General features: G+C 72.1%; 50 protein-coding genes (1 of these 50 only partly in view). 22 read left to right on the top strand and 28 right to left on the bottom strand.

Annotation, left to right across the window (positions count from 1 at the left end; translation table 11 throughout):
• A protein-coding gene (locus ACFYYT_RS18150) for a heme-copper oxidase subunit III (protein ID WP_053676065.1) crosses the window boundary here: on the bottom strand, positions 1–559 show its 5' portion. It extends 62 nt beyond the left edge of the window; the window shows 559 of its 621 coding nt (coding positions 1–559); it begins with the start codon at positions 557–559; the stop codon falls past the left edge of the window.
• A 199-nt stretch (positions 560–758) separates the two neighbouring features.
• Between ACFYYT_RS18150 and ACFYYT_RS18145 the strand changes: the two genes are divergently transcribed.
• Complete coding sequence (locus ACFYYT_RS18145) at positions 759–1,163, top strand: hypothetical protein (RefSeq protein ID WP_351820927.1); 405 nt, start codon at positions 759–761, stop codon at positions 1,161–1,163.
• Between the two features lie 144 nt (positions 1,164–1,307).
• On the opposite strand, the gene ACFYYT_RS18140 is transcribed toward ACFYYT_RS18145, so the two are convergent.
• The 4 genes from ACFYYT_RS18140 to coxB all read right to left on the bottom strand — a co-directional run bounded on the left by ACFYYT_RS18140 (position 1,308) and on the right by coxB (position 5,768).
• Positions 1,308–2,555, bottom strand: coding sequence for an Ig-like domain-containing protein (locus tag ACFYYT_RS18140; protein ID WP_351820930.1), 1,248 nt, complete (start codon positions 2,553–2,555; stop codon positions 1,308–1,310).
• Positions 2,556–2,671: 116 nt separating this feature from the next.
• Complete coding sequence (locus tag ACFYYT_RS18135) at positions 2,672–3,070, bottom strand: cytochrome c oxidase subunit 4 (protein ID WP_351820933.1); 399 nt, start codon at positions 3,068–3,070, stop codon at positions 2,672–2,674.
• Positions 3,067–4,797 carry a cytochrome c oxidase subunit I gene (gene ctaD, locus ACFYYT_RS18130; protein ID WP_351820936.1) on the bottom strand — a complete coding sequence of 577 codons (1,731 nt, stop codon included), beginning with the start codon at positions 4,795–4,797 and terminating at the stop codon, positions 3,067–3,069. The genes ACFYYT_RS18135 and ctaD overlap by 4 nt, the downstream gene beginning before the upstream one ends.
• A complete protein-coding gene (coxB, locus tag ACFYYT_RS18125; protein WP_351820939.1) occupies positions 4,794–5,768 on the bottom strand; it encodes a cytochrome c oxidase subunit II in 975 nt (324 codons plus the stop codon). Before coxB ends, ctaD begins: the two co-directional genes overlap by 4 nt.
• 283 nt (positions 5,769–6,051) lie before the next feature.
• On the opposite strand from coxB, the gene ACFYYT_RS18120 reads away from it, so the two are divergent.
• The gene (locus ACFYYT_RS18120) at positions 6,052–7,431 is read left to right on the top strand and encodes an aminotransferase class V-fold PLP-dependent enzyme (RefSeq protein ID WP_351820942.1); all 1,380 of its coding nucleotides are present in this window, start codon (positions 6,052–6,054) and stop codon (positions 7,429–7,431) included.
• Positions 7,432–7,456: 25 nt separating this feature from the next.
• Here the strand turns inward: ACFYYT_RS18120 and ACFYYT_RS18115 are convergent, their stop codons facing one another.
• Positions 7,457–8,443: a carbohydrate kinase family protein gene (locus ACFYYT_RS18115; protein WP_351820945.1), complete on the bottom strand. Its 987-nt coding sequence runs from the start codon at positions 8,441–8,443 to the stop codon at positions 7,457–7,459.
• Positions 8,444–8,574: 131 nt separating this feature from the next.
• Here ACFYYT_RS18115 and ACFYYT_RS18110 point away from each other — a divergent pair, with 131 nt between their 5' ends.
• Both ACFYYT_RS18110 and ACFYYT_RS18105 read left to right on the top strand, forming a co-directional pair.
• Positions 8,575–8,790 carry a hypothetical protein gene (locus ACFYYT_RS18110; RefSeq protein ID WP_351820948.1) on the top strand — a complete coding sequence of 72 codons (216 nt, stop codon included), beginning with the start codon at positions 8,575–8,577 and terminating at the stop codon, positions 8,788–8,790.
• Positions 8,791–8,872: 82 nt separating this feature from the next.
• Positions 8,873–10,360, top strand: coding sequence for a hypothetical protein (locus ACFYYT_RS18105; RefSeq protein ID WP_351820951.1), 1,488 nt, complete (start codon positions 8,873–8,875; stop codon positions 10,358–10,360).
• Positions 10,361–10,486: 126 nt separating this feature from the next.
• Here ACFYYT_RS18105 and erpA read toward each other — a convergent pair whose 3' ends face one another.
• Entirely contained in the window at positions 10,487–10,843 is a 357-nt protein-coding gene (erpA, locus tag ACFYYT_RS18100) for an iron-sulfur cluster insertion protein ErpA (protein ID WP_008738845.1), read from the bottom strand.
• A gap of 323 nt (positions 10,844–11,166) precedes the next feature.
• Between erpA and nadA the strand changes: the two genes are divergently transcribed.
• The gene (gene nadA, locus ACFYYT_RS18095) at positions 11,167–12,354 is read left to right on the top strand and encodes a quinolinate synthase NadA (protein WP_351820954.1); all 1,188 of its coding nucleotides are present in this window, start codon (positions 11,167–11,169) and stop codon (positions 12,352–12,354) included.
• Positions 12,355–12,548: 194 nt separating this feature from the next.
• Here nadA and ACFYYT_RS18090 read toward each other — a convergent pair whose 3' ends face one another.
• The 3 genes from ACFYYT_RS18090 to ACFYYT_RS18080 all read right to left on the bottom strand — a co-directional run bounded on the left by ACFYYT_RS18090 (position 12,549) and on the right by ACFYYT_RS18080 (position 17,389).
• Positions 12,549–15,662 (bottom strand): efflux RND transporter permease subunit, encoded by a 3,114-nt coding sequence (locus ACFYYT_RS18090; protein ID WP_351820957.1) that lies wholly within the window; start codon positions 15,660–15,662, stop codon positions 12,549–12,551.
• Positions 15,663–15,812: 150 nt separating this feature from the next.
• Positions 15,813–16,532: a response regulator transcription factor gene (locus tag ACFYYT_RS18085; protein WP_351820960.1), complete on the bottom strand. Its 720-nt coding sequence runs from the start codon at positions 16,530–16,532 to the stop codon at positions 15,813–15,815.
• 32 nt (positions 16,533–16,564) lie between these two features.
• Positions 16,565–17,389, bottom strand: a complete 825-nt coding sequence (locus ACFYYT_RS18080; protein WP_388608452.1) for an adenosylcobinamide-GDP ribazoletransferase — start codon at positions 17,387–17,389, stop codon at positions 16,565–16,567.
• A gap of 70 nt (positions 17,390–17,459) precedes the next feature.
• Between ACFYYT_RS18080 and ACFYYT_RS18075 the strand changes: the two genes are divergently transcribed.
• A complete protein-coding gene (locus tag ACFYYT_RS18075) occupies positions 17,460–18,257 on the top strand; it encodes a hypothetical protein (RefSeq protein ID WP_351830551.1) in 798 nt (265 codons plus the stop codon).
• A gap of 142 nt (positions 18,258–18,399) precedes the next feature.
• Here the strand turns inward: ACFYYT_RS18075 and ACFYYT_RS18070 are convergent, their stop codons facing one another.
• Both ACFYYT_RS18070 and ACFYYT_RS18065 read right to left on the bottom strand, forming a co-directional pair.
• Positions 18,400–18,678 (bottom strand): hypothetical protein, encoded by a 279-nt coding sequence (locus ACFYYT_RS18070; protein ID WP_351830548.1) that lies wholly within the window; start codon positions 18,676–18,678, stop codon positions 18,400–18,402.
• Between the two features lie 14 nt (positions 18,679–18,692).
• On the bottom strand, positions 18,693–19,487 hold the full coding sequence (locus ACFYYT_RS18065) for a PspA/IM30 family protein (RefSeq protein ID WP_351830546.1): 795 nt from the start codon (positions 19,485–19,487) through the stop codon (positions 18,693–18,695).
• A 253-nt stretch (positions 19,488–19,740) separates the two neighbouring features.
• Between ACFYYT_RS18065 and ACFYYT_RS18060 the strand changes: the two genes are divergently transcribed.
• Positions 19,741–20,349, top strand: coding sequence for a DUF3043 domain-containing protein (locus ACFYYT_RS18060; protein ID WP_351830543.1), 609 nt, complete (start codon positions 19,741–19,743; stop codon positions 20,347–20,349).
• Between the two features lie 77 nt (positions 20,350–20,426).
• Complete coding sequence (locus tag ACFYYT_RS18055; RefSeq protein ID WP_351830541.1) at positions 20,427–21,134, top strand: class I SAM-dependent methyltransferase; 708 nt, start codon at positions 20,427–20,429, stop codon at positions 21,132–21,134.
• A gap of 210 nt (positions 21,135–21,344) precedes the next feature.
• On the opposite strand, the gene ACFYYT_RS18050 is transcribed toward ACFYYT_RS18055, so the two are convergent.
• Positions 21,345–21,554, bottom strand: coding sequence for a hypothetical protein (locus ACFYYT_RS18050; protein WP_351830555.1), 210 nt, complete (start codon positions 21,552–21,554; stop codon positions 21,345–21,347).
• A 103-nt stretch (positions 21,555–21,657) separates the two neighbouring features.
• On the opposite strand from ACFYYT_RS18050, the gene ACFYYT_RS18045 reads away from it, so the two are divergent.
• The 5 genes from ACFYYT_RS18045 to ACFYYT_RS18025 all read left to right on the top strand — a co-directional run bounded on the left by ACFYYT_RS18045 (position 21,658) and on the right by ACFYYT_RS18025 (position 27,953).
• On the top strand, positions 21,658–22,872 hold the full coding sequence (locus ACFYYT_RS18045; RefSeq protein ID WP_351830539.1) for a bifunctional adenosylcobinamide kinase/adenosylcobinamide-phosphate guanylyltransferase: 1,215 nt from the start codon (positions 21,658–21,660) through the stop codon (positions 22,870–22,872).
• A 66-nt stretch (positions 22,873–22,938) separates the two neighbouring features.
• Positions 22,939–24,006 carry a nicotinate-nucleotide--dimethylbenzimidazole phosphoribosyltransferase gene (cobT, locus tag ACFYYT_RS18040; protein ID WP_351830537.1) on the top strand — a complete coding sequence of 356 codons (1,068 nt, stop codon included), beginning with the start codon at positions 22,939–22,941 and terminating at the stop codon, positions 24,004–24,006.
• Positions 24,007–24,086: 80 nt separating this feature from the next.
• Positions 24,087–25,979, top strand: coding sequence for a phosphatidylglycerol lysyltransferase domain-containing protein (locus ACFYYT_RS18035; RefSeq protein ID WP_351830534.1), 1,893 nt, complete (start codon positions 24,087–24,089; stop codon positions 25,977–25,979).
• A gap of 53 nt (positions 25,980–26,032) precedes the next feature.
• Complete coding sequence (locus ACFYYT_RS18030) at positions 26,033–26,695, top strand: hypothetical protein (protein WP_351830532.1); 663 nt, start codon at positions 26,033–26,035, stop codon at positions 26,693–26,695.
• Positions 26,696–26,732: 37 nt separating this feature from the next.
• A complete protein-coding gene (locus ACFYYT_RS18025; RefSeq protein WP_351830530.1) occupies positions 26,733–27,953 on the top strand; it encodes a histidine kinase in 1,221 nt (406 codons plus the stop codon).
• A 29-nt stretch (positions 27,954–27,982) separates the two neighbouring features.
• Here the strand turns inward: ACFYYT_RS18025 and ACFYYT_RS18020 are convergent, their stop codons facing one another.
• The 5 genes from ACFYYT_RS18020 to ACFYYT_RS18000 all read right to left on the bottom strand — a co-directional run bounded on the left by ACFYYT_RS18020 (position 27,983) and on the right by ACFYYT_RS18000 (position 34,899).
• Positions 27,983–28,828: an endo alpha-1,4 polygalactosaminidase gene (locus ACFYYT_RS18020; RefSeq protein ID WP_351830527.1), complete on the bottom strand. Its 846-nt coding sequence runs from the start codon at positions 28,826–28,828 to the stop codon at positions 27,983–27,985.
• On the bottom strand, positions 28,825–29,478 hold the full coding sequence (locus ACFYYT_RS18015) for a spherulation-specific family 4 protein (protein ID WP_351830526.1): 654 nt from the start codon (positions 29,476–29,478) through the stop codon (positions 28,825–28,827). The genes ACFYYT_RS18020 and ACFYYT_RS18015 overlap by 4 nt, the downstream gene beginning before the upstream one ends.
• 38 nt (positions 29,479–29,516) lie before the next feature.
• Entirely contained in the window at positions 29,517–31,172 is a 1,656-nt protein-coding gene (locus ACFYYT_RS18010) for a hypothetical protein (RefSeq protein ID WP_388608443.1), read from the bottom strand.
• Positions 31,169–32,683, bottom strand: coding sequence for a GT4 family glycosyltransferase PelF (gene pelF, locus ACFYYT_RS18005; protein ID WP_351831285.1), 1,515 nt, complete (start codon positions 32,681–32,683; stop codon positions 31,169–31,171). Before pelF ends, ACFYYT_RS18010 begins: the two co-directional genes overlap by 4 nt.
• A 176-nt stretch (positions 32,684–32,859) precedes the next feature.
• On the bottom strand, positions 32,860–34,899 hold the full coding sequence (locus ACFYYT_RS18000) for a hypothetical protein (RefSeq protein ID WP_351831282.1): 2,040 nt from the start codon (positions 34,897–34,899) through the stop codon (positions 32,860–32,862).
• Positions 34,900–35,255: 356 nt separating this feature from the next.
• Here ACFYYT_RS18000 and ACFYYT_RS17995 point away from each other — a divergent pair, with 356 nt between their 5' ends.
• The 6 genes from ACFYYT_RS17995 to ACFYYT_RS17970 all read left to right on the top strand — a co-directional run bounded on the left by ACFYYT_RS17995 (position 35,256) and on the right by ACFYYT_RS17970 (position 44,763).
• On the top strand, positions 35,256–36,785 hold the full coding sequence (locus tag ACFYYT_RS17995; protein WP_351831279.1) for a leucyl aminopeptidase: 1,530 nt from the start codon (positions 35,256–35,258) through the stop codon (positions 36,783–36,785).
• Between the two features lie 323 nt (positions 36,786–37,108).
• Positions 37,109–38,497, top strand: coding sequence for a dihydrolipoyl dehydrogenase (gene lpdA, locus ACFYYT_RS17990; RefSeq protein ID WP_351831276.1), 1,389 nt, complete (start codon positions 37,109–37,111; stop codon positions 38,495–38,497).
• A gap of 57 nt (positions 38,498–38,554) precedes the next feature.
• Positions 38,555–40,330: a 2-oxoglutarate dehydrogenase, E2 component, dihydrolipoamide succinyltransferase gene (sucB, locus tag ACFYYT_RS17985; protein WP_388608438.1), complete on the top strand. Its 1,776-nt coding sequence runs from the start codon at positions 38,555–38,557 to the stop codon at positions 40,328–40,330.
• A gap of 187 nt (positions 40,331–40,517) precedes the next feature.
• Positions 40,518–41,141: a GntR family transcriptional regulator gene (locus ACFYYT_RS17980; protein ID WP_351831605.1), complete on the top strand. Its 624-nt coding sequence runs from the start codon at positions 40,518–40,520 to the stop codon at positions 41,139–41,141.
• Between the two features lie 214 nt (positions 41,142–41,355).
• The gene (gene aceE, locus ACFYYT_RS17975) at positions 41,356–44,040 is read left to right on the top strand and encodes a pyruvate dehydrogenase (acetyl-transferring), homodimeric type (protein WP_351831600.1); all 2,685 of its coding nucleotides are present in this window, start codon (positions 41,356–41,358) and stop codon (positions 44,038–44,040) included.
• Positions 44,041–44,244: 204 nt separating this feature from the next.
• The gene (locus tag ACFYYT_RS17970) at positions 44,245–44,763 is read left to right on the top strand and encodes a DUF4240 domain-containing protein (RefSeq protein ID WP_351828009.1); all 519 of its coding nucleotides are present in this window, start codon (positions 44,245–44,247) and stop codon (positions 44,761–44,763) included.
• 12 nt (positions 44,764–44,775) lie between these two features.
• Here the strand turns inward: ACFYYT_RS17970 and ACFYYT_RS17965 are convergent, their stop codons facing one another.
• Positions 44,776–45,546: an SDR family NAD(P)-dependent oxidoreductase gene (locus tag ACFYYT_RS17965; RefSeq protein ID WP_351828007.1), complete on the bottom strand. Its 771-nt coding sequence runs from the start codon at positions 45,544–45,546 to the stop codon at positions 44,776–44,778.
• 86 nt (positions 45,547–45,632) lie between these two features.
• On the opposite strand from ACFYYT_RS17965, the gene ACFYYT_RS17960 reads away from it, so the two are divergent.
• Positions 45,633–46,286 carry a TetR family transcriptional regulator gene (locus tag ACFYYT_RS17960; protein ID WP_351828004.1) on the top strand — a complete coding sequence of 218 codons (654 nt, stop codon included), beginning with the start codon at positions 45,633–45,635 and terminating at the stop codon, positions 46,284–46,286.
• Between the two features lie 39 nt (positions 46,287–46,325).
• On the opposite strand, the gene ACFYYT_RS17955 is transcribed toward ACFYYT_RS17960, so the two are convergent.
• Together ACFYYT_RS17955 and glnA are read right to left on the bottom strand one after the other, a co-directional pair.
• Entirely contained in the window at positions 46,326–46,616 is a 291-nt protein-coding gene (locus tag ACFYYT_RS17955; protein WP_351828002.1) for a hypothetical protein, read from the bottom strand.
• 161 nt (positions 46,617–46,777) lie between these two features.
• Positions 46,778–48,187: a type I glutamate--ammonia ligase gene (glnA, locus tag ACFYYT_RS17950; RefSeq protein WP_351827999.1), complete on the bottom strand. Its 1,410-nt coding sequence runs from the start codon at positions 48,185–48,187 to the stop codon at positions 46,778–46,780.
• Positions 48,188–48,372: 185 nt separating this feature from the next.
• On the opposite strand from glnA, the gene ACFYYT_RS17945 reads away from it, so the two are divergent.
• On the top strand, positions 48,373–48,840 hold the full coding sequence (locus tag ACFYYT_RS17945) for an RDD family protein (protein ID WP_351827996.1): 468 nt from the start codon (positions 48,373–48,375) through the stop codon (positions 48,838–48,840).
• A gap of 138 nt (positions 48,841–48,978) precedes the next feature.
• On the opposite strand, the gene ACFYYT_RS17940 is transcribed toward ACFYYT_RS17945, so the two are convergent.
• The 5 genes from ACFYYT_RS17940 to ACFYYT_RS17920 all read right to left on the bottom strand — a co-directional run bounded on the left by ACFYYT_RS17940 (position 48,979) and on the right by ACFYYT_RS17920 (position 52,335).
• Positions 48,979–49,674: a DUF4191 domain-containing protein gene (locus ACFYYT_RS17940; protein WP_351827993.1), complete on the bottom strand. Its 696-nt coding sequence runs from the start codon at positions 49,672–49,674 to the stop codon at positions 48,979–48,981.
• Positions 49,675–49,684: 10 nt separating this feature from the next.
• Positions 49,685–49,882, bottom strand: coding sequence for a hypothetical protein (locus ACFYYT_RS17935; protein WP_214937012.1), 198 nt, complete (start codon positions 49,880–49,882; stop codon positions 49,685–49,687).
• Between the two features lie 224 nt (positions 49,883–50,106).
• Positions 50,107–51,054: a lipoyl synthase gene (gene lipA, locus ACFYYT_RS17930; RefSeq protein ID WP_351827991.1), complete on the bottom strand. Its 948-nt coding sequence runs from the start codon at positions 51,052–51,054 to the stop codon at positions 50,107–50,109.
• Between the two features lie 111 nt (positions 51,055–51,165).
• Positions 51,166–51,963 (bottom strand): lipoyl(octanoyl) transferase LipB, encoded by a 798-nt coding sequence (lipB, locus tag ACFYYT_RS17925; RefSeq protein WP_351827989.1) that lies wholly within the window; start codon positions 51,961–51,963, stop codon positions 51,166–51,168.
• A gap of 84 nt (positions 51,964–52,047) precedes the next feature.
• Positions 52,048–52,335, bottom strand: a complete 288-nt coding sequence (locus ACFYYT_RS17920) for a hypothetical protein (protein WP_351827986.1) — start codon at positions 52,333–52,335, stop codon at positions 52,048–52,050.
• Positions 52,336–52,507: 172 nt separating this feature from the next.
• On the opposite strand from ACFYYT_RS17920, the gene ACFYYT_RS17915 reads away from it, so the two are divergent.
• Entirely contained in the window at positions 52,508–53,944 is a 1,437-nt protein-coding gene (locus tag ACFYYT_RS17915; protein WP_351827984.1) for a regulator, read from the top strand.
• 103 nt (positions 53,945–54,047) lie between these two features.
• Here the strand turns inward: ACFYYT_RS17915 and ACFYYT_RS17910 are convergent, their stop codons facing one another.
• Both ACFYYT_RS17910 and ACFYYT_RS17905 read right to left on the bottom strand, forming a co-directional pair.
• Entirely contained in the window at positions 54,048–55,334 is a 1,287-nt protein-coding gene (locus tag ACFYYT_RS17910; RefSeq protein ID WP_351827982.1) for an FAD-dependent oxidoreductase, read from the bottom strand.
• 155 nt (positions 55,335–55,489) lie between these two features.
• The gene (locus ACFYYT_RS17905; RefSeq protein ID WP_351827980.1) at positions 55,490–56,380 is read right to left on the bottom strand and encodes a TIGR01777 family oxidoreductase; all 891 of its coding nucleotides are present in this window, start codon (positions 56,378–56,380) and stop codon (positions 55,490–55,492) included.
• Between the last annotated feature and the right edge of the window lie 227 nt (positions 56,381–56,607).

Genomic DNA, 56,607 nt, shown 5'->3' with positions numbered 1-56,607 from the left:
AGTAGGACACGACGATGGCCGACGTGGCCTGTTCGTGGGTGAACCTCTTGGCCGCGTACGTCCGGCCGAGGACCAGCAGGAAGGCGATGAGACCGCCCGTCACGTGCATACCGTGGAAGCCGGTGGTCAGGTAGAACACCGATCCGTACGGGCCGGACGAGAGAGACATGCCCTCGTGCTTGACCAGCTCGGTGTACTCGAACACCTGGCCGCCAATGAAGATCGCACCCATGACGAACGTGATGATGAACCACGTCCGGAGCTTCTTCACGTCACCGCGCTCGGCGGCGAATACGCCGAGCTGGCAGGTGAGCGAGGAGAGCACCAGGATCGTCGTGTTCGTCGCCGAGAAGGGCAGATTCAAGGCCGAAGCCTGTTCTGTCCAGTACTCGGCGCCTGTCACGGATCGCAGGGTGAAGTACATCGCGAAGAGGGCCGCGAAGAACATCAGCTCGGAACTCAACCAGATGATGGTTCCGACGCTGACGAGGTTCGGCCGGTTGACCGTCGGGTGCGCGTGCCCGGTATCTACTGTCGTTGCTGTCGCCACGACCGACATTATGTCGGTCGCTTATCCCGCCCTCACCCCGGGGGGTGCCGTTCGGAGTGTCAGGGGGGTGTGCAAGGCCCGAACGGCCCATCAGATCGCCCTCCCGGCGGCTTGCGCGAGGCTGTCGGAACCGATGTTGACGACCGGTCGGACGGAGTAGCATCCCGCGCAACATCAACGTGATTCACGTGACACGTGGAGGAACGAAATGCGGGCGACTGCGCGGGTTCTGGTCTACAGCGATGACGCGGGCACCCGGGAGCAGGTGCGGCTGGCGGCCGGGCGCAGGCCGGCGGCGGACCTGCCGCCGGTGGAGTTCCTGGAGTGCGCGACGCTTCCGGCGGTCCTCGCGGAACTGGACGCGGGCGGCATCGACGCCTGCGTGCTGGACGGCGAGGCGGTCCCGGCCGGGGGCATGGGCGTGTGCCGGCAGATCAAGGACGAGATCTTCCGGTGCCCCCCGGTGCTGCTGCTGATGGGGCGCCCCCAGGACGCCTGGCTGGCCACCTGGAGCCGCGCGGACGCCGCCGTCACCCTTCCGGTGGACCCGGTGGAGTTCCCCGAGGCCCTGGCGGGCGTCCTGCGGGCCCGGCTGGCCTCCAGCGCGGCCTGACCGGCTCTCCAGGGTCGACCGAGCCGAAGGGGCCGCGTCGGCGAAGGAGGGCGAGCGCCCGGAGGGATTCGTGAGGAACGGGCGAATCCTGCGGACGCACGCCCTCCCGGAGCCGGCGAGAGCGGCCCCGGAGGCGAAGCCGACCTAGACTTGAGGCCGCAGGCGGGCCTGGTCCATGGGGGTGCGGCCTTCCTGGGTACCCTTCAGGAGGGCGCTGCCTTCGCGCCAGTCCTTCCAGTCCATGTTCCAGTCGCCGTAGCCGTTGCCGAAGGTGTCCATGTCGTCGCCGATGCTGTTGATCACACGGACGATGTCGCCCTCGGTGATGTTCTCGTAGAACCAGGCGGCGTTGCCGGTGCTCATGCCGGTGCACCCGTGGCTGACGTTCTCGTAGCCCTGGGAACCGACCGACCACGGCGCGGCGTGCACGTACTCCCCGCTCCACGTCACCCGGGTGGCGTAGTAGACGGGCAGGTTGTAGTACTCGCTGCCGCCGATGCCCACGGTGTCACCGCGCATCTGGACGAAGTACTGCTTGCCCAGCACCACCTTGACCCCGTTGCGGGTGGAGAAGCCGGGCTTTCCGGTGGTCACCGGAATGGTGTTGATCACTTCTCCGTTCCGCTTGAACGTGAGGTAGTGCGAGGAGGCGTCGGTGGTGACCTCCACCCGGTCCCCGATCTCCAGGGTGAGCGGCTTGGAGGCCGAGCCGTGGAGCTCGTCGGAGATCCGCACGCCCTCCAGGTTGCTCCGTACGGAGACGGTGGAGTGCGCCGGCCAGTAGTCCTTGGGCCGGAAGTGGATGGTCTTGTCGTCCACCCAGTACCAGGCGCCCTCGACGTTGTCCGGCGTGTCGACGACCAGGGCCCGCTCCACGATGGCGCGGGCGGCCTTGTCCTTGACCGGCTCGCTGAGTTCCGCCGTGAGCGGCTGTCCGACGCCGTACTTGCCCTCGTCCGGGCCGAATTCGACCTTGAGGACCTTCTTGGCCGGTGTGGTGTCGAACGCCAGCGTGCGCTGCCCTGGAGCGCCGCGTTCGTCCTCCGTGCTCACGGTGACCGTGTAGCGCACGCCTGCGGCCATCGGGGCGGTGCTGTGCCAGCGGTCGCCCTTGGCGGAGAGTTCGCCCGCCAGGCGCCGGCCGTGGGTGTCCACGGCCATGACGTCGGTGATGCGCGCCGCCGACTCCTTGAGGGTGACTTCGAGCGGCTTGTCGGGGTCGGCGGGGCGTCCGCCGCCGGCCTCGTTGAAGGAGACGTGCTCACCCGCGTCGTACGGGCGGGCTGACAGCGGGTTCTTCTCGCCGGACCCGCATGCGGTGGCGCCGGCCCCGAGGGACGCGACCAGCAGGGAGCAGCTGAGTACCGTCCAAAGACGCGGAGAGTGGTTCATGGAGCCAACGCTATGAAGATATGACAAATACGGCGCGCGGGGTGACTGCAAACGAGGGGCCCGGACTCCTCCGAAAAGGTGTCCGGGCCCCTCAGGTCACGCTGTACGGCGAACGGCTACTGGTTCGCGTTCTCGCCGCGGTAGTACTCGTACACCCAGCCCCACAGGCCGATCAGGATCAGCGGCGCCGAGAAGTACATCAGCCACCAGCCGAAGATGACGCCCATGAAGGCGAAGGCTCCACCGATCGCCAGCGAGAGCGGCTGCCAGCTGTGCGGGGAGAAGAACCCCAGCTCGCCCGCCTCGTCGGCGACGTCGGCCTCCAGGTTGTCCTGGGCCATCTCGTCCACGCGCTTGGCCGTGAAGGCCAGGTAGTAGCCGATCATGGCGCTCAGGCCGAAGGCCAGCGCGAGCGCGGTGGTGCCGACCGGCTCCTTCGACCACACGCCGTACACGACGGTCATGATCAGGATGAAGGCGGCGAGCCAGAGGAACATCTTGCCCTGGATCTTCACTTGCCGGCCTCCTTGCCACCGGTGACGGCCTTGGTGCCGGCGCCGTGGTCCGCGAGGTGGTCGAGGGCCGCGATCTCCGGGTGGTGCAGGTCGAACGCCGGGGATTCACTGCGGATCCGCGGCAGGGTGAGGAAGTTGTGCCGCGGCGGCGGGCAGGACGTCGCCCATTCGAGCGAGCGGCCGTAGCCCCACGGGTCGTCGACCTCGACCTTCTTGCCGTACTTCGCCGTCTTCCAGACGTTGTACAAGAAGGGCAGGATCGACAGGCCCAGCAGGAACGAGCTGATCGTCGAGACCGTGTTCAGCGTGGTGAAGCCGTCGGCCGCGAGGTAGTCCGCGTAACGGCGCGGCATGCCCTCGACACCCAGCCAGTGCTGCACCAGGAAGGTGCCGTGGAAGCCGATGAACAGCGTCCAGAAGGTGATCTTGCCGAGGCGCTCGTCCAGCATCTTGCCCGTGAACTTCGGCCACCAGAAGTGGAAGCCGGCGAACATCGCGAAGACCACGGTGCCGAAGACGACGTAGTGGAAGTGCGCGACGACGAAGTACGAGTCGGAGACGTGGAAGTCCATCGGGGGCGAGGCCAGGATGACGCCGGTCAGACCACCGAAGGTGAAGGTGACCAGGAAGCCGATCGTCCAGAGCATCGGGGTCTCGAAGGACAGCGAGCCCTTCCACATGGTGCCGATCCAGTTGAAGAACTTCACACCGGTCGGTACCGCGATCAGGAAGGTCATAAAGGAGAAGAACGGCAGCAGCACACCGCCGGTGACGTACATGTGGTGGGCCCACACGGTCACCGAGAGGCCCGCGATCGAGATCGTCGCGGCGATCAGACCGATGTAACCGAACATCGGCTTGCGCGAGAAGACCGGGATCACTTCGGAAACGATTCCGAAGAATGGCAGCGCGATGATGTACACCTCTGGGTGCCCGAAGAACCAGAAGAGGTGTTGCCACAGCAGGGCGCCGCCGTTGGCCGCGTCGAACACATGCGCACCGAACTTCCGGTCGGCCTCCAGCGCGAAGAGCGCGGCGGCCAGCACCGGGAAGGCGAGCAGGACCAGAACACCGGTCAGCAGCACGTTCCAGGTGAAGATCGGCATGCGGAACATCGTCATGCCGGGGGCGCGCATGCAGATGATCGTGGTGATGAAGTTGACCGAACCGAGGATCGTGCCGAAGCCGGAGAAGGCCAGACCCATGATCCACATGTCGCCGCCGATGCCCGGCGAACGGACCGCGTCGGTCAGCGGGGAGTAGGCGAACCAACCGAAGTCGGCGGCACCCGAGGGGGTGACGAAGCCGGCCACCGCGATGGACGAGCCGAAGAGGTACAGCCAGTACGCGAACATGTTCAGCCGCGGGAACGCCACGTCGGGCGCGCCGATCTGCAGCGGCATGATCCAGTTCGCGAAGCCGGCGAACAGCGGGGTGGCGAACATCAGCAGCATGATCGTGCCATGCATGGTGAACGCCTGGTTGAACTGCTCGTTCGACATGATCTGCGTGCCCGGACGGGCCAGCTCGGCGCGCATGAAGAGCGCCATGATCCCGCCGATGATGAAGAACGCGAACGACGTGACCAGGTACATCGTGCCGATGGTCTTGTGGTCGGTCGTGGTCATCCACTTCACGACCACATTGCCCGGCTGCTTGCGCCGCACCGGCAGCTCGTTCTCATACGAGTCGGCGGCGGCACCCTGGGATTCGTTGAGGATGCTCACAGTTTGTTCAGCTCCGCATTCCGGGCCGGGTCAGTCTGCTTGATGCCGGCGGGGAGGAAGCCGGTCTGCCCCTTCTCCGCCAGTTCCTTCAGGTGCGCCCGGTACTTCTCCGGCGAGACGACCTTCACGTTGAAGAGCATCCGGGAGTGGTCGACACCACAGAGCTCGGCGCACTTGCCCATGAAGGTGCCTTCCTGGGTCGGGGTGACCTCGAAGACATTGGTGTGACCGGGGATGACGTCCTGCTTGAACAGGAAGGGCACCACCCAGAAGGAGTGGATGACGTCGTTCGACGACAGGATGAAGCGGACCTTCTCGCCCTTGGGCAGGTAGAGGGTCGGCCCCGGGTTGTTGGTGTCCGGGTTCCGGTCGCCGGGGACGCCCTTCTCGTAGACGCCTTCGGCGCCCGCGGGGAATTCCTTGGTGAAGCGGTCCGGAATGGTCGCGATCTCCTTCGGGACCTCGCCGGCCTTCGGAGTCGCGGCATCGCCGTCGACGTTCTCGACGTAGTTGAAGCCCCAGCTCCACTGGAAGCCGACCACGTTGATCGTGTGGGCGGGCTTGGCGGAGAGGGAGAGCAGCTTCGACTCGTCGCGCGCGGTGAAGTAGAAGAGCACCGAGACGATGATGAGCGGGACCACGGTGTACAGCGCCTCGATGGGCATGTTGTACCGGGTCTGCGCGGGGACCTCGATCTTCGTCCGGCTACGCCGGTGGAAGATGACGCTCCACATGATCAGGCCCCACACCAGGATGCCCGTAAGGAGAGCGGCCGCCCAGGATCCCTGCCACAGGGAAAGGATGCGAGGCGCCTCCTCCGTGACCGGGGTGGGCATTCCGAGGCGGGGGAAGTCTTTCCAGGTGTACGAGCAACCAGTGGCGGTCGCCAGGACCACGCCCGCAGTCAGCGCCTGCAGCAGCTTCCGCCGCATCGGGCGCCGCGGCGAGCGGTCGGAGCCGTAGGGACTCACGTAGCGCCTTCCCGAGAGTCTCGGCCCGCGCGGCCGGCCGCGGCCGTGTTCGGGTCGGTCGCCGGCCCTGACGCAGGCAGGGGTTTGGATGTTTATGCGGACCAAACCCTACTGGACGCTATTTGGGGTCGCGCGGGGAGGGTGCCCAACGCGCCGCTACTGCCCCCGAAGGGATGGATCCGCCGTCCGGGGGACGGTCCATCCGGCCCTGAACGGCAGGCTCCGGACGACATCTGACGGCCCCTGACCGCGGCCTTCCGGCGCCGCCGGTTAGCGTGGCCGGATGCCCTACTTCGACACCGCGTCAGCCGCCCCGCTGCACCCCGTGGCCCGTCAGGCGCTCCAGGCCGCCCTCGACGAGGGCTGGGCGGACCCGGCCCGGCTGTACCGGGAGGGGCGGCGGGCCCGGCTGTTGCTGGACGCGGCGCGCGAGGCGGCGGCCGAGGCGGTGGGATGCCGGGCCGACGAGCTGTCTTTCACTCCTTCGGGAACGCACGCGGTTCACACGGGCGTCGCGGGGGCCCTGGCGGGCCGCCGGCGCGTCGGCGGCCATCTGGTCGTGTCGGCGGTCGAACACAGTTCTGTACTGCACGCGGCGCAGGCCCACGCGGCGGCGGGCGGCACGGTGACGCAGGTGCCGGTCAACCGGCTCGGCGCGGTCTCGCCCGACGGCTACGCGGCCGCCCTCGGCCCCGGCACCGCCCTGGCCTGCCTCCAGTCGGCCAACCACGAGGTGGGCACGCTCCAGCCGGTGGCGGAGGTGGCCGGGGTCTGCGCGGAGGCCGGGGTGCCGCTCCTGGTGGACGCGGCGCAGTCGCTGGGCTGGGGCGCGACGCCGCCGGGCTGGTCGGTGCTGACCGCGAGCGCCCACAAGTGGGGCGGCCCGCCGGGAGTCGGGCTCCTCGCCGTCCGCAAGGGCGTCCGCTTCGCCCCGCAACACCCGGCGGACGAAAGGGAGTCGGGCCGCTCCCCCGGCTTCGTCAACCTCCCCGCCGCCGTCGCGGCGGCGGCCTCCCTGCGGGCGGTCCGCGCGGAGGCCGACGCGGAGGCGGCGCGGCTGCGGGTGCTGGTGGACCGGATCCGGCGGCGGGTGGCCCGGCTGGTGCCGGACGTGGAGGTGGTGGGCGACCCGGACCGGCGGCTGCCGCACCTGGTCACCTTCTCCTGCCTGTACGTGGACGGCGAGACCCTGCTCCACGAGCTGGACCGGGCGGGGTACTCGGTCTCCTCCGGCTCCTCCTGCACCAGCTCCACGCTGACCCCCAGTCACGTGCTGCGGGCGATGGGGGTGCTGTCGGAGGGGAACGTACGGGTGGCCCTGCCGCCGGGGACCTCCGCGGACGAGGTGAACGGCTTCCTGGAGGTGCTGCCCCGGGCGGTGGCCGGGGTCCGGGAGAAGCTCGGCGTCACGCGGGAGCACCCCGTCGCCCCGGAGGCGGACGACCTCGAAGTCGACGCCCTGGGGCTGCGCTGCCCGCAGCCGGTGATCGAGCTGGCGCGGAGCATCGGCCGGGTCCCGGTCGGCGGCACCGTGACCGTCCTCTCGGACGACGAGGTCGCCCGCCTGGACGTGCCGGCCTGGTGCGCGATGCGGGGCCACGCCTACCTGGGCGAGGCCCCGCGCCCGCGCGGCACGGCCTACACGGTGCGCCGCCTCGTCTGAGGCGGCGGCCGTCGGGCGGCAGCCGTCAGGCCGAGGCCGCCGTCAGGTACGTGCGGACCTCGGCGGCGGCCGCGTCCCCGTACGCCTTGGTGAACCGCTCCATGAAGTGCGCCCGCGCCAAGGTGTACTCCTGGGTGCCCAGCGTCTCGATGACGAGGGTGGCCAGCATGCAGCCGACCTGCGCCGCCCGCTCCAGACCGACGCCCCAGCCGAGCCCGGTCAGGAAGCCCGCGCGGAACGCGTCGCCGACGCCGGTCGGGTCGACCTTCGCGGTCTCCTCCGGGCAGCCCACGACGATCGGCTCCTGGCCGGCCCGCTCGATCCGTACGCCCTGCGCGCCCAGCGTCGTCACCCGGGTGCCGACCTTGGCCAGGATCTCCGCGTCGGTCCAGCCGGACTTCGACTCGATGAGGCCCTTCTCGTACTCGTTCGAGAAGAGGTACGTCGCGCCCTCCATCAGGGTGCGGATGTTCTCGCCGTCCATCCGGGCGATCTGCTGCGAGAAGTCCGCGGCGAAGGGGATCCCGCGCGTGCGGCACTCCTCCGTGTGGCGCAGCATCGCCTCGGGGTCGTCGGCGCCGATGAGGACGAGGTCCAGCCCGCCCACCCGGTCGGCGACGGCCTTGAGCTCGATCTGGCGGGCCTCGCTCATCGCGCCCGTGTAGAAGGAGCCGATCTGGTTGTGGTCGGCGTCCGTGGTGCACACGAAGCGCGCGGTGTGCAGCACCTCGGAGATCCGCACGGACGCGGTGTCCACCCCGTGCCGCTCCAGCCAGGCGCGGTACTCGTCGAAGTCCGAGCCGGCCGCGCCGACCAGGATCGGGCGGGTGCCCAGCTGCCCCATGCCGAAGCAGATGTTCGGTCCGACGCCGCCCCGGCGCACGTCGAGGTTGTCGACGAGGAAGGAGAGGGAGACCGTGTGGAGCTGGTCGGCGACGAGCTGGTCGGCGAAGCGGCCCGGGAAGGTCATGAGGTGGTCGGTGGCGATGGAGCCGGTGACTGCGATGCGCACGGCGTGGATGCTCCTGCGGAGGACGGCGGGGGACAGTCAAAACTACCCGGTCCGCGGCCGCGGGCCGACCCGGCGAAACTACCCCGTAGTAGGACTTCCTTCGCTCGCTTCGGCGTGCCTACCGTGCCTCCATGACCTCTACCGATCGCTTCGGGCACTCCGAGTACTCCGCCGGCGCCCGTCCCGGCTTCGCCCGGCTGCTGGGCGACTGCGCCCGGATGGCTCCGCACTGGCCGGTTCCCCGGGGGCCCCGTCCGGACCGCGTGACGGCGTCCCAGATCCACGGCATCAGCGTCCCGCCCGCCTCGGCCCGCCTGATCGCCTCCACGGCGGCGTACGGGGACTGACGGCCCGGGGAGGGAACCGGTTTCGCGACCGCCGCGTCACACCCGCATCACGTACGGCGGGACCACGCGAAGGAGCGAAGCGGTGACCAGCGAAGAACCCGACACCGGTACGACACGCGCCACACGACGGCGGCCGTCTTGGGCCATCGGCTCGATCGCGGCAGCCGTCCTGCTGGCCGGCGGCGGGACGGCCTACTGGGCGTCGACGGCCTACGGGGATGCCTCGGGCAGCGGCAGCCGTACGAGTGACAGCGCGGCCGTCGCCCCGCGCCCGGCGGGATCCCCCCCGGGGCCCGGCATCGCCCCCGGCGAGCCGGACCCGTCCGGCGGCCCGGTGACCTACCGGGCCGAGGGCCCGCTCCCCCAGGCCCCGGCGGGCGGCGCGCCCGCCTTCCGCGCCTCCGGCGAGGTCTCCTCGGAGGAGGTGGCGAAGCTGGCCCACGCCCTCGGGATCTCCGGCGAGCCCCGGCTGAGCGGCGAGGAGTGGCGGGCCGGGGAGGACGCCGACGGTTCGGGACCCCGGCTGACGGTGACCCGCAAGGCTCCCGGGACCTGGAGCTTCTCCCGGTTCCAGGGGACCGCCCCGGGCGGGAACGGCGCCGGGGACGACTGCGTGCGCGGCAAGGACACCTGCGGCCCGGCCACCCTCCCGCAGGGCGGCGGCGGGGGTGCGGCGGTGGCCGGTTCGGGCGCTTCGGCCGCGCCCGTCACCGAGGAGGCGGCGAAGGCGGCCGCGGCCCCGGTGCTGGCGGCGGCCGGGCAGGGCGACGCCAAGGTGGACGCCCGGCTCACCCGGGACTCCGTACGGGTGGTGAGCGCCGACCCGGTGGTGGGCGGACTGGCCACCACCGGCTGGTCCACCAAGCTGACCGTGGCGGCCGATGCCCGGGTGGTGGCGGGCAGCGGCGAGCTGAAGGCCCCGGTCCGGGCGGCCGAGCAGCCGGTGGTCGGCGCCGACGAGGCGCTGGCCCGGCTCAACGCGGCGGCCGGGGGCGGCGACGGCAGCGGCACCGGCCCCAGCGGCTGCGCGACCTCGGTCCCGCTGACCCCGGACACCCCGACGGGCGCGACGGACACGCTGCCCTGCAACCCGGAGCCGCGCCCGGTCAAGCCGCCGCGGACCGAGACCGTACGGGGGGCCGTGCTGGGTCTGGCCCCGGGGACGGTCGACGGCGGGCGGGGCCTGGTCCCGGCCTGGCTGTTCGAGGTGGCGGCCAAGGACGGCGGGGCGGCCCGCACGGTGGCGGGCCCGGCGGCCAAGGACGACGGCGGCAACGGCGGCGGCGCCCCGGTGCCTCCGCAGGGCCGTACCGTGCCCGGGTTCTCGTACGCGCAGGCCGACCGGACCCTGACGGTGAACTTCTGGGGCAGCGTGTGCAGCACGTACGCCCTGGAGGCGCGGGAGGAGGGCGGCTCGGTGCTGGTCAAGATCACGGACACCCCGAAGCAGCCCGGGCAGGCCTGCATCATGCTGGCGCAGGAGACGTCCGTGACGGCCCGGCTCCAGCAGCCGCTCGGCGGCCGCAAGGTGGTCGACGCGACGACGGGCAAGGAGCTCCCCCGCCAGTAGTCCCGCAGCCGTAGCCGCAGCCGTGGCCCCGGTGGCGGGGAGCGGGTGCGCGCGAGGGCCCGGGTACCGGACGATTTCCGTCCGGTACCCGGGCCCTCGGTCCTGCGGGGTCAGCCGGGCCGGGGCCTAGCTGAACGAGTCGCCGCAGGCGCAGGAGCCGGTGGCGTTCGGGTTGTCGATGGTGAAGCCCTGCTTCTCGATGGTGTCGACGAAGTCGATCGAGGCACCGTGCAGGTACGGGGAGCTCATCCGGTCGGTCACGACCTTGACGCCGTCGAAGTCCTTGACGACGTCGCCGTCGAGGGAACGCTCGTCGAAGAAGAGCTGGTAGCGCAGGCCGGAGCAGCCGCCGGGCTGGACGGCGACGCGGAGCGCCAGGTCCTCGCGGCCTTCCTGCTCCAGGAGGGTCCTGACCTTCTCGGCGGCGGCGTCGGACAGGAGGATGCCGTCGCTCACGGTGGTCTTGTCGTCCTGTACGGACATCTGCATTCACTCCCGAAGTGGGCGGCTCCCCGGCGGAGGCTGGGGAAACGTCGGACTCTTGCCGTCGGTGGCAACCAGCGGGACCGCGCATTCATTCCGGGCCCGCCGCCTTGTTTCAGATATTCATGCTCGCACACCCGGGCGGAGCGGTGGACCCCGCGCGGAGGGCCGGTGGAGTGGCGGGCCCCGGCCGGGGCGAATGCGTCACATCGACACTATGGCCATCGTCAAAGTGACGTGAAGCGGTTATGATAGATAGCGTCAAATAGACGAGAAGTCGAAGCGATGTCTCCCCCGAAGTCCCTTGTCGCAGAACAGAAAGGGTGCGTGTCGTGACCACCGCCCAGCCTTTGGACGTCCAGCCGACGCCCCTCGCCCTGCTGCTGCTCGGCCGCGAGGCCGACCCCAGGAGCGAGCGCGGTGTGGAATGTCCCGGCGACCTGCCCTCGCCGTCCGACCCGAACCTGGTGGCCCGCGCCCGCGCGGCCAAGGAGAAGCTCGGGGACAAGGTCTTCATCCTCGGCCACCACTACCAGCGCGACGAGGTCATCGAGTTCGCCGACGTCACCGGTGACTCCTTCAAGCTGGCCAAGGACGCCGCGGCCAGGCCGGAGGCCGAGTACATCGTCTTCTGTGGCGTGCACTTCATGGCCGAGTCGGCGGACATCCTGACCTCGGACGACCAGAAGGTCGTCCTGCCCGACCTCGCGGCCGGCTGCTCGATGGCCGACATGGCCACCGCCGAGCAGGTCGCGGAGTGCTGGGACGTGCTGACCGAGGCCGGCGTCGCCGGTGCGACGGTGCCCGTCTCGTACATGAACTCCTCCGCCGACATCAAGGCCTTCACCGGCAAGCACGGCGGCACGATCTGCACCTCGTCCAACGCGAAGAAGGCCCTGGAGTGGGCGTTCGAGCAGGGCGAGAAGGTGCTGTTCCTCCCCGACCAGCACCTGGGCCGCAACACCGCCGTCCGCGACATGGGCATGTCCCTGGACGACTGCGTGCTCTACAACCCGCACAAGCCGGGCGGCGGTCTGACCCCGGAGCAGCTGCGGAACGCGAAGATGATCCTGTGGCGCGGCCACTGCTCGGTGCACGGCCGGTTCTCGGTCGAGTCGGTCGAGGACGTACGGGCGCGGATCCCCGGGGTGAACGTCCTGGTCCACCCGGAGTGCAAGCACGAGGTCGTGGCGGCCGCGGACCACGTCGGCTCGACGGAGTACATCATCAAGGCGCTGGAGGCGGCCCCGGCCGGCTCCAAGTGGGCGATCGGCACCGAGCTGAACCTGGTCCGGCGGCTGGCGAACCGTTTCGCCGCGGAGGACAAGGAGGTCGTCTTCCTCGACAAGACGGTCTGCTTCTGCTCGACGATGAACCGCATCGACCTCCCCCACCTGGTGTGGACCCTGGAATCCCTGGCCGAGGGCAACCTCGTCAACCAGATCCGGGTCGACAAGGAGACGGAGAGCTTCGCGAAGCTCGCTCTGGAGCGGATGCTGGCACTGCCGTAACGGTGACCGCCCGCCCCGAGGGGGCCGCCCGGCGAATGCCGGCCGGCCCCCTTCGCGTTTCCCGCTTCCTCCAGCCGGCCCGTACCGGCTGGCGCGAGCGGCCGGCCCGGGCGGAGTGCGGGGGGCGTTACCCCTGGGACCGGTGAGGCCCCCGGCCCCGCGTGAGGCGGGGGCCGGGGGCCTCGGAATGCCGGTCAGACCTTGACCGGGGTGTCCTCGTCGGTGGCCGGCTTCGGGACCGCCGTCGGGCGGGCCGCCTTCTTCGCGCGGCGGCGGTCCTTGCGGAGCTCGACCATCGTGTAGAGCGTCGGCACCAGCAGCAGGGTCAGCAGCGTGGAGCTGACCAGGCCGCCGATCACCACCACCGCGAGCGGCTGCGAGATGAAGCCGCCCTCGCCGGTGACGCCGAGCGCCATCGGCAGCAGGGCGAAGATCGTCGCCAGGGCCGTCATCAGGATCGGGCGGAGCCGGTGGCGGCCGCCCTCGATGACCGCCTCGACGACGCCCAGCCCCTGCGCCCGGTACTGGTTGACCAGGTCGATCAGGACGATCGCATTGGTCACCACGATGCCGATGAGCATCAGCATGCCGATCATCGCCGGGACACCCATCGGGGTGCCGGTGACGATCAGCAGGCCCAGCGCGCCCGTCGCCGCGAAGGGGATGGAGACCAGCAGGATCAGCGGCTGGACGAGCGAGCGGAACGTCGCGACCAGCAGCATGAACACGATCGCGATGGCCGCGAGCATGGCCAGGCCCAGCGAGCCGAAGGCGTCGGACTGGTCCTGCGAGACCCCGCCGATCGCGACGTCGGCCCCGGCCGGCAGGTGGAGCGCCTTGATCTTGTTCTGCAGGGTGACGCTGACCGCTCCCGTGTTGTCGCCGACCGGCTTGGCGGTGATGGTCGCGGCGCGGGCGCCGTCGATCCGGGTCATCGCGACCGGGCCGGGAACCACCTTGACCTCGGCGATGTCGCCGAGCTTGACGGGGCCCACGGGCAGGGCCTGGAGCTCGGCCAGGGTGGTGGCCGGGCGGGAGGAGCGGATCACGACGTCCCGCTCGGTGTCGTCCAGTACGGCCTTGGCCACCTGGCTGCCCCGGACGGCCTGGGCGACGACCGCGCCCAGCGCGGCCTGGTTCAGGCCGGCCTCGGCGGTCTTGGGCGTGGCGGTGACGGAGATCCGCGGCACCGACTGGGCCAGGTCGCTCTGGACGTCGGTGACGTCCTTGATGGTGGCCACCTCGGCGCGCACCTGCTCGGCGGCCTTGGCGAGCACGTCCGCGTCACCGGCCTTGACGACCACGCTCAGGTTCTGGCTGCCGAAGCCGCCGCCCGCCGAGAGGGAGGTGTCGCCGATGCCGTCCAGCTTGCCCAGGGCGTCCTGGATGCGCTGCTTGACGGCCCCGGAGTCCTTGGCGTCGTCCAGGGTGACCTGGTAGGAGGCCTGGTTGGTGCCGGTGCCGCCGCCGAAGGCCGCGAGGAAGCCGGAGGAACCGACGGTGACCTGGTAGTCCTTGACGCCCTCGACGGAGGCCAGGGCCTTCTCCACCTTGCGGCTCGCCTCGTCGGAGGCGGCAAGCGAGGTGCCGGGGGCCAGCTGCTGCTTGACGGTCAGGACGTCCTGGTCGCCCTGGTCGAAGAAGTTCGTCTTGAGCAGCGGGGTCATGCCGAAGGTGGCGACCAGGACGACGACCGCGAGGGCCACGCTGGTCAGGCGGCGCCGGGTGGCGAAGCCCAGGACCCGTACGTAGACCTTCTGCAGGCGGCTGCGCGCCTCCTTCTCCTCGGCGTTCCGGCGGGCCTGCTCCGGATCCAGCGAGGTGCCCTTGGGGGCGCGCAGGAACCAGTACGACAGGACCGGAACGACCGTCAGCGACACCAGCAGCGAGGCCAGCAGGGCGGCGGTGACGGTGAGCGAGAAGGAGCCGAACAGCTCGCCGATCATGCCGCCGACCAGGCCGATCGGCAGGAAGACGGCGACGGTGGTCAGCGTCGACGAGGTGACCGCGCCGGCCACCTCGCGCACGGCGGCGATGATGGCGGCCTCGCGCTCCTCGCCGTAGCCGAGGTGGCGCTTGATGTTCTCCAGGACCACGATCGAGTCGTCGACGACCCGCCCGATGGCGATGGTGAGCGCGCCCAGGGTCAGCATGTTCAGCGACAGGTCGCGGGTCCACAGCACGATCAGGGCGAGGACCACGGACAGCGGGATGGAGACCGCGGTGACCAGGGTCGAGCGGATCGAGCCCAGGAAGACCAGGATCACGATCACCGCGAAGGCGAGACCGAGGAGGCCCTCGGTGGTGAGGCCGGAGATGGACTTGGCCACGGCCGGGCCCTGGTCGCTGACGACGGTCAGGGCGGCGCCGGAGCCGAGGGTGGAGCGCAGGGCGGGGAGCTTGTCCTTGACTGCGTCGGAGATGGCGACGGCGCTGCCGTCCTTGTCCATGGTCAGGACGAGGGCGAGGCTGGGCTTGCCGTTGGTGCGGGTGATGGAGTCGGCGGCGGCCGGCTCCTGCCTGACCGCGGCGACGTCAGCGAGGCGGACGGCCGGCTTGCCGGGGCCGGGGCTCAGCCGCAGGTCCTCCAGCTGGGCGAGGGAGGTGTAACCGGAGCCGACGCGGACGGTGCGGTTCTTGCCCTCCTCGTCGAAGGAGCCGGCCGGGACGGTCGCGCCGCCCGCCTTGAGGCCCTCGCCCAGCTTCGCGGCGTCGAGGCCGGCCGCGGCGAGCTTCGCGTCGTCGGGGGTGACGGTGACCTGGAGGTCGCGGACGCCGTCCACGCTGACCTGCGCGACGCCGGGCACGTCCTCCAGGACGGGGACGACGGACTTGTTCAGCTGGTCGGCGAGGGCCTGCTGGTCCTTGTCCGAGGTGGCGGCGAGGACGACGGTGGGGATGTCGTCGGTGGAGCCGGCGACCACCTGGGGGTCGACCTCGGAAGGCAGCCGGACGCGGGCCCGGTTGACGGCCTGCTGGACGTCGGCGACGAGCTGCTTGGTGCCGCTGTCGCCGTAGTCGAAGGTGGCCCGGATGAGGGCGTTGCCCTCGCTGGCGGTGGAGGTGATGCCGGTGATGCCGTCGACGCCCTTGAGCGTCGCCTCGATCGGCTCGATGACCTGCTTCTCCACCACGTCGGGCGAGGCGCCTTGGTACGGCGCGAGCACGGACACCATGGGCAGTTCGATGGAGGGCAGCAGCTGCTGCTTGAGCTGCGGGATGGCTATGGCGCCGAAGAGCAGCGCGATGATCGACACGAGGCCGATCAGCGCTCTCTGGGCAAGGCTGAAGCGGGACAGCCATGACATGGGCGTGGGATCTCTCTGCAGTACGTAGGCGAGGGCTCCCCAGCCTCTCCCGCCGCGGCACGCCGTCGCGTCGCTCCCAGGTCCTGTCCTTATGTACGGCATACCGCGTCCGCAGTACTCCGTGGGGTGTGGCGGGACGGGCTCCGCGGGTCAGTCGGCGCGCGAACGGACCAGGCCCGATTCGTACGCGATGACCACCAACTGGGCCCGGTCGCGGGCGCCGAGCTTGGCCATCGCCCGGTTGACGTGGGTCTTCACGGTCAGCGGGCTGACCTCCAGCCGGGCGGCGATGCCGTCGTTGGACAGGCCCGCGGCGACCAGGACGAGGACCTCGCGCTCGCGGACGGTCAGCGCGGCCAGGCGTTCGGCGTGGGCCGAGCCTGCGGCGGGGGCCTCCGCGTGGCCGCCCTGGGCGAGGAAGCTGGCGATCAGGCCCTTGGTCGCGGCCGGGGAGAGCAGTGCCTCGCCGGCCGCCGCGAGGCGGATGGCGTTCAGCAGTTCGTCGGGCTCGGCGCCCTTGCCGAGGAAGCCGGAGGCTCCGGCGCGCAGGGCCTGGATGACGTACTCGTCCACCTCGAAGGTGGTGAGCATGACGATCCGGACCGTGGACAGCCCGGGGTCGGCGCTGATCATGCGGGTGGCGGCGAGCCCGTCGGTGCCGGGCATCCGGATGTCCATGAGGACGACGTCGGCCCGGCGTTCGCGCGCCAGGGCGTAGGCCTGGGCCCCGTCGGAGGCCTCCCCGACGACCTGCATGTCGGGCTCGGAGTCGACGAGCACCTTGAACGCGCTGCGCAGCAGCGCCTGGTCGTCGGCGAGCAGCACCCTGATGGGGCCGGTCTCCTGCGTCTGGGTCCCCGTGTCGTCCACCCCCCGAGGGTACGCGGGAGCGTGGCGGGCGCTCAGCCGAGTGCGAGGACCAGCAGGGCGGCGGTGGCCGCCACCTCGCACAGGGCGCCGAAGACGTCCCCGGTGACCCCGCCGAAGCGGCGGACGCAGCGGCGCAGCAGGAGTTCCGCGGCCAGCAGCCCCGCCGCGACGGCCGCCGCGTGCTGGGCGGCCCCGGGCAGGCCGGCCGGCAGCGCGGCCAGGGTCGCGGCCAGGGCGACGGCGCCGGCCACGGCGGCCGCGGCGCGGCGCGGGACCACGCCCGCGACCGCGGCGCCCAGGCCTTCGGGGCGGGCGGCGGGGACCCCGGCGCGGGAGGCCAGGGTCATCGCGAGGCGGGCGGTGGCGGCGGCGAGCACCGCGGCGAGCGCGCCGGACGCCCAGCCGTCCTCGGCGTAGACGTTCGCCAGGGCGGCCACCTGCACCAGGAACACGACGAGCAGGGAGATGACCCCGAAGGGGCCGATGTCGGACTGCTTCATGATCCGCAGGGCGTCCTCGGCGGGCTTAGCGCTGCCCAGTCCGTCGGCGGTGTCGGCGAGTCCGTCGAGGTGGAGCCCGCGGGTCAGCGCGGCCGGGACGGCGACGGTGACGGCCGCGGCGAGCAGCGGGCCGCCCCCCAGGACGAGCAGGAGGGCGCCGGCCGCCGCGGCGAGCAGGCCGAGGGCCAGGCCGACGAGCGGGGCGCAGGCCATACCGCTGCGGGCGGCGGGCCGGTCCCAGCGGGTGATCCGGGCGGGCAGGACGCTCAGCGTGCCGAACGCGAAGCGGAGTCCGTCGGCGAGGGAGGCGCGCTCGGAGGGCGGCGCCGGTGGTGGATCATCGAACGAGTCTGTCATCGGCGCGAACGCTACCCGCTCCGGGCCGGCGGTAAATATCTCAATACGCGCCAAAACGGGAGCGGGTGTCGTGGGTCACTGGTGGTACCGGAACATCGTCGAGCCGGGCAAGCTCCCGCTGCTGCTCGCCCTGCTGTCCTTCGTGCTGTCCTTCCTGGTCACCCGGGTGATCACCCGGCTGATCCGGGCCGGCCGGGGCCCGTTCAAGAACATCACCCCGGGCGGGCTGCACGTCCACCACGTGGTCCCGGGGGTGGTCCTCGTGATCATCGGCGGTTTCGGCGCGGTCGGCAGCGGCCAGCACAGCTTCGGCTCCGGCCTCTCGGCCGTGCTGTTCGGGCTGGGCGCCGGGCTGGTGCTGGACGAGTTCGCGTTGATCCTGCACCTCGACGACGTCTACTGGAGCGAGCAGGGCCGCAAGAGCGTGGAGATCGTGGTGCTGACGGCGGCGGTGGTCGCGCTGGTGCTGGGCGGGTTCCTGCCCTTCGGGGTCAACGAGCTGACCCCCGGCGAGCGGCACAGCCGGGGCCTGGTCGTCATGAACACCGCCACCAACTTCTTCCTGGCGCTGGTCGCCCTGTGGAAGGGGAAGCCGCGCACGGCGGTGTTCGGGACGGTGATCCCCTTCGCGGCCCTGATCGGCGCGGTCCGCCTCGCCCGGCCGGACTCCCCGTACGCGAAGAGGTTCTACGCGAACCGCCCGCGCGCCCGGGCCAAGGCCGCGCTGCGGGCCTTCCACCACGACCGGCGCTGGGCCCGGCCGCGCCGCAGGTTCGAGGAGTTCATCGGCGGCACCCCGGACCCCGAGCGCACCGGGCGCAGGCGGGCCGACGGGCACCGGGGGGACGGGCCCGCAGGGCGGGGATGAGCGAAGGGCCCGCCCCCGGTGCGGGGGCGGGCCCTTCGTCGTCGGTGCGGCCCGGCCCGCCGGGTGTCCTGGATGCGGCGGGCGGCGGGCGCGTCGGCCCGGGAGCGGGTCAGCCCCGGATCAGGTGAGCCGGGGATCAGGGTCAGCCCGGGATCAGGCCGTCGTCGCTGAGCATCTGCCTGACGTCGTCCAGCGAGGCGTCGGGGGCGGGCAGGATCAGCTCGGACGGCTCCAGCGCGTCGTCGGGGAGCGGCTCGCCGAGGCGGCGCACGGCGTCGAGCAGCTCACCCAGCGTGCGCCGGAAGCCCTCTTCGTCGCCGGCTTCCATCTCGGAGAGGAGCTCGTCGTCCAGCTCGTTGAGCTCGGCGAAGTGACCGTCGGCCAGCTTCACCTGGCCCTCCCCCATGATGCGGACAATCATGACGGGCCCCTGTCCTACTGCTTGTCGAACCGGTGCTGGGTCTGCGAAGGCTGGGCGGTGCCCGGGGCGCCGCCCTCGATGGCCTGCTGCTGCGCGGACGGGCCGCCCGCCAGCTCGGCCTTCATCCGCTGGAGCTCCAGCTCGACGTCGGTGCCGCCGGAGAGGCGGTCCAGCTCGGCCTGGATGTCGTCCTTGGAGCCGAGGCCGCTCTGGTCGTCGAGGGCGCCGGAGGCCAGCAGCTCGTCGATCGCGCCGGCCCGGGCCTGGAGCTGGGCGGTCTTGTCCTCGGCCCGCTGGATGGCCAGGCCGACGTCGCTCATCTCCTCCGAGATGCCGGAGAAGGACTCCGCGATCCGGGTCTGCGCCTGGGCCGCGGTGTACGTGGCCTTGATGGTCTCCTTCTTCGTGCGGAAGGCGTCCACCTTGGCCTGGAGCCGCTGCGCGGCGAGCGTCAGCTTCTCCTCCTCGCCCTGGAGGGTCTGGTGCTGCACCTCCAGGTCGCTGACCTGCTGCTGGAGGGAGGCGCGGCGGGACAGGGCCTCGCGGGCCAGGTCCTCACGGCCCAGGGCGAGGGCCTTGCGGCCCTGGTCCTCCAGCTTGGCGGACTGGCCCTGGAGCTGGTTCAGCTGCAGTTCCAGGCGCTTGCGGGAGGTCGCCACGTCGGCGACTCCGCGGCGTACCTTCTGCAGCAGCTCCAGCTGCTTCTGGTACGAGTAGTCGAGGGTCTCGCGCGGGTCCTCGGCCCGGTCAAGGGCCTTGTTCGCCTTCGCGCGGAAGATCATCCCCATACGCTTCATGACACCGCTCATGGGCTTCGCGCGCCCCCTTCTAGACGGACTGTGCTCCAGGTCACCGACAGGACCCACAGTACGGGCCCTGTCTCCATTACCGCACTGTTCGAGTACGGATGCGCTCCTCCTCCAGGACGAGTGCGCCCGCGCCGTATCAGGCGCAAGGAGTAGGTGATCCCCGAGACCGGGCGGACCCCGGCACTGGGAAGACGCCCGCCGTTGCCGGATCGTTCCCCGCCGGGGTGGGGTGCGTGCGCCCGACCACGTAGGCTTGGGTTTTGTGTTTGGTAGCCGCTCCTCCAAGGAAGAGAAGGCCGCCGCCGCCGACAAGGTGAGCGCCGACCTCTCGCAGCCCCGTAACCCGCAGGCCCCGAAGGGCCGCCCGACGCCGAAGCGTGCTGTGGCCCAGTCGCAGCGCAAGGCCGTGGTGGCCTCGACCGGCAATCGCAAGGAGGACGCCAAGCGAGCCCGTGAACGTCGCCGTGAGGAAATGGCCAAGCAGCGCGTGGCGCTGGCCAACGGCGACGAGCGGTACCTGCCCGTGCGCGACAAGGGCCCCGTCCGCAAGTTCGTCCGCGACTACGTGGACTCCCGCTTCTCCGTCGCCGAGATGTTCCTGCCGCTCGCGGTGATCATCCTGGTGCTGAGCATGGTCCGGGTGCCCTCGATCCAGAACGTCGCGCTGATGCTGTGGCTCGGCGTGATCGTCCTGATCATCCTCGACTCCATCGGCCTCTTCATCCGCCTGCGCAAGGCGCTGAACGAGCGCTTCGCGAACGAGCCGCGCCGCGGCGCCGTCGCGTACGGCCTGATGCGCACGCTCCAGATGCGCCGGCTCCGCCTGCCGAAGCCGCAGGTCAAGCGCGGGGAACGGCCCTGAACGAGGGGTTCGCGCCGGGCGCGCGGCTGTGGCTCGAAGGTCTGGGCGGACTGCGCAACGCCGTCCGCCAGGAACTCGTGGGCCGGCAGGTGGAGGAGCAGATCGCGCACCGCTTCCCGGTCGGGCAGCGGCTGCGCGTCCTCGACGTCGGCATGGGGCAGGGCACGCAGGCGCTGCGCCTGGCCCGCGCCGGGCACAAGGTCACCGGCCTGGAGCAGGACCCGGCGATGCTGGAGGCGGCCCGCGAGGCGCTGGCCGCCGAACCGGCCGGGATCCGCGACCGGGTCCAGCTGCTGGAGGGTGACGGCCGCGAGACGGGCGTGCACTTCGTCCCGGGCAGCTTCGACGTGGTGCTGTGCCACGGGGTGCTGATGTACGTGCCCGAGGCGGACGCCATGCTCGCCGGGCTGGCCCGGATGCTGGCGCCCGGCGGCCTGCTGTCCCTGCTGGTGCGCAACGGCGACGCCCTCGCGCTGCGGCCGGGACTGGCCGGGGACTGGGACAGGGCGCTGGCCGCCTTCGACACCGTCGACTACACGAACCGGCTCGGCATGGACGTACGCGCCGACCGGCTGGCGGACCTGACCTCGACCCTGTCCGGCATCGGCGCCCCGCTCGCCACCTGGTACGGCGTACGGGTCTTCACCGACGGCACCGAGGCCGGCAGCGAACTCCCGCCGGACGCCGAACTCGAAGCCCTGCTCGCCGCCGAGGAGCGCGCCGGGCGCACCGACCCCTACCGCTCGGTGGCGGCGCTGCTGCACCTGTGCGGGGTCCGCGGCTAGGCGTCCGTCCGCCCACCCGTCTGCCCAGCGCTCCCGTCCGGTCCTCCGGGCGGGAGCGCTTTCGTCCGCCCCCTCGTACCGGAGCGGCGCTCGTGTCCCCTTCCCGGAGCAGGACCCGGCCCGGACCGACCGGTGATCCAGCCCGGCCGCCCCTCGCCTGCGCCCCGGCCCCGCGCCGCCCGACGCCGGGCGGGGCCAGGGGATGTACGGCTACGCCTCGGAGGCGGCGCGCAGGCTCATCACGTAGATCTGGGTGCCGTCCTCGAAGAGGGTCACCTGCTCCGCGCCGCCGTCCAGGAGCTCCTTCCAGACCTCGCCGATCCAGGATTCCGCGTCGCCCTGGGTCGTGAACTCCTCCGGCTCCACCGCCGGGCTCGTCTCCGTGCCGTCGGCCGTCTCGAACCGCCACGTCCACACCATGTCCGCCTCCGTTGCTCGCACGCGTTCTCACACTTCTCGGCATGAGTGTGCCCGCAGAGTAACCGGGCGCGCAGCACTCCCGGCGACGCGGGAGGATCTCTGTGTGGAACTCACTCTGCTCGGCACCGGTACCCCTGAAGGACTCCCCCGCCCCGGCTGTCCCTGCGCGGCCTGCGCGGTCTCCGTGGGCGGCCTGGCCCGCGCCGCGACCTCCGTGGTCGTGGACGGGGCACTGCTGCTGGACCTGACCCCCGGGGCGGTGCTCGCCGGAGCCCGCGCGGGGCACTCGCTGGCCGGTGTCCGGCAGGTGCTGCTGACGCACCCGCACGACGGGCCGGCCGTCGAGCTGCCGCCCGGGCTGCCGGCGGCGGGCCGGGTGCCGGACGGGCGGGAGCTCGCGGTGATCAGCGGGCACCGGGTGCGGGCGGTACCGATGGACGCGCCGGGCACCGGGTACGAGGTCACCGGCCCGGACGGGAGCCGGCTGCTGTACCTCCCGCCGGGCGGCGCCCCCGCGGGCACCACAGGGACGACGGCCCGGCGGGCCTACGACGTGGTCATCGCCGATGTGCTCGGCCGCCCCGAAGCCCTGGCCCGGCTGCGCGCGAGCGGCGCCGTCGGCCCGGCGACCGACGTGATCGCCGTGCACCTGGACCACGACACCCCGCCGGGCCGGGAGCTGGAGCGCCGGTGCGCGGCGGCCGGCGCACGCGCCGTCCCGGACGGCACCACGGTGGTGGCGGGCGAGTACCGCGCGGGCCCGCGGGTGCCCCGGCGCACCCTGGTGCTGGGCGGTGCCCGTTCGGGCAAGTCCGTCGAGGCGGAGCGGCGCCTGGAGGCCTACCCCGAGGTGGTCTACGCGGCCACCTCCGGCACCCGCGAGGACGACGCGGACTGGGCCCAGCGCGTCGGCCTGCACCGCGAGCGCCGCCCGGCCGGCTGGCGGACGGTGGAGACCTGCGAACTGGCGCCGCTGCTGGCGGCGTCCGGGCCCCCGCTGCTGATCGACTGCCTCGCGCTGTGGCTCACCGACGCCATGGACCGGGCCGACGCCTGGGACGACTCCGCGTGGGCGGCGCGGGGCCGCAAGGAGCTGCGCGACCGGGTGTCGGACCTGGTGGCGGCGGTCCGCGCGGCCCGCCGCACGGTGGTGCTCGTCAGCAACGAGGTGGGCGCCGGGGTGGTCCCCGCGACGGCCTCCGGGCGGCGGTTCCGCGACGAGCTGGGGCGCCTGAACAACGCGGTGGCGGGCGAGTGCGAGCACGTCCTGCTGGTGGTGGCGGGGCAGGCCCTCGTCCTGAAGGGGCAGCCGGGGTGACGGACCGCCACGGGATCGGCGGGACACCCCCTGAGGCAGGGCCTGACCGGCTGTAGTCTCTGGCAGATGACCACGCTGAATCTCGACGACTTCTCCGATCTGATCGAGCGCCCCGACGGGGGCGTCCGGCGTGACGCCGAGGATCGCCGTGAGCGGCTGGCCGTGCCGCCCGGTGCGCTGGGCCGGCTCGACGAGCTCGCCGAATGGCTGGCCGCCGCGCAGGGGCAGGTCCCGGTGAAGCCGGTCGAGCGGCCGCGCGTCGTCCTGTTCGCCGCCGACCACGGGATCGCGGCCCAGGGCGTCTCCGCCCGCCCCGCCGGCAGCGCCCACGAGCTGGTCCGCTCCGTCCTGGACGGGACCAGCCCGGTGTCCGTCCTGGCCCGGCGGCTCGGCGCGGGCGTGCGCGTCGTCGACACCGGCCTCGACTGCGATCCGTCCCTCCTGCCCGAGGACGTGACGCGCCACCGCGTGCGGCGCGGCAGCGGACGGATCGACGTGGAGGACGCGCTGACGGCGCAGGAGGCCGAGGCCGCCCTGCGGCTGGGCATCGCGATCGCCGACGAGGAGGCCGACTCCGGTACGGACCTGGTCGTCCTCGGCGACCTGAGCGTGGGCGGCACCACCGTGGCGGCCGTCCTGGTCGCCGCGCTCTGCGGGACGGACGCCTCCGTGGTGACCGGGCGCGGCGGGGTGCCGATCGACGACCTGGCCTGGATGCGCAAGTGCGCCGCGATCCGCGACGCGCTGCGACGCGCCCGGCCGGTGCTCGGCGACCAGACGGCCCTGCTGGCCGCGGTCGGCGGTACGGACGTCGCCGCGATCACCGGTTTCCTGCTCCAGTGCGCGGTGCGCCGCACGCCTGTCATCCTGGACGGGGTCGTCTCGGCGGCCGCCGGCCTGGTGGCCCAGCGGGCCGCCTTCCGGGCCCCGGACTGGTGGCTGGCCGGACAGACCAGCGGGGAACCGGGCCAGGCCAAGGCCTTGGACCGGATGGCACTCAACCCCGTGCTCGACCACGGCGTCACAGTGGGGGAAGGAACCGGGGCCTTGCTGGCACTCCCCCTGGTCCAGGCGGCCGCCGCACTCGCGGCGGAACTTCCGGAGCGGGCGGCCGTGGAACAGCCGACGGACTGAGACACCGGGCACTACGGGCCTGATCAGTCCGCAGTGCACGCACTGCCTGTGGACGGTGACGCCCCATATCATCGCTTTTCATGGGAGAGGTCCGCTTGACCAGCGCAGACACCGACCGGAGCCTCGATCAGGCCTCCGGCAAGGTTTCCAACAGCAAGAAGGACAAGAAGGAGCCGGGCGGCGAGCCCGTCCCGAAGGCGGAGACCCGCAGGGGGAGCGCCTCGTCGAGGCGCAGCGCCGCCTTCGCGGTCTGGTACCTGCGGGCCGTCACCTTCGTCAATTTCCTCAGCGCGGTGTGGCTTTCGCTCGGGCAGGACCTGCGCCGGCACAACACCGCCGACTTCTACACCCCGTACCTGCTGACGGCCGGGTTCGCCTCAGGGCTGTTCTCGCTGCTGCTGGCGGTCACGATGGGCCGCCGCAAGCGGGCCGCGTGGATCCTGAACCTGGTGGTCAGCGGCATGCTGCTGCTGGCCTTCGCGGTCGCCGCCTTCGCCCCCTGCACGAGCGGCGACTTCAACCTCTGCTACCCGGAGTTCCGCGACCACGCGCAGAACTGGGTCTCGCTCGCCCTGACGGCGGCCTTCGTCGGCGCGCTGCTGGTGGGCCGCCACGAGTTCTACGCCAAGGGCGACCGCTCGAACCCGAAGCTGGCCACCGTCGTGGCCGCCGTCGGCCTGCTGCTGACCTCGCTGGTCGCCGCCCTGCTGGTGGGGGCCACCAACACGGACCCGGACAGCGCGGACGCGACGTTCCTGGCCCGCTGGCGGTACGGCGTGATGCGGCTGATCACGCTCGCGCCCGACGACAAGGCGTACCACGCGATCACCACGCCCGCCTGGGTGGACGTGTGCATCAACGTGATGTCGATGCTGCTGCTGCTCGCGGTGCTGTTCGCGGCCTTCCGCTCGCGCCGCGCCGTCGACCCGCTCACCCCCGAGGACGAGGAGCGGCTGCGGGCGCTGCTCGCCCGGCAGGGCGACCGCGACTCGCTCGGCTACTTCGCGCTGCGCCGCGAGAAGTCCGTGATCTGGTCCCCCACCGGCAAGGCCGCCGTCACCTACCGCGTCGTCGGCGGGGTCTCGCTCGCCTCCGGCGATCCGATCGGCGACCCCGAGGCCTGGCCCGGCGCGATCGAGCCGTGGCTGGCCGAGGCCCGCGAGCACGGCTGGGTGCCGGCCGTGATGGGGGCCAGCGAGGAGGCCGGGCAGATCTACGCGCGGCACGGCCTGGACGCGCTGGAGCTCGGTGACGAGGCCATCGTGGAGACGGACGAGTTCACACTGGAGGGCCGCGCCATGCGGACCGTCCGGCAGGCCTACAACCGCGTCAAGCGGGCCGGGTACACGGTCCGCATCCGCCGCCACGCGGACATCCCGGCCGAGGAGATGGACGTCCTCCTCAAGCGGGCCGACGACTGGCGCGACGGCGCGACCGAGCGCGGCTTCTCCATGGCGCTGGGCCGGCTGGGCGATCCCGACGACGGCCAGTGCGTGATGCTGGAGTGCACCGACGGCAACGGCGACCTGCGGGCCGTGCTGTCCTTCGTGCCGTGGGGCCCCAAGGGCCTCTCGCTCGACCTGATGCGCCGTGACCGCGACTCCGAGAACGGCCTGATGGAGTTCATGGTCATCGAACTCCTGGAGCGCTCGAAGGAGATCGGCGTCACACAGGTGTCACTGAACTTCGCGATGTTCCGTTCCGTCTTCGAGCGGGGGTCCAAGCTCGGCGCGGGTCCGGTGCTGCGCATGTGGCGCTCGCTGCTGAGCTTCTTCTCCCGCTGGTGGCAGATCGAGTCCCTCTACCGGGCCAACGCCAAATACCGGCCGATCTGGGAACCGCGGTTCATGCTCTTCGAGAAGAGTTCCGACCTGTTGCGGATCGGTATCGCGGCGGGCCGGGCCGAGGGCTTCCTGGAGGCACCCGGCCTGCCGAAGTGGCTGCACCGCAGACATCTGGAGACGATTCGTTGACGTCGTGGTCGACGGCCCCACTACGGCGGTTCGCCCGCCGTGAGTGGGGCCCCATGTTCTGGACCATCCGGGACGCGCTCGTCCGCGACAAGTGGCGCGCGATCCCGATGACCATCGGCGCGGTGTGCCTGACCTCGGTCTTCCAGGTCGTGCAGAACACGTCATGGGGCTTCCAGCCCGTCCAGAACCTGGGGTCCGTCAAAGCCGTCGACCCTCTGTGGCTCGCGCTGCTGCGCACGCCGCTCTCGCTGTTCGTGCCCGCCCTCGACCTGCCGGTGTGGGGGGCCCTCGCGCAGATCCTGCTGGTCTTCGGGATCGCGGAGATCTGCATCGGCTGGTGGCGCACCCTGCTCATCGGCTACGTCGCCACCCTCGCCGGCACCACCTACGCCAGGATCGGCCTCTCGCTGGGGCCCGACCACCCCTTCGGCCTGCCGGTGACCGACCGGATCGTCAACGACACCGGGCCCTCGGCCGCCGTCGTGGGGCTCGCGATCTACGTCTGCTGGCGCTACCGGGCCTACCTGACCGGGGGCCTGGTGATCCTGGTGATGATCGGCGAGGTGCTGTTCAAGGACAACCTCGCCGGCAAGGAGCACCTGGCGGCCATCGCCGCCGTGATGGCCGTGTGCACGGTCCGCGCGAAGTGGGGGCCGGCCCGTTCCCGCGCCCCCGTGGTCCGCCGGCCCCCTCCGCCGCCGCCCGGGCCCGCCTGAGCCCCGCGGGGCGCCGGGGAACCCGTACCGTATCCGGGTGACGACAGACCCCGGGCCCTTCGCCCGCAGCCGGCGGTGGACGCGGGCGCATCCGCTCGCCACCGACGCCGTGCTCGCGCTCGGGGCGTTCGTCTTCATGGTCCTCGGGTCCTTCGCCGATCCGCACGGACCGCACGGGCCCACCTTCGGCACCCGCGCCCCCGAACCGTTCTCCCTGGTGCTGATGCTGCTCGGCGCGGCCGCCCTGGTGCTGCGGCGGCGCCGGCCCCGCGCCGTGCTGGCGGTGACCTGCGGGCTGTCGATGCTGGAGCTGAGCACCGGGGAGCCGAGGGCGCCCGTCGCGATGTGCGCGGTGATCGCCCTGTACACGGTGGCGGCCCGCACCGACCGGCCCACGACCTGGCGGACCGGGGTGCTGACGATGGCCGGGCTGACCGGGGTGGCCATGCTGGCGGGACCGCTGCCCTGGTACGCGCAGGAGAACATCGGCGTCTTCGCCTGGACCGGGATGGCCGCGGCCGCCGGGGACGCGGTGCGCAGCCGGCGGGCCTTCATCGACGCCATGCGCGAGCGGGCCGAACGGGCCGAGCGGACCCGCGAGGAGGAGGCCCGGCGGCGGGTCGCCGAGGAGCGGCTGCGGATCGCCCGGGACCTGCACGACGTGGTGGCCCACCACATCGCCCTGGTCAACGTCCAGGCGGGGGTGGCCGCGCACGTCATGGACAAGCGGCCCGACCAGGCCAAGGAGGCCCTCGCGCACGTCCGCGACGCCAGCCGGTCGGCGCTGAACGAGCTGCGCGCCACCGTCGGGCTGCTGCGGCAGTCCGGCGATCCGGAGGCGCCGACGGAGCCCGCGCCGGGGCTGGCCCTGCTGGAGGAACTGCTGGACACCTTCCGGCACGCCGGGCTGCCGGTACGGGTGCTCCTGGAGCTCGGGGCGGACACCGGACCGCTGCCGTCCGCCGTGGACCTGGCGGCGTACCGGGTGATCCAGGAGGCGCTGACCAATGTCCGCAAGCACGCCGGTCCGGGGGCGAAGGCCGAGGTCAGCGTGGTGCGGGTGGGTGCCTCGCTGGAGGTGACGGTGCTGGACGACGGGGGCGACTCGGCCGACTCGGCCCCCGGGCCGGCCGATCCGGGCGGCGGGCACGGGCTGCTGGGCATGCGGGAGCGGGCGGGCGCGCTGGGCGGCTCGTGCTTCACCGGGCCGCGGTACGGGGGCGGCTACCGGGTCCACGCGATCCTCCCGGTCGTCTGACGCCGCCCCCGTCGCTTCCGCCGTCCCCGCTAGCAGGCCTTGCGCCAGGGACCGAGTTCGAGCTTCTTCTCCAGGGAGCTGAGCTTCAGCTCCTTGGAGCGCGCGCAGAAACGGTCCGCCGACAGCTCGTACTCGACGTGGAAGACGGCCTTGTCCGCCCGGACGAACGGGGTGAGCTCGTCGCACTCGTGGTACTGGGCGCACTGCTCGTTGACCGCGAAGTCGTAGTCGCCGACCAGCTGCGGGATCTGGTCGAGGTCGTTCTTGAGGCCTACGGCCAGCCCCCGGTCGTGGGCGAGCTTGGCGATCATCCGGTTGAACTTCAGCTGGTCGTCGGCGGTGACCGGGAAGCCCGAGTCGTTGTGGTAGGCGTCCATGTTGTCGGGTTCGACGGCGTCGAAGCCCTTGTCTCGGCACATGTCGAAGCGCTTGCCCATCAGCCGTTCGAGGTCCGTCAGACGGCGGACGTCGAGCCAGCGTTCGCCCTTCCAGCCGTTGCCCTTGCCGCGCATGTCCTCGGGGAAGTCGCCGGAGTCGGGGCGGAAGTCCTCCCAGGCGCCGGTGGAGATGTAGCAGATGGTGCGGCGGCCGGCCCGCTTCAGGGCGGTGACCTGCTCCTGGCTGGTGTTGAACCCGTCGACGTCGTACACGGGCACGTCGAAGGAGGTGTCGAGCTTGCCGCTGAGCTGCCATTGCCAGGCGGTGCCGGGCTTCGGCTGCCAGCGCTGCCCGGGTGCCGGGGCCGGGGTCGATGCCCCGGTGGGTCCGGGTTCCGGCGTCCCGTCGTCATCGTCGGAATCCGACGAGCAGCCGGTGAGCATCAGCAGGGCGAGGGCGGCGAGGGCCGCCGCCGCGGTGGTGGTGGTTCTCTTCATCCGGCCGCCTCCAGGGCGTACGGGAGGGTGCCCCACGGGTGCGCGCCGGTTCCGGGGACCGCGCAGTACACCCCGGCCCCGCGTTCCGCCGCGAGCTCGGCGGCCGGCGCACCGGGCGGGACCGCGTACACGAGGTGGCAGAACGTCCGGGCGGGGTGGTCGGCGGTCCAGGCGGGCGGGGTGGCCGCCGCGTCCCGGTAGGCGTCCCAGGGTCCCTCGAAGGTGACGAGCAGGTCGGCGAACCCGGCGTACCCGGGATGCGGGTGGACACCGTGGTTCAGGACGAGCGTACGGGCTCCGGCGGCCCGGGCGGCCACGGCCAGCCGGCCGTAGTGGGGCAGCAGTTCGGGCCCGGCGGCGGCCTGGTCGAGGAAGGCCCCGTCGGTGTCGTACCAGTCGCGGTGGCGCAGCAGGTCCTGCACCACCTCCGCGTGCGGGCGGCGCCCGTAGTCGGTGTCGGCGTACCCGAGGACGGCCACGCCCGCCTCGCGCAGCCGGGCGGCGACGGCGGCGAACCGCTCGTCGGGGGCGCGGCCCGGGCCGCTGTCGGGGTTGAGCACCACGGAGTGCAGCCGGCCGGCGCAGCGGATGAGCCGCTCCCACTCCTCGGGGCGGTCGGCGGGGTGCTCGTACAGGGGTACCAGCAGCATGCGGTCGTTCTCCTCGTACGGGGACGGGCGTTGGGGGGTCACCGGTGGGCCGTCGCCCGGCCGAGCAGCAGGCAGACCAGGACGGCAAGGACCGCCGCGGCGCCGCCCGCCACCGCCAGCTGGACCAGCCGGGGCGCTCCTGCCCCGACGAGCAGGGCCACGCTCTGGGCGACGGCGGCGCCCGCGCAGACCACCGCGGCGGGCCGGACCGCGCCGAAGGACTGCAGGAGCAGCCCCGTCCACATCACCGCGCCCAGCAGCAGCAGGGTCGCGACGCGCACCCCGGACAGGGCGGGGGCGTGCGGCCACAGCAGGGTTCCGGTGACGCCGAGGGCGAGCAGCACCGTCAGGTAGCGGGCGAGGCAGCCGGCCAGGGTGGAGAGCATCCGGCGCCAGAAGGCGCCGGGCGAGCGGGCCGCCCGCAGCCCGGTGAGGCTGCCGCTGCGGAAGCGGTGCAGCAGCCATTCGGCGGGACCCATGCTGAGGGTGAGGGCCACCGCGCTGGGGGCGGCGACCGCCTCGGCGGGGCCGCCGGAGAGCACCTCCCCCAGGGCGGCGTACAGCACGAGCAGGCCGGTCCCGAGGCCGAAGACCCCGTAGGGCACCGAGTCCCCGATCCGGGGTCCGCGCCGGGTGTGGTCCTCCTCGGCGCCGCGCAGCATTCGCCAGCGCACCGGGCCGCCCTCGCCGCGGCGGTGCCGGGCCCGGTCGCGGAGCCGCCGCGCGCCGGCCCGTACGCCCGCGGCGAGCGGGAGTTCGCGCAGGGCGAGCGTGCAGGCGGCCAGCAGCGACAGGGCGAGCAGGGCCACCCGTACCGGGACGGGCAGGTCCACGGCGAGGGAGAGCACGGCGCCGCCGGCCATCGGGGCGAGGGCCGCGAGCAGCACCCGCTCGCGGCCGAGCACCAGCAGCACGGTGGCGGCCCCCACGTACAGGGCCTGGCCGGCGGCGAAGGCGTACGAGAACGGCGGCCCGCCGGGGACGGCGAGCGCGGCGGCGGTGCCCAGCAGCGCCCCGGCGGGGGCTCCGGCGAGCAGGGTGCGCCGGGCGGCGGCCCGGTCGCCGAGGCCGAGCCAGGAGTAGGCGCGGTGGGACAGGGTCTGGTCCCACACCCAGCCGATGAGGGCCCCGGCGAGCAGAGTCAGGGTGCCGGCGGGCAGTCCGAGCCGGTCCGGGGGGCCTTCGAGGAGGGGGGCGCCCAGCACGTAGGCGAGGCCGGGCAGGGCGAAGATCACCCCGCGCAGCAGGCAGGCGGTGAGGGGGACCTTCCAGGGGTCGGGGACCAGGTCGGGTTCGGGGAAGGCCCGCGGCACCCGGGCGTAGAGCTCCTCGGCGAGGGCGAAGGAGTCGTGGCGGCCGTAGGTGAGGCGGATGTACTCGTCGTTCATCCCGTCGGATTCGAGGACGGCGGCGATCTCGTCGGGGTGGACGGCCGCGGCGACGAGGGTGTCGAGGCGCTCGGCGAGTTCGTCCATGGGGTCGTCGGCGGCCGCCGCCCCCGCCCCCGTGCGCTGACGGGGGCGGGGGACGGCGGGGAGGGTGCCGGCGTCGGCTGCCGCCGGCTCCCGGCCGGCCGGCTCCCGGCCGGCGGCGGCGCGGGCGCCGGCGAGCGCGTGGCCGGTGGCGGCGGCGTGGCCGACGTGCACCCAGCCGCCTTCCGGTCCGGGGGGCCTGAGCCAGAGGGAGCCGCTCACCACAGGCTCCCGTCGGCGGCGAGTTCGCGGTACCAGGGGTCCGCGAGCCGCTGGGTCCAGTCGTCGCCCTCGCGCACGGGCAGGACGGGCTGGCCGGCGAGTTCCCGGTAGATGTGCCGGAAGCCGTCCACGGACTGGTGGAGGGTGAACTTCTCGACCACCCGCTTGCGGGACATCCGGCCCAGCTCGGCGCGGCGTCCGTCGTCGCGGAGCAGGGCGAGGGTGGCGCGGGCCATGGTCTCGGGCTCGCGGGGCGGGACGACGAGCCCGGTGTCCCCGACGGCCTCGCGCACGCCCCCGACGTCGGTGGAGACGGTGGTGCGGCCGCAGGACATGGCCTCGATGATGCTGAACGGGAAGCCCTCGCTGATGGAGGACAGCATCACGACGCTGCCCGCCGCGTAGGCGTCGGCGACCCGCTCGACGCGGCCCTCGAAGGCGATCCCGTCGCCCACGCCGAGTTCGGCGGCGAGCTTCTCCAGGCGCAGCCGGTACGCCTCGCAGCCCGCCGGGACCGGCCCGAACAGGCGCAGGCGCAGGGCGGGCAGCTCCCGGCGCATGAACGCGTAGGCCCGGATCAGGGTTTCGAGGTCCTTGATCGGGTCGATGCGGCCGCACCAGCTGAGGGTGGGCACCTCCGGTTCGGGACCGGCCTCGGGGAAGGCGTGCGGATCGACGCCGTTGTAGACGGTGCGGATCCGGGCGGAGTCGGCGCCTCCGCGCTCCTCCCAGCGGCGGTTGTAATGGTTGACCGGGGTGATCAGGTCGGCCTGCCGGTAGCCCTCGGAGTTGAGCTCCCGGTAGAAGCCCAGCATCAGGGCCTTGACGGGCCAGCGCTGGGCGGCGGTGCGGTAGCCGAGGTAGCGCTCGCGCAGGTAGATGCCGTGCTCGGTGAGGAGGAAGGGCACCTGGTCGAGGCGTTTCGCGGCGAGGGCCGGCAGGGTGGCCAGACCGCTGCTCACGGCGTGGGCGACGCTGTCGGGCGGGATCCGCACGGCCAGCGGGCGCAGGGCGTGTTCCAGCAGGTCGGTGGCGGTGAGCGCGTCGTGGATGGTGGGTGCGGCCCCGGCGGTGACCAGGCCGGGGCGGGTCCAGACGGCCATCAGCAGGCGGAGCACCGACTCGGAGCGCAGCGCCGGGGCGAGCCGGCCGGCCCGGGCCAGTGCGGCGAACTCGCCGAGGACCTCGGAGAACCCGCCGTGGGCGGGGTCGATCAGCGACAGCAGGAAGGTTTCGTAGAGGGCGTCGAACCCGCGGCGGGCCTTGCCCCGCGGGACGGAGCGGCGGGTGCGCGGGGGCGCCGGGCCCCAGAGCGGGACGGCGGTGTGCCGGTAGACGTTGCGCGGGAGTTCCCAGGTGACCGGCTCGCGTCCGGAGCCGGTCAGGGCTATGACGTTGAAGTCGACTTCCGGCATGCCGCGGACCAGCTGGTCGCACCAGGTGCTGACGCCCCCGTGTACGTGTGGATAGGTGCCTTCGGTGAGCATGGTGACATGACGCCCATGGCTCATGCGGTGTGTCCCCCCAGGACGGAAAAGGGGCCGGCGCCCGTGGGTTCGCGGAGCGCCGGCGCTAGGTGGAACGTGGTGGCCTACTGGCGGTTCGGCCCAGGGGCGTGTCCGCGAAGTGGCGCCGGCCGCCCGCAGGGCGGAGCCAGGCGGGACTTCGCGGACACGCCCCAGGGCGGTCAGGCGAGCTTCAGGGTGACCGCGGACTGGAGCAGGTCGGGAGACGACCAGGCGGAACGGGTTCCGGCGTAGGCGGAGCCGAAGTCCGTGGTGCCGAGGAGGAGCTGCTTCTTGGTCCCGTTGGGTGCGGTGACCGGGGCCAGTACGCCGGAGGGCGCCTTGACGGTGACGTCCTTGCCGATGCGGTAGGCGGTGACCTGGTTGTTGGCGACGGCCTTGTCCCAGGCGGCCCGGCGGCTGAGCTCGACGCCGGTGTCCTTCATGCTCTGGTTGACGAGGGGCGCGCTCGGCGCGTACAGCGTGCGGTAGGTGTCGAGGACGGAGTTGAGCACCGGGTACAGGGTGCGGTCCTCGGCGAGGTTGGACTGGTGGACGTAGTGCGGCTTCGGGTCGTTGGCGAGCACGTGGCGCAGGGCGGTCCGCGCCTCGGCCGGAACGATGTAGTCGAGGTACCCCGTGCCGGTGTCGAGGGGGGCCGGCAGGCAGGTGGAGGTCGCCGGGTTGTCCTCGCACAGGCCGCTGCCGCCGTCGGCGCGGCTGGTGTAGATCCAGTTGTACTCGTCGGCCATCTCGGCGTTGGTGCCCGTGTTGTAGTACACGTTCATCGGGTAGCGGGGGACGGTGAGGGCGGCGCCGACGGCCCGCTGCGCGGGCTCGCGGGAGTTGTCGCTGCCCGCCCACTTGACCCCGTTGTCGGCGAACGCGCCGGCCAGGTTGGGGTTGTCGACGGGCTGCTGCGGGAGCGTCTTGAGACCGGAGTGCTCGCCGGTGACGATCTCGGTCCGGTCGGTGGTCAGGCCGTGGGAGGCGGCCCAGTTGTTGTTGTCCCGGATCTGGGCGGAGATCTCGGAGCGGCTCATCCAGTTGGTCGCGCCCTGGGCGTTCTTGGTGCAGGTCCAGGGGCTGACGCTGGTGTCCTGGGTGCAGCCGAGGAACAGGTGGGTGTAGGTGTGGTTCATCCACCGGTACTTGGCCTTGTCCGCGAGGAGCTGCGCGGTCAGGGCGTCGGTGCCGCCGTTCTCGGTCTTCCACTCCTCCCCGGCGCCCGCGTTGAAGAGCATGTCGAGCTTGAAGTTCTGGCTCGTCTGCCACTGCGCCGCGTACTGGGCGTCGGCGGCGGTCATGCGGATGGTGCTCTCCTTGCCCTCGCCGCCCGCGCAGGCGTAGTCGCCGGGCGTGCAGTTGAGGGTCCTGTCCCAGCGGGAGTCCGGGGCGAAGACGTCGTCGACGTGGACCGCGAAGTAGCTGCGCTCCTGGCCGAGGTGGACGCCCTGGGTGAGCCATTCGACGATGCCCCGGGCCAGCAGCCGGAACTGCTGCTGGTACTGGTTGTACCCGAAGGTGACGACCAGTTCGCTGCGCCCGTCGTGGGTGTACTCGCCGACGAGCGAGGCCCGTCCGGAACCCCCCGGGACGGGGGCGTCGAGGTAGCTGGTGTAGCCGGTGCGCGGCTTGGCCATGAACCCGTAGCTCTCCGGGACCAGCGGCGAGTTGTCCTCGAAGGCGACCTGACCCCCCAGGTAGCCGAAGGGACCCGCCGTGCCGGCGGCGGTGACGGCGGCCTGCGTGCCGTCGAGGGTGCCGCCGAAGCCGCCGTTGTCCGTGTATTCCAGGCCGACCTCGGGGTGCGCCCAGGTGTAGGCGTCGACCTGGCGGATCCCGTACGTCGTCTCGTACGCGGTGAGCGCGGCGAGTTCGGCGGAGCCCGCTGGGAACGGGCTCTCGTTCGGCAGTACGACCCCCTGGAACTTGGCTCGCGGACGGCCGGAGACCGTGTCGCTGAGGAACGCCGCGTTGATCACAGGGCGGCTGGAGCTGCCCAGGTCGACGCGGGTGTACGGGACTCCGGTGTCGCGGAGCTCCGCGATGAGCGCCTGGACCGAGCTGCCGCCGTCGTCGACGACGAGCACCCTGAGGTCGATCCGCGGCGTCACGGCGGTGGCCGCTGCCTGGGCGTTCGCAGCGGGTACGGCGACGGACACCAGGGCTGCGGCCGCCATCGCGGCGGCGACCCTGTTCATCCGGTTCTTGTTGACCATTTCGGCCTTCCCCCCGCAGACCATCCCTCGGAACGGCCCATGGCGGACGGCCGGGCCGGGGAGGCTCTGTGGAAATCATGCAAAAGGACCCCGCGTCCCCTTGCGAGAGTGGCTCGAGTCTCTCGGACCTCGTCAGGTCTACGAGGCAAACCTGGAGCAGAGTCCACAGATGGGTGAACCTGATGCCCTGTTGATCGAACAACTTGACAAACCTTCGAGTGACGTACGGACGAGTACGTGCGCGTAGGCTCATTTCCGGCGGCCGCCGGGCCCGAATACGATCGCTGCGGAGCGGCCGGAGATCCCGACGTGTCCACACCGACCACAAACACAAACGGAAGCGAGACTTCACCACCGTGACTGCTCTGACTCTCAGCACTGCCGGCGCGGCGACGCTGCGCGCCGACGCCCTCGTGGTCGGCGTGGCGAAGGGCCCCAAGGGGCTCGTCGTGGCCGCCGGCGCCGAGGCCGTGGACAAGGCCTTCGACGGAAAGCTCGCCGCCGTGCTCGACGCGCTCGGTGCCTCGGGCGCCGAAGGCGAGACCACCAAGCTGCCCGCGCCGGCCGGCCTCAAGGTCCCGGTCGTGCTGGCGGTCGGCCTGGGCTCCGCCCCCGAGCAGGACGAGTCCTTCGACGAGGAGGCACTGCGCCGCGCCGCGGGCGCCGCCGCCCGCGCCCTGCACGGCGCGAAGAAGGCCGGCTTCGCCCTGCCCCTGGACGACGCCTCCGCCGTCACCGCCGTGGCCGAGGGCGCGCTGCTCGGCGCGTACGCGTTCACCGCCTACCAGGGCGGCGAGAAGAAGGCCGCCAAGGGCTCCGGCCCGAAGCTGCCGCTGGCCGAGGTGGCGCTGCTGGGCGCCAAGCCGCGCGACAAGGAGCACAAGGCCGCGGCCGACCGCGCCCAGGTCGTCGCGACCGAGGTCAACATCGCCCGTGACCTGGTCAACACCCCGCCGAACGACCTCACCCCCGAGGCCTTCGCCGCCGTCGCCTCCGCGGCCGCCAAGGAGAACGGCGTCAAGGTCCAGGTCCTGGACGAGAAGGCGCTGGTCAAGGGCGGGTACGGCGGCATCATGGGCGTCGGCAAGGGTTCCGAGAACCCGCCCCGCCTGGTGAAGCTCTCCTACACCCACGCCAAGGCGGAGAAGACCCTCGCCTTCGTCGGCAAGGGCATCACCTACGACTCCGGCGGCATCTCCCTGAAGCCGGCCGGCCACAACGAGACGATGAAGTGCGACATGGCCGGCGCCGCCGCCGTCTTCGCCGCCGTCGTCGCGGCCGCCAAGCTGGGCCTCCAGGTCAACGTCACCGGCTGGCTCGCGCTCGCCGAGAACATGCCCTCCGGCTCCGCCACCAAGCCCGGTGACGTGCTGCGCATGTACAGCGGCAAGACCGTCGAGGTCCTCAACACCGACGCCGAGGGCCGGCTGGTCCTGGGCGACGCGCTGACCAGGGCCTCCGAGGAGGCCCCGGACGCGATCGTCGACGTGGCCACCCTGACCGGCGCGATGGTGCTGGCGCTGGGCGACCGCACCTTCGGGATCATGGCGAACGACGACGCCTTCCGCACCTCGATCCACGAGATCGCGGAAGAGGTCGGCGAGTCCTCCTGGCCGATGCCGCTCCCCGAGGACCTGCGCAAGACCATGGACTCCCCCACCGCCGACATCGCCAACATGGGTGTCCGGATGGGCGGCGGCCTGGTGGCCGGCCTCTTCCTCCAGGAGTTCGTCGGCGAGGGCATCACCTGGGCCCACCTCGACATCGCCGGCCCCGCCTTCCACGAGGGCGCCCCGTACGGCTACACCCCCAAGGGCGGCACCGGCTCGGCCGTGCGCACCCTGGTCCGGCTCGCCGAGCGCACCGCGACGGGCGACCTCGGCTGACGCACGACCGACGTACCACCTGCTGAGACGCTCCTCGCGAGCCGTGCCGCGCCCCGGTATCCCGATCATGGGACCGGGGCGCGTTCGCTCTGGACGAAACCTGGAGGATCAGTAGGTTCCTACGCCGTGGTAACCCGGACTTCGGGCAGAACCACCGTCCACACCCGGGGCCCGGCGTCCCGCGTTCCCCCGACAAATGCGAAGATGGGTTCTCGGCAGGACAGGGCCCCCACCACAGGGCCGAAGAAACAAGCGGCCGATTACCAGCCGCCGCCCCGGTCACAGAGGACCGGTGCCCGGCGCACATGCATGGAGGACGTGACGTGGCGAACGACGCCAGCACCGTTTTCGACCTAGTGATCCTCGGCGGTGGCAGTGGCGGTTACGCCGCGGCGCTCCGCGCATCCCAGCTGGGTCTCGACGTTGCGCTGATCGAGAAGAACAAGCTCGGCGGCACCTGCCTGCACAACGGCTGCATCCCCACGAAGGCTCTGCTCCACGCCGGCGAGGTCGCCGACCAGGCCCGCGAAGCCGGACAGTTCGGTGTCAAGACCTCTTTCGAGGGCATCGACATCGCCGGTGTGCACAAGTACAAGGACGAGGTCATCTCCGGCCTCTACAAGGGCCTCCAGGGTCTGGTCGCCTCCCGCAAGGTGACGTACATCGAGGGTGAGGGACGCCTGTCCTCCCCGACGTCCGTCGACGTCGACGGCCGGCGCGTCCAGGGCCGCCACGTCCTGCTGGCGACCGGCTCCGTGCCGAAGTCGCTGCCGGGCCTGGAGATCGACGGCAACCGCATCATCTCCTCGGACCACGCGCTGGTCCTGGACCGCGTGCCCGAGTCCGCGATCATCCTGGGCGGCGGCGTCATCGGCGTCGAGTTCGCCTCGGCGTGGAAGTCCTTCGGCACCGACGTCACGGTGATCGAGGGCCTCAAGCACCTCGTCCCGGTCGAGGACGAGAACAGCTCCAAGATCCTGGAGCGCGCCTTCCGCAAGCGCGGCATCAAGTTCAACCTCGGCACCTTCTTCGAGAAGGCGGAGTACACCGAGACCGGCGTCCGCGTCACGCTCGCGGACGGCAAGACCTTCGAGGCCGAGGTGCTGCTGGTCGCCATCGGCCGCGGCCCGGTCTCCCAGGGTCTGGGCTACGAGGAGCAGGGCGTCGCGATGGACCGCGGCTACGTCCTGGTCGACGAGTACATGCAGACCAACGTGCCGACCATCTCGGCCGTCGGTGACCTCGTCCCGACCCTCCAGCTCGCGCACGTCGGCTTCGCCGAGGGCATCCTGGTGGCGGAGCGTCTGGCCGGCCTGAAGGCCGTCCCGATCGACTACGACGGCGTCCCGCGCGTCACGTACTGCCACCCCGAGGTCGCCTCCGTCGGCATCACCGAGGCCAAGGCCAAGGAGCTGTACGGCGCGGACAAGGTCGTGGCCCTGAAGTACAACCTGGCGGGCAACGGCAAGAGCAAGATCCTCAAGACCGCGGGCGAGATCAAGCTCGTCCAGGTCAAGGACGGTGCCGTGGTCGGCGTCCACATGGTCGGTGACCGTATGGGCGAGCAGGTCGGCGAAGCCCAGCTGATCTACAACTGGGAAGCCCTGCCCGCCGAGGTCGCGCAGCTCATCCACGCGCACCCGACCCAGAACGAGGCTCTCGGCGAGGCCCACCTGGCCCTGGCCGGCAAGCCGCTTCACGCACACGACTAATCCACAGTCACGGGCGCGACGACCACTTCCGCACTTTCGTTAGGAGCAACAGAAACCATGTCGGTTTCCGTAACCCTTCCGGCGCTCGGTGAGAGCGTCACCGAGGGCACTGTCACCCGTTGGCTGAAGGCCGAGGGCGAGCGTGTCGAGGCCGACGAGCCGTTGCTCGAGGTCTCGACCGACAAGGTCGACACCGAGATCCCCTCCCCCGTCTCCGGCATCCTGGCCTCCATCAAGGTCGCCGAGGACGAGACCGTCGAGGTCGGCGCCGAGCTGGCCGTCATCGACGACGGCTCCGGCGACGCGGCCCCGGCCGCGGCTCCGGCCGCCGAGACGGTCGTCGCCGAGACCCCGGCGGCCCCGGCCGCCGAGGCCCCCGCGGCCCCGGCCGCCGCTCCGGCCGCGGAGGCGCCCGCCGCCGCCGCTCCGGCCGCCGCGTCCGGTACCGATGTCGTGCTCCCCGCGCTGGGCGAGTCCGTCACCGAGGGCACCGTCACCCGCTGGCTGAAGCAGGTCGGCGAGTCCGTCGAGGCCGACGAGCCGCTGCTGGAGGTCTCGACCGACAAGGTCGACACGGAGATCCCCGCCCCGGTCGCCGGCACCCTGCTGGAGATCCTGGTCGGCGAGGACGAGACCGCCGAGGTCGGTGCCCGGCTGGCCGTCATCGGCGTCGCGGGTGCGGCTCCGGCCGCCGCCCCGGCTCCGGCTGCCCCGGCTGCCGCTCCGGCGGCTCCCGCTGCCCCGGCGGCTCCGGCTCCGGCTGCCCCCGCTCCGGCCGCTCCGGCTCCGGCCGCCCCGGCCGCTGCTCCGGCTCCCGCCGCCCCGGCCCCCGTGGCCGCCGCGGCTCCGGTCGCCGCTCCGGCTCCGGTCGCCCCCGCCGCCCCCGCCGCCCCGGCTTCCGCCGGTGACGAGGGCGCGTACGTGACCCCGCTGGTGCGCAAGCTCGCCTCGGAGTCCGGCGTCAACCTGTCCACGGTCTCGGGCACCGGTGTCGGTGGCCGCATCCGCAAGCAGGACGTCCTGGCCGCCGCCGAGGCCGCCAAGGCCGCCGCCGCCCCGGCCGCCGCCGCTGCCGCTCCCGCCGCCAAGGCCCCGGCCGCCGCGGTCTCCGAGCTGCGCGGTCAGACCGTCAAGATGACCCGCATGCGCAAGGTCATCGGCGACAACATGATGAAGGCCCTGCACTCGCAGGCGCAGCTCAGCTCCGTGGTCGAGGTGGACATCACCAAGATCATGAAGCTGCGCGAGAAGGCCAAGGCCGGCTTCCTCGCCCGCGAGGGCGTCAAGCTGTCCCCGATGCCGTTCTTCGTCAAGGCCGCGGCCCAGGCGCTGAAGGCCCACGCGGTCGTCAACGCCCGGATCAACGAGGACGAGGGCACCATCACCTACTTCGACTCGGAGAACATCGGCATCGCCGTGGACTCTGAGAAGGGCCTGATGACCCCGGTCATCAAGGGTGCCGGTGACCTCAACCTGGCGGGCATCTCCAAGGCGACCGCCGACCTGGCCAACAAGGTCCGCAGCAACAAGATCACGCCGGACGAGCTGTCGGGCGCGACCTTCACCATCAGCAACACCGGCTCGCGCGGTGCGCTGTTCGACACGGTCATCGTGCCCCCGAACCAGGTCGCCATCCTGGGCATCGGCGCGACGGTCAAGCGCCCGGTGGTCATCGAGACCGCCGAGGGCACGAACATCGGCATCCGCGACATGACGTACCTGACCCTGTCCTACGACCACCGCCTGGTGGACGGCGCGGACGCGGCCCGGTACCTGGGCGCCGTCAAGGCGATCCTGGAAGCCGGCGAGTTCGAGGTCGAGCTCGGCCTGTAAGGCCCCCGCGCGCAGCCCCGGCTGCCGCTCGCGGCGCCCCCGCCCGGATCCGTCCGGGCGGGGGCGCCGTCGTTGTAACGAGCCTCACCCCGCGCCCCTGACCGGGAACGCATCGCAGCAGGCCACGACGGCCGTATTGTCTAGGCATCAGGCCGCGTGTGCCCCCACAGGAGTTGAAACGCCGATGATCACCCCACCCGTCGTGCACTCGCTGCGCGAGCAGATCCGCGAGCACATCGTGGAGGGGATCGTCAGCGGCCGCTGGAAGCCCGGCGAGCGGATCGTCGAGCGGCGGATCGCGGTCGAGCTGGAGGTCAGCCAGACGCCCGTACGGGAGGCCCTGCGGGAGCTGGAGACGCTGCGGCTGATCGAGTCGGCGCCGAACAAGGGCGTGCGCGTACGGAACCTCTCCGCCGCCGACCTGGAGGAGATCTACCCGGTCCGCGCGGGCCTGGAGCAGATTGCGGCCGAGCTGGCCGCCCCCCGCCTGGCGGCCGACTGCACGGCCCTGGAGCCGCACGTGGCGGCCCTGTGGGAGGCGGACCGCACCGAGGACGGCACGGCCCAGGTGCGGCACACCGTGGGCTTCCACCGCGAGCTGGTGCGGGCGGCCGGGAACAGCGTGCTGCTGCACACCTGGGAGAGCCTGGGCATCGAGGTGTTCACGGCCCTGTCCATCCGCTGGCTGGGCACGGTCCAGAAGTCCTACGCCGAGGAGCACGAGGCCCTCGTGGCGGCGTTCCGCGCCCAGGATCCGGACATCGGCGTGCTGGTCAAAAGGCATGTGCTGGGGTGCGCTCCGCGCGCCTGAGCAGCGAAAACGCTTCGGCACCGGGTGCCTGTATTCATGGCACCCGGTGCCGACTTTTGCGTGGGTGACATTTATTCGTCACTTTTATTTGATCGATCATCGATCAGCGCTTTACAGTCAACGCGGACCCCAACCGGGTCCTTCGACCCTGTCCTGCCCGTCAGGGTGTTTGATCACCACCTCCTCTCCTTTGTCCGGAAGGCGGCGCACACCGATGTCCGACCCCGTAGGAAAGCTTCCGAGCGAGCTCGACCAGCTCCCGGACCGCGACACCGAGGAGACCGCCGAATGGGCGGCCTCCCTCGACGCCGTCGCTCAGGCCGCCGGTACGCGCCGCGCCGAATACCTGCTCCGCCGCACGCTCCAGCACGCCGAGGCCGCCGGTCTCGCACTGCCGAAGCTGCTGGAGACGGATTACGTCAACACCATCCCCACCGCCGCGGAGCCGGAGTTCCCCGGCGACGAGGCGATGGAAGCCAGGATCACCGCCTGGAACCGCTGGAACGCGGCCGCCATGGTGACCCGCGGCTCCAAGTACGGCGTCGGCGGCCACATCGCCACCTTCGCCTCCGCCGCGTGGCTGTACGAGACCGGCTTCCAGCACTTCTTCCGCGGGAAGGAGGCCGACGGATCGGGCGACCAGCTCTACATCCAGGGCCACGCCTCCCCCGGCATCTACGCCCGCGCCTTCCTCGACGGCCGGATCTCCGAGCAGCAGCTCGACAACTTCCGCCAGGAGTCCGGCGGCAACGGCCTGCCGTCCTACCCGCACCCGCGGCGCCTGCCGTGGCTGTGGGAGTTCCCGACGGTCTCCATGGGCCTCGGCCCGCTCTCCGCGATCTACCAGGCGCGCTTCAACCGCTACCTGCAGAACCGGAGCATCAAGGACACCGCCAACTCGCACGTCTGGGCCTTCCTGGGCGACGGCGAGATGGACGAGCCCGAGTCGACCGCCGCCCTGGCCCTGGCCTCGCGCGAGCAGCTCGACAACCTGACCTTCGTCATCAACTGCAACCTGCAGCGCCTCGACGGTCCGGTCCGCGCGAACTTCCGCGTCGTGCAGGAGCTGGAAGCCCAGTTCCGCGGCGCCGGCTGGAACGTCATCAAGTCCCTGTGGGGCTCCGCCTGGGACGAGCTCTTCCAGCTCGACACCACGGGCGCCCTGGTACGCCGCCTGCGCGAGGTACCGGACGCGCAGTTCCAGACGTACGCGACCCGCGGCGTGGCCTACATCCGCCAGCACTTCTTCGGCGCCAACGCCGAGCTCGTGCAGCTGGCGGGCGTCCTGTCCGACGCGAAGATCGCCGAGTGCTTCCACAGCTCCCGCGGCGGCCACGAGCCCCGCAAGGTCTACGCCGCGTACAAGGCCGCCCTGGAGCACAAGGGCGCGCCGACGGTCATCCTCGCGCAGACCGTCAAGGGCTACACGCTGGGCGCCGGGTTCGAGTCGAAGAACGCGAACCACCAGATGAAGAAGCTGACGATCGACGAGTTCAAGGACATGCGCGACCTCCTTGGCCTGCCGATCCCGGACAGCGCCTTCGCCGACGGCCAGGTCCCGTACGGCCACCCGGGCGCGAACAGCCCCGAGGTCCAGTACCTGAACGAGCGCCGCGCGGCCCTCGGCGGCCCGGCCCCGGCCCGCAAGGTCAAGCACGTGGCCCTGCCGGCGCCCGCGGACCGTTCCTTCGCCCCGCTGCTCAAGGGCTCCGGCAAGCAGGAGATGGCCACCACCATGGCCTTCGTCCGGCTCGTCAAGGACCTGATGCGGGACAAGGAGACCGGCAAGCGCTGGGTGCCGATCGTCCCCGACGAGGCCCGCACCTTCGGTATGGAGTCCCTCTTCCCCTCGGCCGGCATCTACTCGCCGCTGGGCCAGACGTACGAGCCGGTCGACCGCGACCAGCTCATGTACTACAAGGAAGCCAAGGACGGCCAGATCCTCAACGAGGGGATCACCGAGGCCGGCGCCATGGCCGACTTCATCGCCGCCTGCACGTCGTACGCGACGCACGGCGAGCCGATGATCCCCTTCTACATCTTCTACTCGATGTTCGGCTGGCAGCGCACCGCCGACCAGATGTGGCAGCTCGCCGACCAGCTCGGCAAGGGCTTCATCGTCGGCGCCACCGCGGGCCGTACGACGCTGACCGGTGAGGGCCTCCAGCACGCGGACGGCCACTCGCACCTGATCGCGTCCACGAACCCGGCGTCGCTCAACTACGACCCGGCCTTCGCGTACGAGATCGCGGTGATCGTCAAGGACGGTCTGCGCCGCATGTACGGCGAGAAGCCGGAAGACGTCTTCTACTACCTGACGGTCTACAACGAGCCGAAGGTGCAGCCCGCGATGCCCGAGGGCGTCGAGGAAGGCATCCTCAAGGGTCTGTACCGCTTCAACACCGCGGCCGACCTGGCGGAGGCGGCCCCGGCCGCCGAGGCGCCGAAGATCCAGCTGATGGCCTCGGGTACGGCCATCCACTGGGTCCTGGAGGCGCAGAAGCTGCTCGCCGCCGACTGGAACGTGGCCGCCGACGTCTGGTCCGCCACCTCGTGGGGCGAGCTGCGCCGCGACGCCCTGGAGTGCGACGAGGCGCTGCTGCGCGGCGAACTGCGCACCCCGTACGTCACCCGTGCGCTGGAGGGCGTCACCAGCCCGGTGCTCGCCGTCTCCGACTGGATGCGTCAGGTCCCGGACCAGATCAGCCAGTGGGTCGAGCAGGACTGGACCTCGCTGGGTACGGACGGCTTCGGCCTCTCCGACACCCGTGAGGGCGCCCGTCGCCACTTCGGTGTCGACGCCCCGTCGATCGTGGTGGCCGCGCTGGCCCAGCTCGCCCGCCGCGGCGAGGTGCCGGCGTCCTCCGTCAAGGAGGCCCGCGAGCGCTACGGCCTGTAGGCCGCGACGCACCGTACGACCGCCGCGAGGCGGCCCGCCCAGGGGGGACGGGCCGCCTCGCGGCGTTTTCGGCCGCGGGGAGCGCCGGGCGCTGCGCGGCGGCCGGCCGCCGCGTCCGTATGGGGCCGACCGGGGGGCGGACACCGGCCTTTGGCCGTATGAGCGGTGGCGGCGCGGGGGCCGACCCGTGATGCTGGAGCGGTGATGGACGAGACGGAGTTCTGGGAGATCGTCGACCGTACCCGCGAGGCCGCCGAGGGCGACCCCGAGGAACACGCCGAGCTGCTCGTGGAGCGGCTGGCACAGCTCGACCCGGACTCCGTGCTGGACTTCGCCCGGCACTTCGAGTCGCGGTACAACCGGGCGTACACCTGGGACCTGTGGGGTGCGGCCTGGGTGCTGCTCGACGGGGCGAGCGACGACGCGTTCGACTACTTCCGGTGCTGGCTGATCGGCCAGGGCCGGGAGGTCTTCGAGGGCGGCGTCCACGACCCGGACCAGCTGGCGGAGCTGCTGGGGGAGTTCGACGAGGACCTCGACGGGGACGGCGAGGAGCTGGGGTACGCGGCCGACGAGGCGTACGAGCAGCTGACCGGCTCGGTGGCGCCGGACCTGGGCGTGCCGCTCCAGGCGGCGGAACCGGAGGGCGCTCCACTGGACTTCGAGGACGAAGCCGTGCTGGCGGAGCGCTTCCCCCGGCTGTGGGACCGCTTCAGGGCCTGAGGCCCGGGGCGGTCAGTAGTGCGTGCCGCCGTCGATGCGGATCTCGGTGCCGGTGATGAAGGAGCCGTCCTCGGAGCCGAGCATGGCGACGACGCCGGCCACGGCCTGGGGGCCGGCGAAGCCCTGGCCGAGGGCCGGGGCGAGCTTGGTGAAGAGCGACCAGTCGGTGTCCTCGGGCAGGCCCGGGCCGTTGCCGGTGGTCATGCCGGACTCGATGGAGCCGGGGGCGACGCAGACGAAGCGCAGGCCCTGCTTGCTGTACTCGGCGGCGAGCGCGTGGGTCATCGACTGGATGCCGCCCTTGCTGGCCGCGTAGGCGGACATGTAGGGGTGGGCGAAGCTCGCCGAGGTGGAGCTGAAGTTCACGACGACCGGCTGCTCGCCCGCGAGCAGGGCGGGGAGCGCCTCGCGGATCATCAGGAAGGTGCCGGTCAGGTTGACCGCGATGACCTTGTTCCAGAAGTCGAGCGTGGTCTGGTGGGTGTGCGCGGAGCGCAGGATGCCCGCCGCGTTGACCAGGACGTCAAGGCCGCCCAGGGCGTCGGCGGAGGCGGCGACGCCCTCCTTGACCGCGGCCTCGTCGGATATGTCCAGGAGGGCGGTGGTCAGCCGGGCGGCGTGCCCGTCGGCGGCGGCCCGCTCGGCCGTGGCCCCCAGGCCGGCTTCGTTGACGTCCACGGTGTGCACGCGGCCGCCCTCGGCGAGAATGCGGTGGACGGTGGCCTGGCCGATGCCGGACCCGCCGCCGGTGATGAGGACACGACGTCCTTCGTAACGGTTCATGCGGCGAGACTACCGAGTGCATGGCACGTTTTGCCAGCATGTCATCTTGTGCATTCCGTCTCCCTGCCGGACGGTAGGCTGCACCCGTGAGATCTCCCCGTCCGTACTCCCCCCAGAGCGGCCCCGGAACCCAGTCGCTGACGGAGCGCCGCAAGGCCGCCACCCAGCTCGACATCGCCCGCGCCGCCTGCGAACTCTTCGCTCAGCACGGCCCCGACGGCACCACCGCCGAGGACATCGCCCACCGCGCCGGGGTGGCCCTGCGCACCTTCTACCGCTACTTCCGCAACAAGCAGGAGGCCGTGGCCCCGCTGCTCGCGGGCGGCGGTGACGCCTGGCGCGCGCTGCTCGCCGAGGAGGACCCCGCCACCCCCCTCGCGGAGTCCCTGGAACGCGCGGTGACCCGCTCCCTGAGCGACTCCCCCTCCGTCGAGGAAGGGCTGGAGGTCACCCGCGGCCTGCTGCGCGCCGCGGCCGGCGACGAGGCCCTGCGGGCCGTCTGGTACCGGGTGAACCAGGAGTCCGAGGAACGCCTGGTCCCGGTGGTGGCCCGGCTGGCCGGACCGGAGGCGGACCCGATGTCCGTACGCCTGGTCGCGGCGGCGGCCACCGACGCGATCCGCGTGGCCCTGGAGGTCTGGTCCGCCGGGGACGCCCCGGTCACCGGCCCCGGCTCCCCCGCCGACCTCGCGGTGCGCTGCCTGCGCGAGCTCACCGCGGCGATGCCCCTGCTGCGCTGAGAACAGCGCGGCAGGGGCATCGCCCGGGATCCGGCAGGGTCAGCGCCAGCCTCCCCGGTCACCGTCGTGGTGCCAGCTGGAGTTGTGCCAGCCGCCCCAGTCGTTGTCGTTCCAGTTGCCGTGCCCGTTCCCGCAGTCGTCGTCGTTCCAGTTGCCGTGCCTGTTCCAGCTGCCGTTCCAGCTGTCGTCCGCCCAGCGGGAGTGGGAGTAGTCCGACCGGTGGTCCCAGCCACCGCCGTGGTCGTGCGCGGACGCACTGGTGAGCGGCAGCAGACCGAGGGTCAGACCTGCGGCCCCGGCGACGACGACTCCGATGATCCTACGGCGCATTTCCATGCACCTCCGAACATGTCTCGCTTACCCGGCTTATCCGGCGTTTAGGTCCTATCCACCGTCGCCCCGCCCGCCCGGGCTGTCAAAGGCAAAAGGCCCCCCACCGCTCTCCAGGAGAGCGGTGGGGGGCCTTTGATCAGGCACGATCCCCGATTTTTTTAGAGGTCGAAATACATCTCGAACTCGTGCGGGTGCGGACGCAGGGCGATCGGGGCGATCTCGTGCGTGCGCTTGTAGTCGATCCAGGTCTCGATGAGGTCGGGGGTGAAGACACCGCCGGCCAGGAGGTATTCGTGGTCCTCCTCCAGGGCCTTGAGGACGTCCTCAAGGCTGGTCGGGACCTGCGGGACGCTCGCGTGCTCGTCGGGCGAGAGCTCGTAGAGGTCCTTGTCGATCGGCTCCATCGGCTCGATCTTGTTCTTGACGCCGTCGAGGCCCGCGAGGAGCAGCGCCGCGAAGGCGAGGTACGGGTTCGAGGACGGGTCCGGCGCGCGGAACTCGACGCGCTTGGCCTTCGGGTTCGAGCCCGTGATCGGGATGCGCATCGCGGCGGAGCGGTTGCGCTGCGAGTACACCATGTTGACCGGCGCCTCGAAGCCCGGCACCAGGCGGTGGTAGGAATTCACCGTCGGGTTGGTGAAGGCCAGCAGCGACGGGGCGTGCTTGAGGATGCCGCCGATGTAGTAGCGGGCGGTGTCCGACAGGCCCGCGTAACCGGCCTCGTCGTAGAACAGCGGCTCGCCGTTCGCCCACAGCGACTGGTGCACGTGCATGCCCGAGCCGTTGTCACCGAAGATCGGCTTCGGCATGAAGGTCGCGGTCTTGCCGTTGCGCCAGGCGACGTTCTTCACGATGTACTTGAAGAGCATCAGGTCGTCGGCCGCGGCGAGCAGCGTGTTGAACTTGTAGTTGATCTCGGCCTGGCCGCCGGTGCCGACCTCGTGGTGCTGACGCTCGACCTGGAGGCCCTGGGCGTCCAGTTCGAGGGAGATCTCGGCGCGCAGGTCCGCGAAGTGGTCGACCGGGGCCACGGGGAAGTACCCGCCCTTGTAGCGCACCTTGTAACCACGGTTGTTCTCCTCGGAGCCCGTGTTCCAGGCGCCGGCCTCGGAGTCGATGTGGTAGAAGCTCTCGTTCGCGGTGGTCGCGAAGCGCACGCTGTCGAACACGTAGAACTCGGCCTCGGGGCCGAAGTACGCCGTGTCGGCGATGCCGGTGGAGGCCAGGTACGCCTCCGCCTTCTTCGCGATGTTGCGCGGGTCACGGCTGTAGGCCTCGCCCGTGATCGGGTCGTGGATGAAGAAGTTGATGTTGAGCGTCTTGTCCTTGCGGAACGGGTCCAGGCGCGCGGTGCTGATGTCGGCGCGCAGCGCCATGTCGGACTCGTGGATCGCCTGGAAGCCGCGGATCGAGGAGCCGTCGAAGGCCAGCTCCTCGTTCGGGTCGAACGCGCGCCCCGGGATGGTGAAGTGCTGCATCACACCAGGCAGGTCGCAGAAGCGGACGTCGACGAACTTGACGTCGTTCTCCTCGATGTACTGCTTCACTTCGTCGGCGTTCTGGAACATCCAACTCCTCCTACTCCCGGCCCCGGGGCAGGGCGGGTTTTTATAGCTCATGGTGCGCCAGTGCGGTGTCGCACGCTGACCCGACCATAAGCAGACGGGATTTCCCAAGCATGACCCATTTGTTTCGCACAAGTTAACCAGGGTCCCGTCCAAGGGCCGTCCAGGCCCACCGGTACCGTGGTGGAGTGGACAACAGGCAAGCAATCGGATCCTGGCTCAACGGGCCCCGCGCGGCCGCCGAGGACATGGGCGTCGACTTCGGCTATCCGGGGCAGCGGCTGGGCCTGCCCCGTTCGGGGCCCGGGTCGGTAGCCCGTTTCGGGCGCCGGCTGGGGGCCGTCGCGATCGACTGGATCGGCTGCCAGCTGATCGCATACGGACTGATCACGCACGGAAACATGGCCGCCGCGGGCAACTGGACGCTGGCCCTCTTCGTGGCCCTGGCCGTGCTGACCGTGGGCACCGTGGGATTCACCCCCGGCAAGCGGATCCTCGGCCTCCGGGTCATCGGGCAGGACGGCGGCCGTCTCGGCGTCGGCCGGGTCGTGGTCCGCACGCTGCTGCTGGCCCTGGTCATCCCGGCGCTGGTCTGGGACCGGGACGGGCGCGGGCTGCACGACCGGCTGGCCGGCGCGGTCCAGGTCCGGATCTGACCGATCCGGCGGGCCGCCGGCCCGTACGACGCGACGCGCACGCACGCGCGCGGACACCCACGCACACACAGGGGCGCCCCCGGCCGGATGGCTTCGGGGGCGCCCCTGTGTGGTGTATACGAAAAGCGGAAGAAAGGGTCAGCGCTTTCCGCCGCGCGGCATCCGCATGCCCTTGGGCATCGGGCCCTTCGGCACGGGCATGTTGCTCATGAGGTCGCCCATGGCCCGGAGCTTGTCGTTGACCTGCGTGATCTGCGGGCCGGTCAGGACGCGCGGCAGCTTCAGCAGCGTGGTGCGGACCTTCTTGAGGGGCACCTCGCCCTCGCCGGTGCCGACGATGAAGTCGTGGACCGGGATGTCGGGCATGATCCGGGCCAGCTTCTTCTTCTCGGCCGCGAGCAGCGTCTTGACCCGGTTCGGGTTGCCCTCCGCGATCAGGACCACGCCCGCCTTGCCGACCGCCCGGTGGACGATGTCCTGGCTGCGGTTCATCGCGACGGCCGGGGTGGTGGACCAGCCCCGTCCCACGTTGTCCAGTACGGCCGCGGCAGCGCCCGGCTGGCCCTCCATCTGCCCGAAGGCAGCCCGCTCGGCCCGTCGTCCGAAGACGATCGCCATCGCGAGGAACGCCACCAGGAAGCCCAGGATGCCCAGGTAGACCGGGTGGCCGATCAGGAAGCCGATCGCAAGAAAGACACCGAAGGTGACGATTCCCACGCCCGCGACGATCAGACCGACCTTCGGGTCGGCCTTGCGCGTCATCTTGTACGTCAGGGCGATCTGCTTCAGTCGCCCGGGGTTCGCAGCAGTCTCTGCGTTTGACTTCCTCGCCATAAACCGAAGTTTACGTGGCCTGCGGGGTCCGGGTCGCCGCGGCCTCGAGTACGTGCTCGGTTTCGACCCGGTCCTTGGCCCTGCGCCGGTCCTCCAGGACCGCCGTCCAGGCGTTGCGGCGGGCGCCGCTCATGAGCAGCGACTCGATCCCGCGGAAGGCGTCGGTGAAGGACGGGATGGCGATGGCGCGGACTGGCGCGGCCTGCATGATGTCGGACCCTCTCTCGGTGCTCACATCGATGGGGTGTGCGGTACGTGGCTCCAGCGTCACTCACTGGTGTTACCAGGGCGTGACCGGTCGGTCAAATGTGATTGACGTGTTGCAAAAACGGACGCGGCCCGCCGGGCTCGGTATGAAAAAGAGCCTAGGGGCCGCGTCAGCGCGGTGTTACCGGTTGGTAAGTATGTGTGCGGGACCTCACACGCGGGACCTCACACGGCCGCGCGCTTCTCCATCGCCTGGCCGTACAGCCGGCCCGCCCGGTAGGAGGAGCGGACCAGCGGTCCGGACATCACACCGGAGAAGCCGATCTCCTCGGCCTCCTTAGCCAGCTCGACGAACTCGGCCGGCTTCACCCAGCGCTCGACGGGGTGGTGCCGCGGCGAGGGGCGCAGGTACTGGGTGATCGTGATGAGCTCGCAGCCGGCCTCGTGCAGGTCCTTCAGGGCCTGCGTGACCTCTTCGCGCTCCTCGCCCATGCCGAGGATCAGGTTCGACTTGGTGACCAGGCCGTAGGCGCGGGCCTTGGTGATCACGTCGAGGGAGCGCTCGTAGCGGAAGCCGGGGCGGATCCGCTTGAAGATCCGGGGCACGGTCTCGACGTTGTGCGCGAAGACCTCGGGCCGGGAGGCGAAGACCTCCTCCAGCAGCTCCGGGACCGCGTTGAAGTCCGGGGCCAGCAGCTCGACCTTGGTGTGGCCGCCCTCGCGGGCCGCCGTCTGCTGGTGGATCTGGCGGACGGTCTCCGCGTACAGCCAGGCACCGCCGTCGGGCAGGTCGTCACGGGCGACGCCGGTGATCGTGGCGTAGTTCAGGTCCATCGTGACCACGGACTCGCCGACGCGGCGGGGCTCGTCGCGGTCCAGGGCCTCGGGCTTGCCCGTGTCGATCTGGCAGAAGTCACAGCGCCGGGTGCACTGGTCGCCACCGATGAGGAAGGTGGCCTCGCGGTCCTCCCAGCATTCGTAGATGTTCGGACAGCCCGCCTCCTGGCACACCGTGTGCAGTCCTTCGCCCTTCACCAGGGCCTGCATCTTGGTGTACTCGGGACCCATCTTCGCCCGGGTCTTGATCCACTCGGGCTTGCGCTCGATGGGCGTCTGGGCGTTACGGACCTCCAGGCGCAGCATCTTGCGTCCGTCGGGTGCGACTGCGGACACGACCGGCTCCCTGTGACTTCGATTCTTCGGCGCCCACCAGGGTACGCCCGTAATTCGTACGCTCTTACGTCCGGCCAACCAGGGGGCCGCCGGGTGCATTCCCCCGCGGCGTCAGCCGGCCGCGGGCTCGGTCTCCCGCGGCTTCAGGTCGGCGTGCTCCAGCACGTCCTTCAGGTGCCGCTCGATGACCGGCAGCACCTCGGCGATGGTGATCTCGCGGCCCAGTTCGTACGAGAGGGAGGTCACACCGGCGTCCCGGATCCCGCAGGGGATGATCCGGTCGAACCAGGTGCTGTCCGGGTTCACGTTGATCGCGAAGCCGTGCATCGTGACGCCCTTGGCGACGCGGATGCCGATGGCGGCGAGCTTGCGGTCCTCGCGGCGCTGGCCGGCGTTGGACGGGGCGTACTCGGGGCCATTGAGGCGGGCGTCGAACTCGTCGTCGCCGATCCGCGGGTCGAAGTCGAGGGAGAGGCCGCCCAGCGCGGGGCGCTCCTCGACCGGGTCGCCCAGCACCCAGACGCCGGACCGGCCCTCGATCCGGGTGGTCTCCAGGCCGAACTCGGCCGCCGTGCGGATCAGGGCGTCCTCCAGGCGCCGTACGTGGGCCACCACGTCGACGGGCCGGGGCAGCTTCATGATCGGGTAGCCGACCAGCTGGCCCGGGCCGTGCCAGGTGATCTTGCCGCCGCGGTCCACGTCGATGACCGGGGTGCCGTCCAGCGGGCGCTCGCTCGGGTCGGTGCGCCGGCCGGCGGTGTAGACCGGCGGGTGCTCCAGGAGCAGGCAGGTGTCCCCGGTCTCGTCGGCGAAGCGCGCGGCGTGGACGCGCCGCTGCTCTTCCCAGGCCTCGGTGTACTCGACGGATTCCGGCCCGAAGCCCAGATGGACAAACCGAAGCTCAGTCACCGCGGCGCCTCCTCGTTGAACCTGCTGTGTGCTGTGTGCACCCATCGCACCCCGCCAAGGGTACGGCGGCTCGCGCCGGCGCCCTCAGCCCCCCGTCGCCCCGGTCTGCGGGGGCGGCCCCGGCCGCTGCCTGGGGCGCCTGCGGCCCTTGGGCGGGCGGTCCGGGTCCTCGTCGGCCCTGGGCAGCCGGCGGTGGCCCTCGGAGTGGTCGTTGACCCAGCCGCAGACCCCGCACGCGTAGCGCCCGTCCAGCCCCGCGATGTAGGTGCCGCACCGGCGGCACTCCGCCTCCGTCAGTTCCGGGGCGGGGAGCGGAGCGGTGGACTCGGGGTACATGTCGGGGGCATGTGCCCCGTGGGGCGGGCGGGTCATGGGGCGCAGCGTACGCGGACGGAGGGGGGCGGTCCGTAAAGGGGCCTACCCATTCGGCACACGATCGGATGAATGTGGGGCAGAGAGGGCGGCTCAGGCGGAGTTGGCCGCTACATTCACGCCGTTCACAGGGCCGGGACTCCGGCCGTCACGTCAGGAAACCGTGGAGCCGATGACGGAACGACCTGCCCAGCGCGTCCCCAACCGGCAGCTCGCGGCGCTGATCGCGGAAGCCGGGTTCTCCAACGCCGGGCTCGCCCGCCGCGTCGACCAGCTGGGCCTGGAACACGGTCTGGACCTTCGCTACGACAAGACCTCCGTGACGCGCTGGCTGCGCGGCCAGCAGCCCCGCGGCACCACCCCGGCCCTGATCGCCGAGGTCTTCACCCGGCGCCTGGGGCGTCGGCTGTCGGCGCAGGACCTGGGCCTGGACGCGTGCGCGCCCGTGTACGCGGGACTGGAGTTCGCCGCCACCCCCGAGGAGGCCGTGGACATCGCGAGCGGGCTGTGGCGCAAGGACTCCGGCTCGCACGCCGAACTCCGCAAGATCGCCTTCACCCCCGCCGGACTGGTGGTGCCCAGCCGGGACTGGCTGATCGGGCGCGCCGACGAACGGGTGGGACGGGGCGCGGACCCCGCGAACCGGGTGCCGGCCCAGGGCCGCGCCTCGGTGCCCCGCCAGCGGCAGATCGACCGGGGGCCGGGCCAGCGCGTCACCAGCGGGGACATCGCGGCGCTGCGGTCGGTCGGCGACCTGTTCCGGACCCTGGACCACGCCTACGGCGGCGGCCACGCCCGGCAGGCCCTGGTGCGCTACCTGGAGCACGAGGCCGAGCCGATGCTCCGGGGCACCTACGGCGAGACCACCGGGCGCCGGCTGTTCTCCGCCGCCGCCGACCTGACCCGGCTCGCGGGCTGGACCTCGTACGACATCGCCGCGCACGGCCTGGCCCAGCGGTACTTCGTGCAGGCCCTGCGGCTCGCGCAGGCCGCCGGGGACCGGCCGTACGGGTCCTACGTGCTGGTCACGATGAGCCGGCAGGCCGTCTACCTCGGGCACGGCCGGGAGGCGGTCCAGCTGGCCCGGGTCGCCCAGCAGGGGGTGGGCTCGGGCCCGCCGCCGGTGGTGCAGGCGCTGCTGCACGCGGCCGAGGCGCGCGGGCACGCCGTGCTCGGCGAGGTGCGGGCGGCGACGGCCTCGCTGGTGCGGGCCGAGCGCTCGCTGGGCGCGGCCCGGCCGGGGGACGACGTACCGCACTGGGCGCGGGCCTTCGACGAGGCGCAGCTGGCGGACGAGTTCGGGCACTGCCACCGCGACCTCCAGCAGTACCGGGCCTCGGCGCAGCACGCGGAGCGCTCGCTCCAGCTGCGCGCGCCGGGGTACGCCCGTTCGCGGCTGTTCTGCCGGGTGGTGCTGGCGACGGCGCGGCTGGGGCTGGGCGAGCTGGACCAGGCGTGCGCGCTGGGGGCGGAGGCGGCGCAGCAGGCCGGGGAGATGCGGTCGGCGCGCGCGGTGGAGTACGTACGGGACTTCGAGCGGCGGCTGGAGCCCTACCGGGACGCCTCGGCGGTGCGGACGTACCGGGACCGGGTGGCCGCGCTGTCGTGAGCCGCGGCGGGGCCGGGCGGGGCGCGCCGGGGCTTGCCGGGGTTTGCCGGGGCGGCCTGAGCCCCCGGGACGGGGTCCCGGGGGCGGCGGGTCGGGCGGCGGGTCAGGCGGCGGCCGGGACGGGCGCTCCGTGGTGGGCCGGGAGCGGGATGCCGAAGTCGCGCAGCAGGGCGGTGGCGGCGCGGCGGGCGGAGTGCAGGGCGCCGTCGACGGTGTTGGAGTCGCGGTGGTCCCCGCAGACGTAGAGCCCGGCCAGGACCCGGACCGGGCGCCGCAGGTCGTGCGGCGGGGGCATCGCCGGGACGGCCTCCGGGGTGTGGTGGACGGCCAGGAGCTCCCAGTCCCGGGTGGAGGTGTCGTAGAGCCGGGCCAGCCGGGAGGCGACCGTCCGGGCGGGCGGGGGCGGGCCGTGCACGGTGGTGGTGACCAGGCCGCGGCCGGCCGGGGCCCGGCTGGGGTCGACCGCGCTCATCACGGTGGTGTGGGCGAGCGGCCAGGTGGGGTCCGCGTCCAGGAGCAGCGAGCCGTCCCAGGGCAGCGGGGCGGGGGTCGCGTGGTGGATGACGGTGACCTCGTGGAAGGCGGGCACCCGCAGTCCGGGCAGCAGCTCGGCCGCGGCCCGGGCGCCGGTGGCGAGGAGGACGGAGCGGCAGGCGAAGTCGCCGTGCTCCTCGGTGGTGACGAGGTTGGTGGCCACGGACCGGACGCGGACCCCGGTGCGGACGGTGCCGGGTGGCAGGGCGGCGGCGAGCAGGCCGGGCAGGGTGGCCGCGCCGCCCTCCGGCACGGCGAGCCGGCCCCGGGCGAAGGTGCGCAGGGCCAGGTCGGCGACACGGCTGGAGGTGGTGAGCTCCGGGTCGCGCAGGAGCGTGGCGAGCAGGGGCCGCAGGACCCCGTTGACGGTGCGCGGTGGCAGGCCGCGGGAGCGCAGGGCGGCCAGGGCGGTGCGCTCGGGCCGGGCGAGGAGCCGCTCCACCGGCAGGGCGGCGAGCCGGCCCAGGGCCGCGCTGAGGCGGGCCTGGTCCAGCGAGCCGCTGGCCAGGGCGCGGGCGGGGGTCAGGGCCCCGGCCCGCGCCTGCTTGCCGTCGGCGCCGTGCACCAGGACCCCGGGGGCGAAGGGGCGCAGGACCAGCGCCTCCAGGCCGGGGGTGCGGGCCGGTTCGGTGTACGTGGTGCTGAGGAGCTGGCCGATCCGGTCGAGCCGGAAACCGTCGGCCGAGTCGGTGGCCATCCGGCCTCCGGGATCGTCGGCGCCCTCCAGGACGCTGACCGTGACCCCCGCCGCGATCAGGTGGTGTGCGGCCGCGAGTCCTGAGACTCCGGCTCCTACGATGACGACGTCCGCATGGTGTGCGGCATGGTGTGCGGCTCGGTGTGCGCTGCTGAGCACGTGCCCCTCCCCGAGGTCGGCGCGGCTGTGTGGGGACCTCCTTCCCCCAACGGGCTCCAGGAGAACCCGAGTCCGGCCGGGTATTGCGAACAACTCCGGTCGCACGACGGTCGCATCCGGGTCACGAACGGTCGCACGTGATCGGTCGGTGCGCCCTACGGCAGCGCCGCCCTGATGGACTCCTCGATGCCGGGGTAGCGGAAGGCGAAGCCGGACTCCAACAGGCGGGCGGGCAGCACGCGCTGACTGCCCAGCACGTCCCCGGCGAACTCGCCGAGGGCCAGGCGCATGGCGGGCGCGGGGACGGCGCACACCGTCGGGCGGTGCAGGACGCGGCCCATGGCGGCGGTGACCTCACGGTTGGTCAGGGGCTCGGGGGCGGTGAGGTTCACGGGGCCGGTGAGGGAGGGGGTGTCGATGATGTGCCGGAGGGCGGCGACCTCGTCGTGCAGGGAGATGTACGACCAGTACTGGCGGCCGTTGCCGAGCCGGCCGCCGAGGCCCGCGCGGAAGATCGGGAACAGCTTGCCCCAGGCCCCGCCGTCGGCCGCGACCACCAGCCCGGTGCGGGCGGAGACGGTCCGGATCCCGGCGGCCCGGGCGGGGGCGGCGGCCGCCTCCCAGTCCACGCAGACGGAGGGCAGGAAGCCGCGGCCCGCCGGGGCGGACTCGTCGACGGGGCGGTCGCCGGTGTCCCCGTAGTAGCCGATGGCGGAGCCGCAGACCAGCACCGCGGGCGGCACGTCGAGGGCGGCCACGGCCCGGGCGACGGCGGCCGTGCCGAGGATCCGGCTGTCGCGGATCTCCTTCTTGTACGCGGCCGTCCAGCGGTGGTCGCCCACGCCGGCCCCGGCCAGGTGCACGACGGCGTCGCAGCCTTCGAGCCCGGCGGGGTCGAGGTACCCGGCGCGCGGGTCCCAGCGCGCCTCGTCGGGGGCGGCGGGCTCGCGGCGGACGAAGCGGACGGTGGTGTGGCCGTCGGCGTGGAGGGAGCGTACGAGGGCCTTGCCGATGAGTCCGGAGGATCCGGTGAGGGCGATACGCATCCCCCCAGTCTGCCGCTGCCCTGGCCGGGCGGCTCGGAACGCGGCCGGGGCGGGGGCGAGGCGGGGGCCGGGGCGGGGCGGGGGTGGGGCGGGGGTGGGGCGGGGACGGGGTGGGGCGGGGGGCGGGGGGGGGGGGCGGGGGCCGCCCCCCCCCCCCATTACCGCGCCCCCCCCCGGGGCGCGGCCCCGCGCCCCCGCCCCCCCCCCAACACACCAAAAAAAAGAAC

Source organism: Streptomyces sp. NPDC002032 (assembly GCF_042890765.1).
In the GTDB taxonomy this organism is placed as follows: domain Bacteria; phylum Actinomycetota; class Actinomycetes; order Streptomycetales; family Streptomycetaceae; genus Streptomyces.
This window is presented reverse-complemented; position numbering and strand designations above follow the sequence as displayed.

Bases quoted from the DNA above. Each gene is read 5' to 3' on its own strand.
- ACFYYT_RS18140 (WP_351820930.1), bottom strand. From the start codon at position 2,555: ATGAACCACTCTCCGCGTCTTTGGACGGTACTCAGCTGCTCCCTGCTG.
- ACFYYT_RS18080 (WP_388608452.1), bottom strand. From the start codon at position 17,389: ATGACAGACTCGTTCGATGATCCACCACCGGCGCCGCCCTCCGAGCGC.
- ACFYYT_RS17935 (WP_214937012.1), bottom strand. From the start codon at position 49,882: ATGCAGGCCGCGCCAGTCCGCGCCATCGCCATCCCGTCCTTCACCGAC.
- ACFYYT_RS17915 (WP_351827984.1), top strand. From the start codon at position 52,508: ATGACGGAACGACCTGCCCAGCGCGTCCCCAACCGGCAGCTCGCGGCG.
- ACFYYT_RS18145 (WP_351820927.1), top strand. From the start codon at position 759: ATGCGGGCGACTGCGCGGGTTCTGGTCTACAGCGATGACGCGGGCACC.
- ACFYYT_RS18065 (WP_351830546.1), bottom strand. From the start codon at position 19,487: ATGAGCGGTGTCATGAAGCGTATGGGGATGATCTTCCGCGCGAAGGCG.
- sucB (WP_388608438.1), top strand. From the start codon at position 38,555: ATGTCGGTTTCCGTAACCCTTCCGGCGCTCGGTGAGAGCGTCACCGAG.
- pelF (WP_351831285.1), bottom strand. From the start codon at position 32,683: ATGAGCCATGGGCGTCATGTCACCATGCTCACCGAAGGCACCTATCCA.
- ACFYYT_RS17940 (WP_351827993.1), bottom strand. From the start codon at position 49,674: ATGGCGAGGAAGTCAAACGCAGAGACTGCTGCGAACCCCGGGCGACTG.
- glnA (WP_351827999.1), bottom strand. From the start codon at position 48,187: ATGTTCCAGAACGCCGACGAAGTGAAGCAGTACATCGAGGAGAACGAC.
- ACFYYT_RS18030 (WP_351830532.1), top strand. From the start codon at position 26,033: ATGTTCTGGACCATCCGGGACGCGCTCGTCCGCGACAAGTGGCGCGCG.
- ACFYYT_RS17965 (WP_351828007.1), bottom strand. From the start codon at position 45,546: ATGAACCGTTACGAAGGACGTCGTGTCCTCATCACCGGCGGCGGGTCC.
- ACFYYT_RS18120 (WP_351820942.1), top strand. From the start codon at position 6,052: ATGCCCTACTTCGACACCGCGTCAGCCGCCCCGCTGCACCCCGTGGCC.
- ACFYYT_RS18020 (WP_351830527.1), bottom strand. From the start codon at position 28,828: ATGAAGAGAACCACCACCACCGCGGCGGCGGCCCTCGCCGCCCTCGCC.
- ACFYYT_RS18035 (WP_351830534.1), top strand. From the start codon at position 24,087: ATGGGAGAGGTCCGCTTGACCAGCGCAGACACCGACCGGAGCCTCGAT.
- cobT (WP_351830537.1), top strand. From the start codon at position 22,939: ATGACCACGCTGAATCTCGACGACTTCTCCGATCTGATCGAGCGCCCC.
- erpA (WP_008738845.1), bottom strand. From the start codon at position 10,843: ATGTCCGTACAGGACGACAAGACCACCGTGAGCGACGGCATCCTCCTG.
- ACFYYT_RS18050 (WP_351830555.1), bottom strand. From the start codon at position 21,554: ATGGTGTGGACGTGGCGGTTCGAGACGGCCGACGGCACGGAGACGAGC.
- ACFYYT_RS18000 (WP_351831282.1), bottom strand. From the start codon at position 34,899: ATGGTCAACAAGAACCGGATGAACAGGGTCGCCGCCGCGATGGCGGCC.
- ACFYYT_RS18015 (WP_351830526.1), bottom strand. From the start codon at position 29,478: ATGCTGCTGGTACCCCTGTACGAGCACCCCGCCGACCGCCCCGAGGAG.
- ACFYYT_RS18070 (WP_351830548.1), bottom strand. From the start codon at position 18,678: ATGATTGTCCGCATCATGGGGGAGGGCCAGGTGAAGCTGGCCGACGGT.
- ACFYYT_RS17905 (WP_351827980.1), bottom strand. From the start codon at position 56,380: ATGCGTATCGCCCTCACCGGATCCTCCGGACTCATCGGCAAGGCCCTC.
- ACFYYT_RS18090 (WP_351820957.1), bottom strand. From the start codon at position 15,662: ATGTCATGGCTGTCCCGCTTCAGCCTTGCCCAGAGAGCGCTGATCGGC.
- ACFYYT_RS17955 (WP_351828002.1), bottom strand. From the start codon at position 46,616: ATGCGCCGTAGGATCATCGGAGTCGTCGTCGCCGGGGCCGCAGGTCTG.
- ACFYYT_RS18110 (WP_351820948.1), top strand. From the start codon at position 8,575: ATGACCTCTACCGATCGCTTCGGGCACTCCGAGTACTCCGCCGGCGCC.
- aceE (WP_351831600.1), top strand. From the start codon at position 41,356: ATGTCCGACCCCGTAGGAAAGCTTCCGAGCGAGCTCGACCAGCTCCCG.
- ACFYYT_RS17970 (WP_351828009.1), top strand. From the start codon at position 44,245: ATGGACGAGACGGAGTTCTGGGAGATCGTCGACCGTACCCGCGAGGCC.
- ACFYYT_RS17920 (WP_351827986.1), bottom strand. From the start codon at position 52,335: ATGACCCGCCCGCCCCACGGGGCACATGCCCCCGACATGTACCCCGAG.